General features: G+C 71.2%; 53 protein-coding genes and 1 tRNA gene (2 of these 54 cut by a window edge). 29 read left to right on the top strand and 25 right to left on the bottom strand.

Annotation, left to right across the window (positions count from 1 at the left end):
* A protein-coding gene (locus BLR46_RS06305; protein WP_093250059.1) for a glycosyltransferase crosses the window boundary here: on the top strand, positions 1-444 show its 3' portion. 2,532 nt of this gene lie to the left of the window's left edge; the window shows 444 of its 2,976 coding nt (coding positions 2,533-2,976); the start codon falls outside the window, past its left edge; the stop codon is at positions 442-444.
* On the top strand, positions 444-1,652 hold the full coding sequence (locus BLR46_RS06300; protein WP_093250056.1) for a DUF5719 family protein: 1,209 nt from the start codon (positions 444-446) through the stop codon (positions 1,650-1,652). The genes BLR46_RS06305 and BLR46_RS06300 overlap by 1 nt, the downstream gene beginning before the upstream one ends.
* A 9-nt stretch (positions 1,653-1,661) precedes the next feature.
* On the opposite strand, the gene BLR46_RS06295 is transcribed toward BLR46_RS06300, so the two are convergent.
* A complete protein-coding gene (locus BLR46_RS06295; RefSeq protein WP_093250053.1) occupies positions 1,662-2,081 on the bottom strand; it encodes a metallopeptidase family protein in 420 nt (139 codons plus the stop codon).
* 37 nt (positions 2,082-2,118) lie between these two features.
* Here BLR46_RS06295 and BLR46_RS06290 point away from each other — a divergent pair, with 37 nt between their 5' ends.
* The 9 genes from BLR46_RS06290 to BLR46_RS06255 all read left to right on the top strand — a co-directional run bounded on the left by BLR46_RS06290 (position 2,119) and on the right by BLR46_RS06255 (position 8,512).
* Complete coding sequence (locus BLR46_RS06290; protein ID WP_093250051.1) at positions 2,119-2,496, top strand: DUF3499 domain-containing protein; 378 nt, start codon at positions 2,119-2,121, stop codon at positions 2,494-2,496.
* Between the two features lie 18 nt (positions 2,497-2,514).
* Entirely contained in the window at positions 2,515-3,864 is a 1,350-nt protein-coding gene (locus tag BLR46_RS06285) for a phosphohexomutase domain-containing protein (protein WP_093250048.1), read from the top strand.
* Between the two features lie 5 nt (positions 3,865-3,869).
* On the top strand, positions 3,870-4,058 hold the full coding sequence (locus tag BLR46_RS06280; protein WP_093250046.1) for a Trm112 family protein: 189 nt from the start codon (positions 3,870-3,872) through the stop codon (positions 4,056-4,058).
* The gene (locus BLR46_RS06275; protein ID WP_093250043.1) at positions 4,055-5,071 is read left to right on the top strand and encodes an SIS domain-containing protein; all 1,017 of its coding nucleotides are present in this window, start codon (positions 4,055-4,057) and stop codon (positions 5,069-5,071) included. Before BLR46_RS06280 ends, BLR46_RS06275 begins: the two co-directional genes overlap by 4 nt.
* On the top strand, positions 5,068-5,502 hold the full coding sequence (locus BLR46_RS06270; protein WP_093250041.1) for a type II 3-dehydroquinate dehydratase: 435 nt from the start codon (positions 5,068-5,070) through the stop codon (positions 5,500-5,502). Before BLR46_RS06275 ends, BLR46_RS06270 begins: the two co-directional genes overlap by 4 nt.
* Positions 5,503-5,513: 11 nt before the next feature.
* Positions 5,514-6,929 (top strand): adenosylhomocysteinase, encoded by a 1,416-nt coding sequence (gene ahcY, locus BLR46_RS06265; protein ID WP_218118369.1) that lies wholly within the window; start codon positions 5,514-5,516, stop codon positions 6,927-6,929.
* 317 nt (positions 6,930-7,246) lie between these two features.
* Positions 7,247-7,537: a hypothetical protein gene (locus BLR46_RS14855; RefSeq protein ID WP_143008232.1), complete on the top strand. Its 291-nt coding sequence runs from the start codon at positions 7,247-7,249 to the stop codon at positions 7,535-7,537.
* Positions 7,534-8,022 carry a hypothetical protein gene (locus BLR46_RS14850; protein WP_143008231.1) on the top strand — a complete coding sequence of 163 codons (489 nt, stop codon included), beginning with the start codon at positions 7,534-7,536 and terminating at the stop codon, positions 8,020-8,022. Before BLR46_RS14855 ends, BLR46_RS14850 begins: the two co-directional genes overlap by 4 nt.
* A complete protein-coding gene (locus tag BLR46_RS06255; RefSeq protein WP_093250035.1) occupies positions 7,961-8,512 on the top strand; it encodes an integrase core domain-containing protein in 552 nt (183 codons plus the stop codon). Before BLR46_RS14850 ends, BLR46_RS06255 begins: the two co-directional genes overlap by 62 nt.
* A 113-nt stretch (positions 8,513-8,625) precedes the next feature.
* Here BLR46_RS06255 and BLR46_RS06250 read toward each other — a convergent pair whose 3' ends face one another.
* Positions 8,626-8,868 carry a DUF3039 domain-containing protein gene (locus tag BLR46_RS06250; RefSeq protein WP_176761686.1) on the bottom strand — a complete coding sequence of 81 codons (243 nt, stop codon included), beginning with the start codon at positions 8,866-8,868 and terminating at the stop codon, positions 8,626-8,628.
* 21 nt (positions 8,869-8,889) lie between these two features.
* The gene (locus BLR46_RS06245; protein ID WP_093250033.1) at positions 8,890-9,996 is read right to left on the bottom strand and encodes a serine/threonine-protein kinase; all 1,107 of its coding nucleotides are present in this window, start codon (positions 9,994-9,996) and stop codon (positions 8,890-8,892) included.
* Positions 9,997-10,064: 68 nt separating this feature from the next.
* Here BLR46_RS06245 and BLR46_RS06240 point away from each other — a divergent pair, with 68 nt between their 5' ends.
* Both BLR46_RS06240 and malQ read left to right on the top strand, forming a co-directional pair.
* The gene (locus BLR46_RS06240) at positions 10,065-10,859 is read left to right on the top strand and encodes an RDD family protein (protein WP_093250032.1); all 795 of its coding nucleotides are present in this window, start codon (positions 10,065-10,067) and stop codon (positions 10,857-10,859) included.
* Entirely contained in the window at positions 10,856-13,006 is a 2,151-nt protein-coding gene (gene malQ, locus BLR46_RS06235) for a 4-alpha-glucanotransferase (RefSeq protein ID WP_093250029.1), read from the top strand. The genes BLR46_RS06240 and malQ overlap by 4 nt, the downstream gene beginning before the upstream one ends.
* A 4-nt stretch (positions 13,007-13,010) precedes the next feature.
* Here malQ and BLR46_RS06230 read toward each other — a convergent pair whose 3' ends face one another.
* Positions 13,011-13,586, bottom strand: a complete 576-nt coding sequence (locus tag BLR46_RS06230) for a hypothetical protein (RefSeq protein ID WP_093250027.1) — start codon at positions 13,584-13,586, stop codon at positions 13,011-13,013.
* Positions 13,587-13,701: 115 nt separating this feature from the next.
* Here BLR46_RS06230 and BLR46_RS06225 point away from each other — a divergent pair, with 115 nt between their 5' ends.
* Entirely contained in the window at positions 13,702-14,172 is a 471-nt protein-coding gene (locus tag BLR46_RS06225; protein ID WP_093250025.1) for a hypothetical protein, read from the top strand.
* Positions 14,173-14,176: 4 nt separating this feature from the next.
* Here the strand turns inward: BLR46_RS06225 and BLR46_RS06220 are convergent, their stop codons facing one another.
* On the bottom strand, positions 14,177-15,514 hold the full coding sequence (locus BLR46_RS06220; RefSeq protein WP_093250022.1) for a nicotinate phosphoribosyltransferase: 1,338 nt from the start codon (positions 15,512-15,514) through the stop codon (positions 14,177-14,179).
* Positions 15,515-15,555: 41 nt separating this feature from the next.
* Here BLR46_RS06220 and clpS point away from each other — a divergent pair, with 41 nt between their 5' ends.
* The 10 genes from clpS to BLR46_RS06170 all read left to right on the top strand — a co-directional run bounded on the left by clpS (position 15,556) and on the right by BLR46_RS06170 (position 22,120).
* Positions 15,556-15,840 carry an ATP-dependent Clp protease adapter ClpS gene (gene clpS, locus BLR46_RS06215; RefSeq protein WP_093250020.1) on the top strand — a complete coding sequence of 95 codons (285 nt, stop codon included), beginning with the start codon at positions 15,556-15,558 and terminating at the stop codon, positions 15,838-15,840.
* Positions 15,837-16,439 carry a DUF2017 family protein gene (locus BLR46_RS06210; RefSeq protein ID WP_093250017.1) on the top strand — a complete coding sequence of 201 codons (603 nt, stop codon included), beginning with the start codon at positions 15,837-15,839 and terminating at the stop codon, positions 16,437-16,439. The genes clpS and BLR46_RS06210 overlap by 4 nt, the downstream gene beginning before the upstream one ends.
* Entirely contained in the window at positions 16,430-17,236 is an 807-nt protein-coding gene (gene murI, locus BLR46_RS06205) for a glutamate racemase (RefSeq protein ID WP_245701587.1), read from the top strand. Before BLR46_RS06210 ends, murI begins: the two co-directional genes overlap by 10 nt.
* Positions 17,237-17,413: 177 nt before the next feature.
* The gene (rph, locus tag BLR46_RS06200; protein ID WP_093250013.1) at positions 17,414-18,136 is read left to right on the top strand and encodes a ribonuclease PH; all 723 of its coding nucleotides are present in this window, start codon (positions 17,414-17,416) and stop codon (positions 18,134-18,136) included.
* Entirely contained in the window at positions 18,133-18,741 is a 609-nt protein-coding gene (gene rdgB / locus BLR46_RS06195; RefSeq protein ID WP_093250010.1) for an RdgB/HAM1 family non-canonical purine NTP pyrophosphatase, read from the top strand. Before rph ends, rdgB begins: the two co-directional genes overlap by 4 nt.
* The gene (locus BLR46_RS06190; RefSeq protein ID WP_093250009.1) at positions 18,738-19,532 is read left to right on the top strand and encodes a thymidylate synthase; all 795 of its coding nucleotides are present in this window, start codon (positions 18,738-18,740) and stop codon (positions 19,530-19,532) included. Before rdgB ends, BLR46_RS06190 begins: the two co-directional genes overlap by 4 nt.
* Before the next feature lie 32 nt (positions 19,533-19,564).
* Entirely contained in the window at positions 19,565-20,044 is a 480-nt protein-coding gene (locus BLR46_RS06185; RefSeq protein ID WP_093250760.1) for a dihydrofolate reductase, read from the top strand.
* Positions 20,041-21,363, top strand: a complete 1,323-nt coding sequence (locus BLR46_RS06180) for a DNA polymerase IV (RefSeq protein ID WP_093250006.1) — start codon at positions 20,041-20,043, stop codon at positions 21,361-21,363. Before BLR46_RS06185 ends, BLR46_RS06180 begins: the two co-directional genes overlap by 4 nt.
* Positions 21,364-21,465: 102 nt before the next feature.
* Complete coding sequence (gene thpR, locus BLR46_RS06175; RefSeq protein WP_093250005.1) at positions 21,466-22,020, top strand: RNA 2',3'-cyclic phosphodiesterase; 555 nt, start codon at positions 21,466-21,468, stop codon at positions 22,018-22,020.
* A gap of 15 nt (positions 22,021-22,035) precedes the next feature.
* Positions 22,036-22,120 (top strand) — tRNA-Leu (locus BLR46_RS06170).
* A gap of 4 nt (positions 22,121-22,124) precedes the next feature.
* On the opposite strand, the gene BLR46_RS06165 is transcribed toward BLR46_RS06170, so the two are convergent.
* The 9 genes from BLR46_RS06165 to BLR46_RS06125 form a co-directional block, all read right to left on the bottom strand.
* Positions 22,125-22,949 carry an ATP-grasp domain-containing protein gene (locus BLR46_RS06165; RefSeq protein ID WP_143008230.1) on the bottom strand — a complete coding sequence of 275 codons (825 nt, stop codon included), beginning with the start codon at positions 22,947-22,949 and terminating at the stop codon, positions 22,125-22,127.
* Positions 22,946-23,635 (bottom strand): hypothetical protein, encoded by a 690-nt coding sequence (locus tag BLR46_RS06160; protein ID WP_093250003.1) that lies wholly within the window; start codon positions 23,633-23,635, stop codon positions 22,946-22,948. Before BLR46_RS06160 ends, BLR46_RS06165 begins: the two co-directional genes overlap by 4 nt.
* A 5-nt stretch (positions 23,636-23,640) precedes the next feature.
* A complete protein-coding gene (locus tag BLR46_RS06155; RefSeq protein WP_093250002.1) occupies positions 23,641-25,518 on the bottom strand; it encodes a S8 family serine peptidase in 1,878 nt (625 codons plus the stop codon).
* A 79-nt stretch (positions 25,519-25,597) separates the two neighbouring features.
* A complete protein-coding gene (locus tag BLR46_RS06150) occupies positions 25,598-28,093 on the bottom strand; it encodes a CHAT domain-containing protein (RefSeq protein WP_093249999.1) in 2,496 nt (831 codons plus the stop codon).
* A complete protein-coding gene (locus BLR46_RS06145) occupies positions 28,090-28,557 on the bottom strand; it encodes a hypothetical protein (protein WP_093249997.1) in 468 nt (155 codons plus the stop codon). The genes BLR46_RS06150 and BLR46_RS06145 overlap by 4 nt, the downstream gene beginning before the upstream one ends.
* On the bottom strand, positions 28,554-29,129 hold the full coding sequence (locus BLR46_RS06140) for an RNA polymerase sigma factor (RefSeq protein WP_093249995.1): 576 nt from the start codon (positions 29,127-29,129) through the stop codon (positions 28,554-28,556). The genes BLR46_RS06145 and BLR46_RS06140 overlap by 4 nt, the downstream gene beginning before the upstream one ends.
* Positions 29,126-30,604, bottom strand: a complete 1,479-nt coding sequence (locus tag BLR46_RS06135; protein WP_093249992.1) for a S8 family serine peptidase — start codon at positions 30,602-30,604, stop codon at positions 29,126-29,128. Before BLR46_RS06135 ends, BLR46_RS06140 begins: the two co-directional genes overlap by 4 nt.
* 151 nt (positions 30,605-30,755) lie before the next feature.
* Positions 30,756-31,604: a D-hexose-6-phosphate mutarotase gene (locus BLR46_RS06130; RefSeq protein ID WP_093249991.1), complete on the bottom strand. Its 849-nt coding sequence runs from the start codon at positions 31,602-31,604 to the stop codon at positions 30,756-30,758.
* A 113-nt stretch (positions 31,605-31,717) separates the two neighbouring features.
* On the bottom strand, positions 31,718-32,995 hold the full coding sequence (locus BLR46_RS06125) for a S41 family peptidase (RefSeq protein WP_093249990.1): 1,278 nt from the start codon (positions 32,993-32,995) through the stop codon (positions 31,718-31,720).
* A gap of 172 nt (positions 32,996-33,167) precedes the next feature.
* Between BLR46_RS06125 and BLR46_RS06120 the strand changes: the two genes are divergently transcribed.
* Together BLR46_RS06120 and BLR46_RS06115 are read left to right on the top strand one after the other, a co-directional pair.
* The gene (locus BLR46_RS06120) at positions 33,168-38,657 is read left to right on the top strand and encodes an ATP-binding protein (RefSeq protein WP_093249989.1); all 5,490 of its coding nucleotides are present in this window, start codon (positions 33,168-33,170) and stop codon (positions 38,655-38,657) included.
* 113 nt (positions 38,658-38,770) lie between these two features.
* Complete coding sequence (locus BLR46_RS06115; RefSeq protein ID WP_093249988.1) at positions 38,771-40,174, top strand: class II fumarate hydratase; 1,404 nt, start codon at positions 38,771-38,773, stop codon at positions 40,172-40,174.
* 138 nt (positions 40,175-40,312) lie between these two features.
* On the opposite strand, the gene BLR46_RS06110 is transcribed toward BLR46_RS06115, so the two are convergent.
* The 11 genes from BLR46_RS06110 to bcp form a co-directional block, all read right to left on the bottom strand.
* Positions 40,313-40,978 carry a DNA alkylation repair protein gene (locus BLR46_RS06110; RefSeq protein WP_093249986.1) on the bottom strand — a complete coding sequence of 222 codons (666 nt, stop codon included), beginning with the start codon at positions 40,976-40,978 and terminating at the stop codon, positions 40,313-40,315.
* 15 nt (positions 40,979-40,993) lie between these two features.
* Positions 40,994-43,513 carry a DEAD/DEAH box helicase gene (locus BLR46_RS06105; protein WP_093249984.1) on the bottom strand — a complete coding sequence of 840 codons (2,520 nt, stop codon included), beginning with the start codon at positions 43,511-43,513 and terminating at the stop codon, positions 40,994-40,996.
* Positions 43,514-43,584: 71 nt separating this feature from the next.
* Positions 43,585-44,085 (bottom strand): MogA/MoaB family molybdenum cofactor biosynthesis protein, encoded by a 501-nt coding sequence (locus BLR46_RS06100; protein ID WP_093249981.1) that lies wholly within the window; start codon positions 44,083-44,085, stop codon positions 43,585-43,587.
* A 1-nt stretch (position 44,086) separates the two neighbouring features.
* Positions 44,087-45,472 (bottom strand): MFS transporter, encoded by a 1,386-nt coding sequence (locus BLR46_RS06095; RefSeq protein WP_093249978.1) that lies wholly within the window; start codon positions 45,470-45,472, stop codon positions 44,087-44,089.
* A gap of 17 nt (positions 45,473-45,489) precedes the next feature.
* Positions 45,490-46,263 (bottom strand): respiratory nitrate reductase subunit gamma, encoded by a 774-nt coding sequence (gene narI / locus BLR46_RS06090; RefSeq protein ID WP_093249976.1) that lies wholly within the window; start codon positions 46,261-46,263, stop codon positions 45,490-45,492.
* A gap of 1 nt (position 46,264) precedes the next feature.
* The gene (narJ, locus tag BLR46_RS06085) at positions 46,265-46,870 is read right to left on the bottom strand and encodes a nitrate reductase molybdenum cofactor assembly chaperone (protein WP_093249974.1); all 606 of its coding nucleotides are present in this window, start codon (positions 46,868-46,870) and stop codon (positions 46,265-46,267) included.
* On the bottom strand, positions 46,870-48,453 hold the full coding sequence (narH, locus tag BLR46_RS06080; protein ID WP_245701547.1) for a nitrate reductase subunit beta: 1,584 nt from the start codon (positions 48,451-48,453) through the stop codon (positions 46,870-46,872). Before narH ends, narJ begins: the two co-directional genes overlap by 1 nt.
* Positions 48,453-52,166 carry a nitrate reductase subunit alpha gene (locus BLR46_RS06075; protein WP_093249970.1) on the bottom strand — a complete coding sequence of 1,238 codons (3,714 nt, stop codon included), beginning with the start codon at positions 52,164-52,166 and terminating at the stop codon, positions 48,453-48,455. The genes narH and BLR46_RS06075 overlap by 1 nt, the downstream gene beginning before the upstream one ends.
* Before the next feature lie 47 nt (positions 52,167-52,213).
* Complete coding sequence (gene mobA, locus BLR46_RS06070) at positions 52,214-52,840, bottom strand: molybdenum cofactor guanylyltransferase (RefSeq protein ID WP_093249968.1); 627 nt, start codon at positions 52,838-52,840, stop codon at positions 52,214-52,216.
* Positions 52,840-53,430, bottom strand: coding sequence for an IMPACT family protein (locus BLR46_RS06065; protein ID WP_281230827.1), 591 nt, complete (start codon positions 53,428-53,430; stop codon positions 52,840-52,842). The genes mobA and BLR46_RS06065 overlap by 1 nt, the downstream gene beginning before the upstream one ends.
* 56 nt (positions 53,431-53,486) lie before the next feature.
* Complete coding sequence (gene bcp / locus BLR46_RS06060) at positions 53,487-53,966, bottom strand: thioredoxin-dependent thiol peroxidase (protein ID WP_093249963.1); 480 nt, start codon at positions 53,964-53,966, stop codon at positions 53,487-53,489.
* Between the two features lie 52 nt (positions 53,967-54,018).
* Here bcp and BLR46_RS06055 point away from each other — a divergent pair, with 52 nt between their 5' ends.
* The 3 genes in view from BLR46_RS06055 to BLR46_RS06045 are tightly spaced (at most 44 nt apart) and all read left to right on the top strand, a layout consistent with a single transcriptional unit that may run on beyond the window.
* On the top strand, positions 54,019-54,348 hold the full coding sequence (locus BLR46_RS06055) for a DUF3618 domain-containing protein (RefSeq protein ID WP_093249951.1): 330 nt from the start codon (positions 54,019-54,021) through the stop codon (positions 54,346-54,348).
* Positions 54,345-54,668 (top strand): GroES family chaperonin, encoded by a 324-nt coding sequence (locus BLR46_RS06050; RefSeq protein WP_425441379.1) that lies wholly within the window; start codon positions 54,345-54,347, stop codon positions 54,666-54,668. Before BLR46_RS06055 ends, BLR46_RS06050 begins: the two co-directional genes overlap by 4 nt.
* A 44-nt stretch (positions 54,669-54,712) precedes the next feature.
* Positions 54,713-56,462 carry the 5' portion of a PEP/pyruvate-binding domain-containing protein gene (locus tag BLR46_RS06045; RefSeq protein ID WP_093249950.1) on the top strand. Its footprint extends 779 nt past the window's final position, so the window shows 1,750 of its 2,529 coding nt (coding positions 1-1,750); it begins with the start codon at positions 54,713-54,715; the stop codon falls past the right edge of the window.

The following is a 56,462-nucleotide window of genomic DNA, read 5'->3' as shown; positions in this document are numbered from 1 at the left end:
CTGGACGGCTTCGGCGACGACGAGATCCTCGCCATCGGCAATGCCGCCGGCCTGACCCACTCGGCCGCGAGCGAGACCGCCGAGGTGTTCACCGTCGTGGGCCTCGTGAGCCGGGCCAACGTCGTCGACGGCGGGACCGCGACCCCGGTCGCCGACGGCATCGTCCCCGAGGGGGTCGACGACCGCGTCCTGACGGTCAGCGCACCCCGGGACGCCGAACTCGAGGTCAGGGTCGGCGGCACGGAACTCGCGCCGGCAGCGGAGGCGGGTGAGCTCCCGACCTACGCGCTGGGGGAGGCGCACGGGGTCCTCGAGTTCGGCGAACCTCGGGAGGCGTTCGCCGGCTGGTGGACCGCGGTGCTCCTGGCCGCGCTCGCGCTGCTGGCCGCCCCGACGATGGCGACGGGCTCCGGCGCGCGCCGCGGCGACGAGGAGGTGGCGTGATGCACCGGTTCCTGCCGCTCGGCACGGTGGCTACGGCCGCCGTCGTGGCCCTGGCCATCTCCTTCACACCCGCGCAGCCGATCGAGCGCTACACCAGCGTCACGCCCCCACGCGACGTCCTCCTGGCCTGCCAGCCCGTGGGAGCGGGGACGCTCCTCGCCGACGGGGACGGGGAACTGACCGTCGACGGGGCCGAACAGCGCGGCGCGCCGTTCTCGCTGCCGGGCACCGACAGGCTCACGACCCTCCGGGGCATCGCGCCGTCCGGGGGAGTGCTCACCGACGACCGCACCTGGGCGCCGTGCCAGCGCCCCGCGACGAGCGGCTTCCTCGCCCTGCCCGCCGCCGCCGACGCCGAGGTGCGCATCACGAATCCCGACAACACCGACGCCTCCATCGACCTCACGCTGCTCGGCCCCGACGGGGAGGTGACCGGCCTGGGGGCGCGCGGGATCGTGCTGTCGCCCGGCGAGAGCCGACCCGTCGCCGTCTCCGTCATCGCCGGCGACGTGCAGGGACCCCTCGGGGTGGCCTGGCAGGCGAGCCGGGGACGCGCCGTCGTCGCGGGGATCACCACCGGCGGCGTGACCCACGTCGCCCCGTCCGGGGCCGCCGACATGTCGCACGTGCTCCCTGGCGTGGCCAAGGGCTCCCGGCCGTCGCTGGTGCTGGTCAACCCGGGCGTCGACCGCGCCACCGTCTCGGTGCGCTTCCACTCGCCCACCAACACGATCATCCCGGAGGGCGGCCAGGAGATCTCGGTGCCGCCCCGCTCCGCCGCGAGCGTCGACCTGTCCGCGGGTACCGCAGGGGACCCCGGCGCCTTCACCGTCCAGTCCGACCTGCCCGTCGCCGCCGCACTGTACTCCGGTGCGGGGGAGCGGCGCGGAGTCGCCGTCGCCGCCGTCCCCGACGTGGAGCTCACCGGCGCGGTGCCGGGGGGAGCGACGGTGCAGCTCACCAACGTGGGGGAGGGCCCGGCGGACGCCACCGTGCGGCTGGGCGGGAGCCCGCAGTCGCTGCGCATCGAGCCGGGGACGACCGCGACGCTCCCGGCGGGCGACGGCGAGCCGGTCCACGTCGAGGTCGGCTCGAACCAGCCCCTGGTGGGGGCGGCGGTGCTGGGGGAGGCGATCGTCGCGCTCGCGCCGGGGTCGGTGGCCGAGCCGCAGCCGGTCGAGGCGGAACTCGTCCCGTCGCTGCGGTGAGGCGGTGACTCAGTCCCAGTCCTCGTCGCCGCCCAGGTCGGCGATGCTGCGGCCGGTGAGGGTGGACAACTGCTCAACGAGGGTGCGGTGGACGAGCCGCTTCAACTGCGCGGGCGAGCTGGCCCGGTGCTCGATCGGGCGCTCGTACAGCACGATCTGCGCGGGCTGGGTCCTCGTCGCCTCCAGCGCGGCGGACAGCGGCACCCGGTCGCCCGACCAGCGGGTGGTGAGGTGGGGGACGTCCTCGATGCCCACCACGATGTCCTCGAGGGCTTCGGCGTCGTTGGCGAGCACCTCGGCGATCGCGTCGGTGAGGCACTCGTTGAAGTAGGCGACGCGGGAGGTGCGGTGGTGCAGCGTCACCGGGGACCCGGGAGCCGCGAGGGGGCCCCTGAGCCCGCGGTCATGGCGGTCTCTCCTGCGTGGCATGTAACAACTCTATCGCCGCAACCGTTACTCTCACCTCGTGCGTCGTTGTACCCGAACCGCCTGTCTCGCTCCCGCCGTGGCGACGTTGACCTACGTCTACGCCGACTCCACCGCGGTGCTCGGTCCCCTCGCCCTCACCGCGGAGCCGGGCACCTATGACCTGTGCATCAAGCACGCGGAGTCCACGTCGGTGCCCCGCGGGTGGGAGGTCATCCGCCTCCCGCACTCGGAGCAGGCGCGCCGCACGGACGACGAGGACGACGACCTGATGGCGCTCGCCAACGCGGTGCGGCAGATCGGTCTGCGCGAGGACGACCCCATGCCCGAGCAGTTCGCGGCGGCACACGCCGCTCCCGCGGCGCCGGCGGCTCCGACCGGGGCCGGCCGACCCCAACTCCGGGTGGTTCGCGACTGAGGGCACTAGGCTTGGCCGGTGCTCAATGACGTCATCTTCAAGGCCAACGACATCCGCGGTGTCATCCTCGGTGCGGATCCCGAGTGGGACCTCGACGGTGCGCGGGCGCTCGGCGCCGCCTTCGTCGAACTGACCGGCGCCGGCGAGTTCGTCCTCGGCCGCGACATGCGGCTGATGGGCGAGGAACTGTCGAAGGCCTTCGCCGAGGGCGCCCGCATCGCCGGCGCGGACGTCGTCGACGTGGGCCTCACCAGCACCGACCAGCTCTGGTTCGCGTCCGGCCACACCCACCTGCCGGGCGTGCAGTTCACGGCCAGCCACAACCCGTCGCGCTACAACGGCATCAAGTTCTGCCTCGCCGACGCGAAGCCCGTGCCCGCCGACTTCATGGAGCGCCTGCGGGACCTGGCCCCGACGGTGGACCTCACCCGCCCCGTCACGGGCACCCTCCGCCGGCTCGACACCCTCGCCGACTACGCGGCGAGGCTCGCCTCGCTCGTGCCGGTCTCCGGCGAGCGGCAGCTGAAGGTCGTCGTCGATGCGGGCAACGGCATGGCCGGCCACACGGTCGACGCTGTGCTCGGCGCCAGGAACCTCGACATCGTCGGACTCTTCCTCGAGCTCGACGGCACGTTCCCGAACCATCCCGCGAACCCGCTGGAGCCGGAGAACCTCGTCGACGCCAGGCGGGCGGTCCTGGAGCACGGCGCCGACCTCGGGCTGGTGTTCGACGGCGACGCCGACCGCTGCTTCATCATCGACGAGCGCGGCGAGGTGGTGGACCCGTCGGTGATCACCGCGATGATCGCGACGGCGGAACTCGCCCGCGAGCCCGGCGCGACGATCGTGATCAACACGATCACGTCCCAGTGCGTCGCGGAGGCGGTCGAGGGGAAGGGACGGCTCGTGCGCTCGCGGGTCGGCCACACCTACGTCAAGGCCCTCATGGCGCAGGAGCACGGCATCTTCGGCGGCGAGCACTCCGCCCACTACTACTTCCGCGACTTCTGGTCGGCCGACACGGGCATGCTCGCGGCGCTGCACGTACTGGAGCAGGTCCGCGCCGGCGGCGCGCTGTCCATCCTCGCGTCGGCCCACGACGGCTACTTCCGCTCCGGCGAGCTGAACTCCACCGTCGAGGACGCGGCCCGCGTCCAGGACGACGTGGAGCGCGCGTTCGCCGGGCGGGGCACCAGCGACAGGATCGACGGGCTCACCGTCCGGGACGCGGAGGCCGGCTGGTGGGTGAACCTGCGCCCCTCCAACACGGAGCCACTGCTGCGGCTGAACGTCGAGGCACGCGAAGAGAAAACGATGGCTGCTCTGCGCGACGAGGTCCTCGGGATCGTACGCCGGGAGATACACTGACGCACATGGCTGACGTGATGGAACTTTCGACCGAGCTGCTCGCGATCATCGCGTGCCCCGCCTGCCACGGGAAGTTCGCGGTCGACTACGACGCGAACGAACTCGTCTGCACGAACCAGTCCTGCGGGTTGGCGTACCCGGTGCGCAACAACATCCCGGTCCTGCTGATCGACCAAGCACGCTCGACGCTGTGAACGAGTTCCTCGACACCCGGCTCGAGGCCCCGGAGCTCACGGGGCACGAGGGACTGCGCCGGCTGGCCTCCACGGGGGCCCGCATCCGCCGCACTGCCACCGAGGAGACCCTCGGCGAATTGCGCCGGGTCGATCGGCCCCGCGGCGTCCTGATCATCGGTCCCGAGGCACGCCTCGTCCGGGCGGTCCTCGAGCCCGTCTGCCCCATCCCCTTCATGGCCTGGCCGGGACCAGGCCTGCCCGCGTGGGTGGGTCCGCTCGACCTCGTCGTCGTCATCGGCGACAAGCGCCCGATCTCGTGGCTGGTCGAGGCCGGCGCCGAGGCCGCCCGCCGCGGCGCCACGCTGATCGTCGCGGCCCCGCCCCACTCGGAGCTGGCCCAAGTCACCACGACGTCGGAGACCGTGCTGCTGGCCACCAACGACTTCGACTCCACCGCCTCCGCCGTGGCCGTGCTCGCGCTGCTCGGGCAGATGGGCCTCGGCCCCGCGGTCAGCATCGAGTCCGTCGCCGACGCGGCCGACCTCGTCGCCGAGGAGTGCTCGCCGCACCGCGCCATCGGCAGCAACCCCGGCAAGGACCTCGCGCTGCAGCTCGCCGACCGGCTCCCGCTGATCTGGGGCGGCAGCGTGCTCGCCAACCGCGCCTCCCGTCGCCTCGGCGAGGCCGTGCGACGCGTGAGCGGCACCCCGGCGCTGGCCGCCGACGCGAGCGAGGTGCTCGCCGTCCTTCGGGGCGTCCCGCCGCGCGACCCCTTCGCCGACCCCGGCGACGACGCGCGCCTGATCGACCCCGTCGTGGTGCTCCTCGACGCAGACAAGGCACCCCCGCACCAGGCCCACATCGCGGACGAGCTCGAGCGCGTCGCCGACGCCGTCGGCGTCCGGGTGGCGCGCATCAGCTCTGGCGACCCCGACCTGTCCAGCAGTGACGTCGAGCGCTACATCACGCTCCTCATCCACGGCCTCTACGGGGCGGAGTACCTGTCCATCGGGCTCGGGGGCGAGGAATGAAGGTATACGTACTGAACGGGCCGAACCTCGGCCGCCTCGGGACGCGGCAGCCGGAGGTCTACGGCGCCACGACGTACGCGGAGCTCGCGGAGCACCTCGTCGAGACGGGACGCGGCCTCGGGTTCGACGTCCACGTCCGGCAGACGGAGCACGAGGGCGAGATGATCGAGTGGCTCCACGAGGCCGCCGACGCCAAGGCGCCCGTCGTCCTGAACGCGGGCGCCTGGACGCACTACTCGTACGCGATCGCCGACGCGGCCGCCCTCGTCCCGCTCTACGTCGAGGTCCACATCTCCAACGTCCACGGCCGCGAGGAGTACCGGCAGCGCAGCGTCCTGAGCGCCAAGGCGTCGGGCATCATCATCGGCTGCGGCGTCGGCGGCTACGACCTCGCGCTCGCCCACATCGCGTCCTTGGGGCTCGACGCGTAAGCTTGTCCCTCGTGGACTTCTCTGTAGCTGACATCAACCTCGCCGAATTCGGGCGCAAGGAAATCACGCTCGCCGAGCACGAGATGCCGGGCCTCATGGCCATGCGCGAGCGCTATTCCGAATCCAAGCCGCTCAAGGGCGCCCGCATCGCGGGGTCGCTGCACATGACCGTGCAGACCGCCGTCCTGATCGAGACCCTCACGGCGCTGGGCGCCGAGGTCCGCTGGGCGAGCTGCAACATCTTCTCGACCCAGGACCATGCCGCGGCGGCCGTCGCCGTCGGGAGCGGCACCCCGGAGGCGCCGGCCGGGGTTCCGGTCTTCGCGTGGAAGGGCGAGACCCTCGAGGAGTACTGGTGGGCTGCGTCGCAGATCTTCGCTTGGCCCGACGGCAAGCTCCCCAACATGATCCTCGACGACGGCGGCGACGCGACCCTGCTGCTCCACGAGGGCGTCAAGGCGCAGGCGGCCGGTGGCGTCCGTGAGGCGACCGACCAGGACTCGGCGGAGTTCCGGCTCGTGCTCGAGACGCTGCGCAAGTCGGACCTCGACTGGCGGGCCATCGCCGACTCCATCCAGGGAGTCACCGAGGAGACGACGACCGGCGTCCTGCGCCTGTACGAGATGCAGCGCGACGGGACCCTCCTGTTCCCGGCGATCAACGTCAACGACTCCGTCACCAAGTCGAAGTTCGACAACAAGTACGGCTGCCGCCACTCGCTGATCGACGGCATCAACCGCGCCACCGACGTGCTGATCGGCGGCAAGGTGGCGGTCGTCTGCGGCTACGGCGACGTCGGCAAGGGCTGCGCGGAGTCGCTCCGGGGGCAGGGGGCGCGCGTCATCGTCACCGAGATCGACCCGATCTGCGCGCTGCAGGCCGCGATGGACGGGTTCCAGGTGGCCCGGCTCGAGTCGGTGGTGGAGACCGCCGACATCTTCGTCACCGCCACCGGCAACCGCGACATCATCACCGCCGACGACATGGCCCGCATGAAGCACCAGGCCATCGTCGGCAACATCGGCCACTTCGACAACGAGATCGACATGGCCGGCCTCGAGGCGCGCGACGACGTCGAGAAGATCGAGATCAAGCCGCAGGTCCACGAGTGGCGCTTCGCCGACGGGCACTCCGTGCTCGTGCTCAGCGAGGGCCGGCTGCTCAACCTCGGCAACGCCACCGGCCACCCGTCGTTCGTGATGAGCAACTCGTTCACCAACCAGGTCCTGGCCCAGATCGAGCTGTTCACCAAGCCCGAGCAGTACCCCGTCGGCGTCTACACGCTGCCGAAGCACCTCGACGAGGAGGTCGCCCGACTGCACCTCGCGGCGCTCGGCGTCGAACTGACCGAGCTCAGCGAGCAGCAGGCCGCCTACATCGGCGTCCCCGTCGGTGGTCCGTACAAGTCGGACGGCTACCGCTACTGACCCAGGGCGCCAGCGTTTCCTACGTGCACCAGCGTTCCTCCCAGTGCGTCAGCCTGTTGTGAGACAGCTGGGTGGGGGAAGGCAGGTCCGTCATGGATATGGAAGTCGTCTCGGAGGCGGTGCCGTTTCGTCCGTCGAAGCGGCATCACTTCACCGCAGCCCAGAAGTGGGCGTTGTTGTTGGAGTGGGACCAGTGTCTGGATCGGGGGGCGAAGACCGCGTTCTGCCGCCGGATCGGGGTCTGGACAGGGACCCCGTGGGAGTGGTCCCGGCAGCGGGCTGACGGAAGGCTCCGGGATCCGGCTACCGTCGAGTCCATGAGCGAGGAACCGAAGGGCTATACGCCGAGGTTGAACTTCGAGGAGCGGCAGGAGCTGGAGCGGCTGCGACGCGAGAAGCAGCGGCTGGAGCGCGAATTGGAGCAGTCGCAGGCTGCGGTCGAGATCTTGGGAAAAGCTGCCGCGCTCTTGGAGTCCTTGGCCAAGAGCGCGGAACAGCCACCCACGCCGGAACCGGAACCGAAGCCGGGCCGCCCGGCCTGGCTGCAGGGCCCGGATACCTCGCAGTTGCCGCCGATACCGCCCAGGCCCTCCAAGCCGCGGGAATGACCATGGTGCGGGCCTGCGGCCTGCTCGGGGTCGCGCGGTCGAGCGTGTATCGCCACCTCGCCGGCGGACGGGTCTCGACGTTGACCATCCCGCAGGCGGATCGGAACTATCCGAACCGGCTCACCGCAGCGGAACAAGCGGCGATCGTGGCCCGATTGAACCAGGAAGATGTGGCGGACCTGTCGATCCGGGAGGCGTATTACACGCTGCTCGACCAGGGCGAGTACCTGTGCTCGTTGGCGACGATGCACCGGGTGATGCGCCAGGCCGGGCAGTCCGGCGACCGGCGTCGCTGCAACACCAACGGCACCGCGTTGCCGCGGGTCAAGCCGGTCCTCGTCGCGGACGCGCCAAGGCAGGTGTGGTGCTGGGACATCACCGACCTCCCCGGGCCCTGGCCGGCAACGGTTCAAGCTGTTCACGATGCTCGACCTCTACTCCCGCCAGGTCGTCGGTCACCGCGCCGAACCCCACGAATCCCGTGAGCTCGCCGCCGAGTTCATCCAAGCCACGATCGACACCGAGGGCGCCCGGCCGCGGGTGATCCACGCCGACAACGGCGCCTCGATGCGCTCCGGCACCACCCGTGACCTGCTCGCCCGGCTGCACATCACCGCCTCCCACTCCCGACCGAGGGTGTCCAACGACAACCCCTACGTCGAGTCCTTGTTCAAGACCACGAAGTACGACCGGCGCTTTCCGGAGCGGTTCGATTCCCTCGATCACGCCCGCGCATGGGCCGCCGAGTTCTTCACCGACTACAACACCAGTCATCACCATGCAGGCCTTGCCGGGCACACCCCCGAGCGCGTCCACGACGGCTCCTGGCCCACCCATCACGAGCGCTGGCGCACCGTCAAGGACACCTACGCCCGGCGCCACCCCCACCGGCACCACCGGCCACCCGTGACCCACGAACCCCCAGACACCGTCTGGATCAACCCAACACACCACCAGCTGTCCCAAACAGCTTGATTTATTCCGTCCTACGCAGGTGCACGTGGGAAACGCTGGCGGCTCGGGCGCGGAGCGCGGAAGAGCCCAGGCGGACCTCACCGGTCCGGCCTGGGCTCTTCTCGTCGGTGCGACTACTTGTTGGGCTTCAGCGTCTCCCAGATCTCCTTGCACTCCGGGCAGACGGGGTACCTGTCCGGGTTGCGGGAGGGGATCCAGACCTTGCCGCACAGCGCGACGACGGGCGTGCCGTTGACCATCGCCGCGGTGAGCTTGTCCTTCGGGACGTAGTGCGAGAAGCGATCTTGGTCGCCGTCCTCGAACTGCTGCGTGCGTTCGTCGAGAACGGTCTGTGAGCCGGGTGCCATCTCAGTCATGCGGGCCATTCTACGTCCAGTTCAGGTGGTCAACAGGTAGACCGTGAGCCACAGCACCAGCCCGCCGAGCGCCAGCGCGCTGAGCACGATCCACAGCCAGAACCAGACCGAGTGCGACTCGGTGGTCTTCGCCGGCTGGTACTTGCCACGGCCGAGGTACCCGTCGAGCACGCTCACCGGCGTCTCCGTGCGCGGCGCGAGGCTGGCGGGGGAGGAACCGGACAGGAGCGCGGTGGGCGCGAGGGGGACCACCGGCACCGTGCCCGACGAGCCGGCCGCGGTCGCGGTGCGGGGGCGGGGCGCGTACTGGTCGCCGCCGGGCAGCCTGGCGGCGAAGTCGTCGAACGCCGACGCGAGGACCGCCGCCGTCTGCGGGCGGCGGTTCGGGTCCGGCGACAGCACCGAGGCGAAGAAGCGGTCCAGCGACTCCGGGGCGCCGAGGCGGTCCGCGATCGGCACCGGTCCGATCGCCGGGTTGCGGTTGAGCAGGTCGGCGAGCGTCTTGATGGGGAACGGCGGGTGGCCCGTGAGGAGGGCGTAGGCGACGGCACCCATGGAGTAGAGGTCGGAACGCTGGTCGAGCTGCGAGGAGTTCGCCTGCTCGAGGGCCATGTAGGCGGGCGTCCCGGCGGTCATCGTGTCGCGGTACTCGTCGAGGAGCGACTTCGCGACGCCGAGGTCGGCGAGCATCACCCGTACGCCGCCCGGGGTGTTGTTGAGGAGGATGTTACCGGGCGTGACGTCGCGGTGGACGAGCTGGTTGCGGTGCAGGACCTCGAGGGCCCGCGTCGCCTCGGCGCAGAGCCGCAGCGCCAGCCCGGGGGCGACGGGTCGCTTGCGCAGCTGCTCGAGGGACCCCCCGTTGGCGAGGTCCATGACGAAGTAGGGCTGGCCGCGGTCCGTGGTGCCGATGTCGTAGACGCCGACTATCCGCTCGTCGGTGAGCCGCCGCAGCAGGCGCGCCTCGGCGAGGAAGCGGGCCCGGACGTCGTCGTTCGCGGCCCAGTTGTCCGCCAGCACCTTCACCGCCACGGGTACGTCGAGCGTGTCGTCGTGGCCCTGGTAGACGGTGGCGAAGGAGCCCGAGCCGATGCGTCCGGTGATCCGGTAGCGGCCCAACATCTCCATAGCGCCCCATTATCGAAGTCCGGCGGCGTGGACGGAAACCCCGGCCGCAACTCTGGCATTCTAGAGGCATGACGCAGACGCCACAGCAACCGCCAGCAGGCTGGTACCCGGACCCGGCGGGGGGTTCGGGGGAGCGCTTCTGGGACGGGCAGGCGTGGTCGCAGTCCACCCGCGACGCGAAGCCGGCGTTCCAGCCGCACCAGCAGGTCCAGGCAGGGCCGACGGGTGGGTACGCCGAGCAGCCGCGGCCCAGCTACGCGCAGGACCCGTACGCGCCGCGCAGGGACGTCGCCCCCGGCCATGGCGCCGGTCCGCAGCCTTACGCCGGCTACGGTCCGCAGGTGCCGGTCCAGGGCGGTTACCGCCTGGCGGGGTTCTGGTGGCGCGCGCTCGGCTACATCATCGACTCGATCGTGATCGGGTTCATCTCGTACTTCCTGACCGCGGAGATGCAGGCGCAGACGTCGGACCAGCTCGCCGCCTACTTCACCCGCCTGCTGGAGTCGTCGGTGGACCCGACGATCCCCGCGCCCCAGCTGCCCGGGACGCTCATCGTCGACATGACGATCGTGGCCGTCGTCTCCATGCTGCTGCTCGCCGCGTACCGGACCATCACCGTGGGCCTGTTGAACGCCACCCTCGGGCAGAAGCTCCTCGGCCTCCGCGTCGCCCGGCTCGGCGACGAGTCGCTCGCCCCGGTCGGCTGGGGCCCCGCCACGGTGCGCGGCGTGGCCGGCGGCGTGCTCTACCAGGTCATCGGCTTCTTCGCCCAGATCAGCGTCCTGTTCACGGACCGCAAGCAGACGATCCCCGACCTCGTGTCGAAGACCGTCGTGGTCAACACCCGAGAGGCAGTCCGGTGACCGAACCTCACTCGTCGCTGACGGCCCTGGCCGACCGGTTCGGCATCGCCCGCGACTTCTGGGACTGGAAGGGCCGCCACGTCATCATCCCGGCGGAGACCATCATCGCGGTCCTGGCCGCGCTGGACGTCGACGCCAGCACCCCCGAGCGGTGCGACGCGGCCCTGGCGGCGCTGGACGACGAGGAGTGGCTGCGGGTCCTGCCCACCTGCACGGTCGTCGAGGAGGGCACCGGCACCCAGGTGGACGTGCACGTGCGCGCCGGAGCCGACGTGCTGCTCGAGGTGGAGCTCGAGCAGGGAGGCCGCCGACGCACCTGGCAGGTGGACAACTTCAAGCCCGACCGCGTCGTGGCGGGCGAGGCGCGCGGCGAGGCGACCTTCTGGCTGGGCGACGACCTGCCCACCGGGTACCACCGGCTCGTGGCCCGCACCGACGGGAGCGAGGAGTACGGCACGCTCATCGTGACGCCCCGCTTCGTCGGGTTCCCCGCGAAGATGGCGGGCAAACGGGCCTGGGGGTACGGCACCCAGCTCTACTCCGTCTCCTCCGAGGGCTCCTGGGGCGTGGGTGACCTCACGGACCTCGCAGACCTCGTCACGTGGTCCGGCGCGCGGCAGTTCGCCGACTACGTCCTGATCAATCCGCTGCACGCCGCCCAGGTGGTGCCGCCTCTGGAGCCGTCGCCGTACCTGCCGGTCAGCCGCCGGTTCGTCAACCCGATCTACATCCGCCCCGAGTCCATCCCGGAGTACATCACGCTGAAGGGCGCGGTGCGCCGTCGCATCCGCGATCTCCGCGACGATGCCCGCGCGGCCGGCGAGGAGAGCGGCCGGGTCGAGCGCAACTCGGTGTGGCCGCGGAAGCTGCAGGCCCTGCGGGCCGTGTTCGACGCCGGCCTCCGGCCAGCCCGGGCGCTGGCGTTCGAGGACTTCCGCAGCCGCGAGGGCAGGGGGCTCGAGCTGTTCGCCCTGTGGAGCGTGTTGTCGACGGAGTTCGGCGGCCGCTGGGAGGAGTGGCCCGCCGAGTACCGCGACCCGGCGTCGACGGAGGTCGCGGAGTTCGGCGCGCGGCGGCACGACGACGTCCGTTTCTTCGAGTGGCTGCAGTGGATCGCCCAGGAGCAGATCAGCGCCGCCCAGGCGACGGCCGAGGAAGTCGGCATGAGCATCGGCATCGTCAGCGACCTCGCGGTGGGCGTCCACATGGACTCCGCGGAGACCTGGATGATGCCCGACGTGTTCGCGCAGGGCATGCACGTGGGCGCCCCGCCGGACAACTACAACCAGTCCGGCCAGGACTGGGGCCAGCCGCCCTGGCGGCCGGACCGGCTGGAGGCGCTGTCGTACGAGCCGTTCCGCGCCATGGTGCGGGCGTCGCTCCGCCGCGTCGGCGGGGTGCGGATCGACCACATCCTCGGCCTGTTCCGGCTGTGGTGGGTCCCGCAGGGCCTGGGCCCGCAGCTGGGCACCTACGTGCGCTACAACCACGAGGCGATGGTCGGCATCCTCGCGCTGGAGGCGCAGCGCGCGCAGGCGCTCGTCGTCGGGGAGGACCTCGGCACCGTGGAGCCGTGGGTGCGCGACTACCTGGCGCGGCGCGGGCTGCTCGGCACCTCGGTGCTGTGGTTCGAGTACGGCAGCGAGGGCGAGCCGCTCGACACAAGGCACTGGCGGGAGTACTGCATGGCGTCGGTCACCACGCACGACCTGCCGCCGACGATCGGGTACCTCGCCGGCGACCACGTCCGGCTCCGCCACGAGCTGGGCCTGCTCACCGAACCGCTCGAGGCGGAGTTGGAGCACGCGAAGCGCGAGCAGGCCGCCTGGATCGGCAAGTTGCTGGACGAGGGGCTGCTCGCGCCCGAGCACGACGACGACCCGGTGGAGATCATGCTGGCGCTGCACCGCTACATCACCCGGACGCCTTCGCAGGTGCTGCTGGCGAACCTCGTCGACGCGGTCGGCGAACGGCGGATGCAGAACCAGCCCGGCACCATCGACGAGTACCCCAACTGGCGGGTGCCGCTCGGCGGCCCGTCCGGCGCGCCGATCACGCTCGAGGAGATCTTCGACGCGGAGTTGCCGCAGCGACTGGCGGCGGTCATGAACGGGCTGGAGCGGCAGCCCGGGTCCCGCTGGGCGTAGCCGGTCAGTCCTGGTTGTGGCCGGGCTCGGCCAGGATCGCGTCGAGCCGGCCGTCGAGGTCGTCGAGCTGGGCGACGATGTCCATCCAGCTCGCGTCGAACAGCTCGTGCAGCGGCACGACGCGGCCCGACTCGGCGGCGGTGAGGACCGCGTTGGCGACGGTGGGCACCAGCGCGAGGTGCGCCGCCGTCGGGATGACCACCCGCTTGACCAGGCACTTGTCGCCGTCCACCTGCACGATCACCCCCGCACGCGAGGCCTCGTAGTCGTGCGGAGGCACCAGCCGGTGCGACTCGGGGGCGGCGGCTCCCTCCAGCAGGGCCCGCAGTGGACCGGGCAGGTCGAGGTCGGTGGTGGTGGCCAGGTGCTTCGCGAGCGCACGCCGCGCCGTCGTCAGCGCGTGGTTGATCGCGGCCCCCACCGACGCGGCGGTGCCCGGGCCGAAGCGGTGGGCGCGCACGGCAGTGATCGACAGGGTGCCGTCGACTGTCGCTGTCACCTGTCCCGAGACACCGTCGAACTGCCGCTCAGCAAACCTCGTGAGCTCGTCCCACGACGCCTCTTCGCGTGGGTCGGTCATGTTCGGATTGAATCACGGCGGTGCCGGGAATCGCATGGAATCGCGAAAGTTTTGTGGGGTCCCTCCAACTGCGGATCGGGCCCCTGCGCGCGCCCGGTCGCATAGGGTGGGGACGATGGTTGACGATCAGGACCTGCAGATCAATCTCCCCAACGACCAGTGGGAGCACGCCACCGCGCCGGAGGGGCAGCTGTACCTCGCGATGCGTCGCGGCGAGTTCGAGCGCTTCACGCCGAACCTCAGCGCGGACTCCGTGGAGCTCGGCCCCGACGAGACGCTGGAGGACCCCGCCTACGAGGCGCTCAACCGGCTCCGCCGGTTCGACGACGACGCGAGGGTCGTCAGCCGCTCGGTCAACGACGACGTCGACGAGATCGGAACGATCTTCCAGCACGTCGAGTTCAACACGGAGCTCTCCGAGGAGAACACGCTGAGGCTGGCGCAGCTGCAGCTCATCCTGCGGGTGCCGCTGCCCGATGAGGAACGTCGGGTGGCGCTCATGCTGACGCTGACGGCCGAGGCGGCCGACATCAGCGACTACGCCGACGACTTCGAGGCCTTCGTCCGCGGCGTCGAGTTCCGCTGAAGCCTCAGCGCGGGTTCGAGTAGGCGCTGAGCGCCTCCGTGCCGGTCTCGTCGATGATCCAGGTGTCGAGCACCGGCTCGCCACGCGAGATCCGCAGCGCGGAGCGGGGCAGCTCTTCGCGGACCCGCAGGTGCCGCTCCCGCGCCTCGTCGAGCGTCTCGCGGTAGACCCTCTCGCCGCCGCGGACCATGGGCACGAGCAGGTCGCGGTCGTTGCCGTCGTTCGCGGGCGGGGTGCCGAGCCCGACGATCTCCGCCTCCGCGACGCCGTGCTCGTCCCGGCGGCGCATCGCGTACTTGCGGCCGCCGAGCGTGCTCTTGCCCTTCGACTCCTTCGCGACCGAGATGAGCTCCGCGTCCGGGTCGTCGGAGTCGGCGCGCGCCACCAGCTTGTAGACCATCGAGCAGGTGGGGTGCCCGGAGCCGGTGACCAGCTGGGTGCCGACGCCGTACCCGTCGACGGGCGCGCCCGACAGCGCCGCGATCTGCCACTCGTCGAGGTCGGAGGTGACCATGATCTTCGTGTGGGTGGCGCCCAGGTCGTCGAGCAGGTCGCGGGCCTCGCGGGCCACGAGGGCGAGGTCGCCGGAGTCGAGGCGGATCGCGCCCAGCCGTCCGCCGGTGAGCTCCACGCCCTTACGGATCGCGGCCTCGATGTCGTAGGTGTCCACCAGCAGGGTGGTGTCCTCGCCGAGGGAGGCGATCTGCGCCCTGAAGGCGTCCTCCTCGGTGTCGTGCAGCAGGGTGAAAGAGTGCGCCGCGGTGCCGATGGTGGGGATGCCGTAGCTGCGACCGGCCTCGAGGTTCGACGTCGACTTGAAACCCGCGACGTAGGCGGCCCGGGCAGCGGCGACGGCGGCCCACTCGTTCATGCGGCGCGCGCCCATCTCGGCGCACGACCGGTCGCCGGCCATCGCGGTCATGCGGGAAGCGGCGGAGGCGACGGCGGAGTCGTAGTTGTAGATGCTGAGCAGCACCGTCTCGAGCACGACCGCCTCCGCGAACGTGCTCTCGACGGAGAGGATCGGCGAGCCCGGGAAGTAGATCTCGCCCTCGGCGTAGCCCCAGATGTCGCCGGTGAAGCGGTAGTTCGCGAGCCACTCGGCCCCGTCGTCGCCGACGATGCCCTTCTCCAGGAGGAAGGAGAGCTCCTCGTCGCCGAACCGGAAGCTCTCGATGGCGTCCAGTGCGCGGCCCACGCCGGCGACGACCCCGTAGCGGCGGCCCTCGGGGAGCCGACGACTGAACAGGTCGAACAGGCTCCTGCGGTTCGCGGTGCCCGCCTTCATGGCGGCTTGGACCATCGTCAGCTCGTAGTGGTCGGTCAGCAGGGCTGTCGTCATACGCGCACTCTAGTGCCAAGCACGGGAACTAGTGGCAGGCTATGCGTGTGACCGAGGCGACCACTGACGTGCTGGAATCCACTGCCGCGACGACGCAGCGGCAGTGGGTGACCATCGTCTGGGACGACCCCGTGAACCTGATGAGCTACGTGGCGTTCGTCTTCCAGGATTACTTCAAGTACCCCCGCGACAAGGCCGAGCGCCTCATGCTCAAGGTCCACAACGAGGGCAAGGCGGTAGTCTCTACCGGCAACCGCGAACAGATGGAGCGTGACGTCATGGCGATGCAGAACTACTCGCTCTGGGCGACGATGGAGCCCGCGTGAGCCTTGCACCTGACGACGTCGTCTGGCTGTTCGACGGGCGGGAGGGGATGAGCAGGATCCTGGCGGACCTCGTCGGCGGGCTCATGGTCTCGATGCAGCAGCTCATGCCCCCGAGCGCCCTGCACACCTTCGAGGACCCCTTCTCCGCGATGGCGGCCGACGCCTCCTTCAACGCCCGCGACGAAGTGAGCGGGGTCCGGCTCAGCCGCCTCTTCCCGCGTCACACGACGCCCGAGTTCGACCCCCAGGGCGAGGAGTGGGAGGGTATGGTCCGGGCACGGGCGGTGGCGATGCACGGCCACGCCAGCGCGGTCCTCGCGGAGATCGAGGAGGCCGGCGAGCTGGTGCCGGTGCGCGAGTCGTCGGTGCACGCGTGGCTGCAGACCCTTGGCGCGCTGCGCGTGGCGTGGCACGCGGACCTCGTGGGGTCCGACGCCCCGAACGCGGAGGCCACCAAGGCGCAGGTGCGCGCGAACCCGGCGATGGCCACGCTGCTCGACTGGCTCGCCTACCAGATCGAGGACCTGATCACGACCCGCGAGGCGTGCGAGGAGGCCGGCACGGGGCTGGACATCTCGGACATCGAGGACTGGGCGTGAACGTCGACAGACCCATCGGCATCTTCGACTCCGGCTTCGGCGGTCTCACCGTCGTCAGCTCGCTCGTGGAGCAGCTGCCCAACGAGGACATCGTCTACCTGGGCGACACCGCCCGCGCCCCCTACGGGCCACGCTCGATCGCCGAGGTCCGCAAGTTCGCCCTGCAGGGGCTGGACTTCCTGATGGACCAGGGCGTGAAGTCGCTGGTCATCGCCTGCAACTCGGCGTCGTCCGCGGCCGTCCGCGACGCGCGGGAGCGGTACGACGTGCCGATCACCGAGGTGGTCCTGCCGGCCGCGTCGCGGGCCATGGCCGCCACGCGCAACGGACGGGTGGGCGTCATCGCCACCCAGTCGACGGTGTCGTCCGGCTCGTACGAGGAGGCGTTCGCGATCGCGCGGCACGTCGAGCTGACGACGCAGCCGGCCCCGCGGTTCGTCGAATTCGTGGAGGCCGGGATCACCGGCGGCGACGAGCTGCTCAGCGTCGCCCGTGAGTATCTCGCCCCGATCCAGGAGGCGCGCTGCGACACGCTCATCCTCGGCTGCACCCACTACCCGCTGCTCACCGGCGTCATCGGCTACGTCCTCGGCAACTCGGTGACGCTGGTATCCAGCGCCGACGCGTGCGCCCAGTCCACCTACGCGCAGCTCACCCAGGCGATGCTGCTCCACCACCAGCCCCGCGACGCGGACCGGCGGTTCTACACCACCGGCGACGCTTCGGATTTCCAGGGCATCGGACGTAGATTGGTCGGCGGCTTCGTCACGGACGTGACGACCGTCGAACTCGACTGAGAGGAACACGCCATGTGTCACCGGATCACCTGCCACCACTGCGGCAAGCCGACGTGGGAGGGCTGCGGCCTGCACGTCGACGAGGCGCTGGCCGGCGTGCCGGCTGAGGACCGCTGCTCCTGCGACCGGTGAGCGCGGACCCGATGCCTCCCCGCCCCCTCGGCTAGGGTGATCGCCATGAGCTTCACCCGCCTCGATGGGCGCCGCCACGACGAACTGCGCCCCGTCACGATCACCCGCAACTGGCTGGACCACGCGGAGGGCTCGGTCCTCGTCGAGTTCGGCAGGACCAGAGTGCTGGTCGCGGCGAGCGTCACCGTCGGGGTGCCGCGCTGGCGCAAGGACTCGGGGCTCGGCTGGGTGACCGCCGAGTACGCGATGCTGCCTCGCGCCACCCACACCCGCTCCGACCGGGAGTCGGTCCGCGGGCGCATCGGCGGACGCACGCACGAGATCTCCCGTCTGATCGGCCGGTCGCTGCGGGCGGTCGTCGACTACAAGGCCCTCGGCGAGAACACCATCGTCCTTGACTGCGACGTGCTGCAGGCCGACGGCGGCACCCGCACCGCGGCCATCACCGGCGCCTACGTGGCGCTGGCCGACGCCGTCGCGAACCTCCGCTCCCGCGGCGCGCTCAAGGGCAACCCGCTCAAGGACACCGTCGCCGCTGTCTCCGTCGGCTACGCCGGCGCGCAGCCGCTGCTCGACCTCGCGTACGAGGAGGACGTGGCCGCGGACACCGACCTCAACGTCGTCATGACCGGTTCCGGCAAGTTCATCGAGGTGCAGGGCACCGCCGAGGGCGAGCCGTTCAGCCGCGACGAGTTGGGCGTCCTCCTCGACCTCGGTGAGCTCGGCTGCCGCCAGCTCACCGCCAAGCAACTGGAGGCCCTCGCGTGACGCGACCCGAGCGCCTGGTGCTCGCCACGAACAACCCGAAGAAGCTCGCCGAGCTGCGCCGCGTCGTCGAGACGGCGGAACTGCCCGTGCAGGTGCTGGGCCTCGGCGAGTTGCCGCGGTACCCCGAGCCCGAGGAGACGGAGCGCAGCTTCGAGGGCAACGCGCTCATCAAGGCGCGCGAGGCCGCCCGCCGGCTGGGGCTCGTCGCCGTTGCCGACGACTCCGGGATCGAGGTCGACGAGTTGAACGGCATGCCCGGCGTGCGGTCGGCGCGCTGGGCCGGCCCCATGGGCGACGACGAGGAGAACAACGAACTGCTGCTGGCGCAGCTGCACGGGGTGCCCGACGAGCGGCGCACGGCCCGCTTCCGCTGCGCGCTGTCCATGGTGACCCCCGACGGTGAGGAGCGCACGTGGCACGGTGTCATGGAGGGCCGGATCGCGGAGGCGCCGGCCGGTGAGAACGGGTTCGGCTACGACCCGCTGTTCATCCCCGAGGGCGAGCACCGGACCACGGCGGAGATGACGTCGGAGGAGAAGGACGCGATCAGCCACCGCGGCAAGGCGGTGCGGGCGTTCGTCGCGTGGCTGGGGGAGCAGGCATGAAGCAGTACCTGGACCTGCTGGACCACATCATGGCGAACGGGGTCGACAAGGCTGACCGCACCGGTACCGGGACGCGCAGCGTCTTCGGCCACCAGATGCGGTTCGACCTCGCCGACGGCTTTCCGCTGCTGACGACGAAGAAGGTGCACACCCGCTCGGTGTTCGGCGAGCTGCTCTGGTTCCTGCGGGGTGACACCAACATCAAGTGGCTGCACGACAACCGCATCACCATCTGGGACGAGTGGGCCGACGAGCACGGCGACCTCGGGCCCATCTACGGCTACCAGTGGCGCAGCTGGCCGACGCCGTCGGGGGAGAAGGTCGACCAGATAGCCAAGGTGATCGAGTCGATCCAGACCAACCCGGACTCGCGCCGCCACATCGTCTCCGCGTGGAATGTCGCGGACGTCGACGACATGGCGCTGCCACCCTGCCACACGATGTTCCAGTTCTACGTCGCCGACGGCCGGCTGAGCGCGCAGCTCTACCAGCGCTCCGCCGACGTGTTCCTCGGCGTGCCGTTCAACATCGCCAGCTACGCCCTGCTCATCCACCTGATCGCGCAGGTCACGGACCTCGAGCCGGGGGAGTTCGTGCACACGCTGGGCGACGCACACATCTACGCCAACCACTTCGACCAGGTCGCGGAGCAGCGCTCCCGCGAGCCGCGGGCCCTGCCCACCCTGCGGCTCAACCCGTCGGTGCGCGACATCGACAAGTTCGAACTCTCGGACATCGAGATCGTCGGCTACGACCCGCACCCGGCGATCAAGGCGCCGATCGCGGTCTGAGCCCAGGAGGACACGGGATGGAGGACGGACGCATGCGGATCGTGGCGATCGCGGCGGTGGCGGACAACTGGGTCATCGGCTCGGGTGACGACATGCTGTGGCACCTGCCGGACGACTTCAAGCGGTTCAAGCAGGTGACCACCGGCAACACGCTGGTCTTCGGCCGCCGCACCCATGAGCAGATCGGCCGCACACTGCCGGACCGCAGGATCATCGTCGTGACCAGGGATCCCGAGTGGAGCGACGAGGGGGTCGAGGTCGCGCACTCCATCACCGAGGCGCTCGACCTGGCCGCGCAGACGCCCGAGAAGGTCTGCTACATCGGCGGCGGTGCCGAGATCTACGAGGCGGCGTGGCCGTACCTCACCGAACTCGACATCACCCACGTCCGCCTCAGCCCCGAGGGCGGGGCACGCTTCCCGATCATCACGCCGAGCGAGTGGACCGAGGTCTCGCGCGAGCCGCACGACAAGTTCGACTTCGTGCAGTACAGGCCCACGCCCGCCACGTGAGCATCCTGCACCTCGACCTGGACGCCTTCTACGCGTCGGTCGAGCAGCGCGACAAGCCCAGCCTGCGGGGCAAGCCGGTCGTGGTGGGCGGCGGGGGGCCGCGGGGAGTCGTCGCCACCGCCTCGTACGAGGCCCGACGCTACGGCATCCGCTCGGCGATGTCCGGCACGGAGGCCAGGCGGCGCGCCGGGGGCCGGGCGGCGTTCCTCGGGGGCCGGTTCGGGGCGTACCGGGAGTCGTCGCAGATCGTCATGGGGCTGCTGCGGGAGGTGTCGCCGCTCGTCGAACCGCTGAGCCTCGACGAGGCGTACGTCGACCTGCGGCCGGCGGGCTGGACGCCTGATGAGTTGCCCGAGCGGGTGGCGTGGCTGCGGGCGGAGCTCACTCGACGAACCTTGGGGCTCACCGGCTCGGTGGGGGTGGGCTCGTCGAAGCTCATCGCGAAGCTCGCCTCCGAGGCCGCCAAGCCCGACGGCCACCGCATCCTGTCGCCCGACCAGGAGCTGGATTTCCTCGCCCCGCTCCCGGTGCGCGCCATCCCGGGTGTCGGCCCGGCCACGGAGCAGCGGCTCGTGGCGATCGGCATGCACACCGTCGCGGACCTTCGCCGGGCGCAGCCGGGCGAGTTGGAGCGGGAGCTCGGACAGGCGGCCGGCTCGTCGCTGGCTGCGCTCGCGCGTGGGATCGACCGGCGCGCGGTGAACCCGGACAGCGAGGCGAAGTCGATCTCGACGGAGGACACGTTCCAGGTCGACCTGACCAACCGCGCCCAGCTGCAGTCGATCCTCCGCCGCGACGCGGAGGCCGTGACCCGGCGGCTGGTGAAGCAGGGGCTGTTCGCGCGGACGGTGACCGTGAAAGTGCGGTTCGCGGACTTCCAGACCATCACCCGCGGCGCGTCCCTCGGCGGCGCCACCGACGACGTCCAGACCGTCACCGCCATCGGGCTGCAGTTGCTGGAGGGGATCGACGTGAGCGCCGGCGTCCGGCTGCTCGGGATCGGGGTCAGCAACTTCGCGGGCGCGGCCCAGGACCGGCTCTTCGGCGAGGAACCCGCCACGCTAGAGCCGGTCGACGAGGCGGAGTTCGCGCCCGAGGACAGCGCCACCGTCCGCGGCCACGGCTACTTCACCGGCGCCGACGTGGAGCACGACGAGCACGGCCGCGGCTGGGTCTGGGGGAGCGGCCTCGGGCTCGTGACCGTCCGCTTCGAGTACCGCGGCACCGCCCCCGGACCGGTCCGCACCCTCAAGCTGGACGACCCCGCCCTGCGGCTGGTCGACCCCCTCCCGATCGACTTGCGCAGTACCGGTGGCTGAGGAGCGACGGAGTCGCGTCTCGAAGCCCCCGCCGGCCCTTCGAGACGCTCGTGCCTCGCTCCTCAGGGACCGGGCGGGGTCGGAGGAGTAGGTTGGTGCGCCATGGGTGACCGGATGTTCGCGGCGGTGCTGCCGCCGCAGGAGATGGTGGAGGAACTCGACGCGCTGCTGGCGCCCCGTCGGGACTCGGATCCGCGCTTGCGCTGGACCCGGCCGGACGGGTGGCACCTCACGACCGCGTTCATGGCCGACGTGCCGGACGTCGAGCGACTGGAGGAGACGCTCGCCGAGGCCGCGGCCACCGTCTCGCCGTTCCGGATCCGCGTCGCGTCCGGGCGGGTGTTCCCGCACCCAGTGGCCGCACGCATCCTGTCGCTCGGCGTCACGCACGGCGACGAGGAGATCGCGGCCCTCGCCGAGAAGTGCCGCCACGCCGCCAACCGGGCCGGCGCGGCGCCCGATGGGGCGAGGTTCGTGCCGCACCTGACGCTCGCCCGCGCCAACCGCGGGATCCAGGCGACGAAATGGCTCGGGGTGCTGGACTCCTTCCCCGGCTGGAGCTTCGATGTCGACGAGGTCGCGCTGGTCCAGTCCCACCAGGTGGGCAAGCAGTACGACGTCGTCGCGCGTTTCAAGCTCGGCGAACAGGTGCCCTAGACTGGCCCGGGTCACGCGGAAGTGGTGGAATTGGTAGACACGCAGGATTTAGGTTCCTGTGCCTTCGGGCGTGAGGGTTCAAGTCCCTTCTTCCGTACCAGGTGTCAGAGACCGGCCAGGTGGCGGGCCAGCGCGACGGCGATGCGGCCGTCCTCGTCGTACGCGGTCCAGACCGGCGACGTGTTCGCCTCGAAGCAGAACCATTCCCCGTCGGGCGTGCGGCGGAGGTCGAGTCCCGCGAGTTCCAGACCCAGCGCGAGCGCCAGCCCGACGCAGCGCCCGGCCACCTCGTCGGGTAGCTCCGCAGGCGCGGTGGCGGCGGCGCCGTATCGGTAGTCGACCGCGTCCGAGATGATCCTCCGGGCGAACACGCGCCCGCCGACGAGGTGCACGCGGTACTCGGTGCCGGGGACGAACGCCTGGAACTGTGTCGGGCACCAGGCCACGCTCGCGAAGTCCTCGTGCACGTCGACGGTGCGCACGATGCTGCGCACCGCGCTCGCCGACTTCACGATGACCTTCCCGTGTTGCTCCACGAACGCGCGCGCCGCCGTGGGGTCGGTGGTGAGCAACCCCGTCGGGGTGCGGAAGCCGGCGGCGGCGATGGCCAGCGACTGGCCGGGCTTGGAGAAGTTGCTGGCCGAGCCGCGGCGCCGGTTCACCACCCGCACGGTCGACGGGGTGAGCTCGGCCCAGTCCCGCAGTGCCTGCGCTGTCGACGGGTCGGCGGCGCCGTGGCCGCGGAGGTAGAAGCCGGAGACCCCGTCGAGCGCCACGTTGCCCGAAGGCCGCCGGAGTTCGGAGCCGACGAGATGGATGCCATGTTCGTTGAGGTCGACGAAGCTGCCCGGCAGTCCCAGGTGCTGGACCGCGGCCCAGGCGGCGGCCAGCGGCGGGTCGTCGGGTCGGCCGAGGATGATGGCGCTCATGCCGCCCACCCCCGCTCGGCCGGCCGCCGTGCGGCGGCCGCGATGGCCCTCGCCGGCGCGTCCGTGCCGGCCAGCGGCGACGGCAGCGTCGCGACGCCCCAGAGGACGTCGGCGGCGGGGGCGAAGAAGGCGCGCAGCCACGGCACATGGGCCCATCCGGCCATGGCCGTGGCTGCACGCCTCAACGGTGGCGAGGCGTCCCCCCACGCTTCGCCATTGACGACGGCCACCTCGCGGCAGCCGCGCCAGTCCTCGGGGCGGGACCATTCGATGCCGGCCGCCCGGGCCCACAGGGCCACGGGGTGGTCCGGCCCCGCCAGGGAGCTGGTGCCGGGCGGCACCAGCACGTGGTCGCCGAGCGACTCCAGCCAGTAGCGGAGGACGGCCGACATCTCGCACGCGACGTAGTCGGTGTCCTCCTCTCGGATCCACAGCAGTTCGGCCGGCAGCACGTCGTCCAGGAGGCTGACCACGAGGTCGACGTCCCGCTCGTCCACGGCCCTTCCCCCGACCACGACCCGCGAGTCGGCGGGTCGGCCGTCGCCCGGGCCGACGTGGAGTGCCCAGCCCGGCCGCGAGAGGTCGCGGGGCCCGCAGAGCCCCACCTCCGCGCCGGAGAGGTCGGCCACGCGCCGGGCGAGTTCGTCGGCCCAGGGGTCCCCGTCGTGGGCGAGCAGGACGATCATCGCCGTCAGTCCAGGTCCGGGCGGGCGTCGGGCGTGATGAAGGAGGCGCCGATCCGGTCGACGGTCTTCTCCAGCAGCTCGAGCCGCATCTTGAGGCCGTCGATCACGGGGTCGACGAGCCGCTCGGGCTCGAGGTCGGGCGCCTCCCTGCCGGTGCGCTTGATCTCGTCGATCTCGCCCTTGATCTTGTCGAGCTCCACGAACCGCTTGATGTCGATCTCCCGGTGGATGGGCTTGTCGAACTCCCGCTTGATGAGCTTGATGTCCAGCTCCTTCCAGAGCGGCTTGAACACCTCGTCCTCCCACTTGAACTTCGGGATCACGGGCACCTGCTGGAGCGCGCCCAGGACGTCGATTCGGCCGTAGCCCATCTCGTTGTTCCAGGTGCCGTTCGGGTAGCCGGCCACCGTGGCGTACGGCACGGTGCCGACCTTCGCCGCGGTCCGCTCGATGATGTTGCGCACCTGCACGTTGGTCAGCGAGGACTTCCGCGAGATGAGCAGCGCGGCCAGCCCAGCGACGTGCGGGGTGGCGGCCGAGGTGCCGTTGAACGTCATCGTGTAGTCGTTGCCGGTGTACCCGTTGGCGCCCGTGCGGTCCGGGGCGGGGCAGCGAACGCCGGGCGCCACCACCGAGATCTCCGGCCCGTAGTTGGAGCCCCAGCCCTCACCGTCGGGCGACGACGGGGACTTGCGGTTGTCCACCTGGTCGGAGGCGCCGACCGCGATCACCAAGGGGTGCGTCGCCGGGTAGGTGATGCCGTTCAGCGTGTTGTGGTTGTGCGTGGCGGCGACGAGCACCATGCCGGCGGCGTGGGCCTCCGTGATGGCCGGGTTGATGATCGACTGGTCCCAGGCGTTCCAGCCGAAGCTCATCGACACCACCCGGGCGCCCTGCTGCCGTGCGTAGCGCAGACCGGCCGCCACCTCGGTGGCCGACCAGGTGGCGAAGGCGATCGGCAGGATGCGGCACCCTCCGGCCACGCCGGCCGTGCCGGTCCCGTTGTTCACCGGCGCCGCGGCGATGCCCGCGCAGGGTGTGCCGTGGTTGCCCGTCGGGGCCCCGGTGCCGGACATGGTGCCGAGGTTGATGCCGTTGCCCGCGAACTGGCCGACGAGGTCCGGATGGTTCAGGTCCACGCCCTCGTCGAGGATCGCGACGATCACCGACGACGAGCCGCGTTGGACGTCCCAGCCGGTGGTGCCCGAGCCGCCGACACCGATCTGCACCATGTCCCACTGGGACGAGAACAGCGGATCGTTCGGCTGCATGGCCACGGGCACGATCATCGGGATGAATTCGAGCTTCACCTCGGTACCGAGCTTGCGCGACAGCTCGTCGCGGATCTCGAACGCCGGCCGGTGCCCCGCGGTCACGGTGTAGACGTCGAACTCGCCCAGCCACTCGCTGCGGGTGTCGTCGCGGACGAGGCCGAAGTCCTTCAGGACCTTGGCCTGCTCCTGGTCGTCGCCCACGATGGCGGGCAGGACGACCGCGTCCGCCAACGGTGACAGGTACTCGGTCGTGCCGCCGAAGTCGGCTGCGTAGACGGGCGCCACCCACGTCGGGCCGTCGCCGGCGGCGATGGCGGTGTCGGCGGGCTTGAACTTCCTGCCGTCGTTGGTGCGGGTGAAGAGGAGGTCGGCGGAGTTGTTGACCTCCGCGTGCGGGTCGACGTCGGGGAGGCCACCCGCGACGGGTGACCCGGCCGCTGCCCGCGGCGGTTCTAGGGTCAGGGGCTCGAGGCCGAGCTCCGCCAACGGGTCGGCGGCGTCCGCCAGCGCCCGCGCGCCTTCCGCGTGCGCCACCTTGACGAGCACCTTGTCGGGGACCAGGGAGAGCTTCGCCCCACTGGGATGGACGATGGATGTTGGGAATGGCATGACCTGCTCCTTCGGTACGCAGCCCGAAGTGGGCTGTCATCCTTCAGGAGCGAGCGCCGGCGGCCCTGATACACGAAGGTCAGCGGACCACTCGCCACGGCGAGCCGAACCAGGTGAAGCTCCTGGCGAGGAGGTCGGTCGTGGCGCCCCGCAACGCCTCCGGCCCCGGGAGGCCTTCGGCGAGCCGACGGTGGAGGGCAGCCATCGTGTCGCGGGCGAGCTCGTCGGGGACGTCCGTGAGCGGCGCGACGACGGCCCGCACGCCGAGCGCGAGGAGGCTCGACGTGAGCCCGAGGGCCTCGTCGCCGGGGCGGACCCTCGCCCGCCCGACGCCGCACGCCGACAGCACCACCAGGCTCGACCGGGTGGGGAGGTGCTCGAGTTCGTGGGCGAAGAGGTCGCCGCCGTGGAGGCGGATCGAGGAGAAGAGCGGGTTGTCGGCGCGGTGTTGACCATGAGCGGCGATGTGCACCACCTCGTAGCGGGTCAGCGCCTCCTTCACCGCCTCGGGGCGGCCCTCGAGCGCTGCGGCGCCGTCCCAGCTGCCGCGGACGACGTCTGCCTCGTCCCGCCCCAAGGGGAGGTCCGGCCCGGACGCGACGGCGACGGCGGGCGTCCCGTGCACGGCGGTCGCGCCCGCCGCCCACTGGCCCAACGAGGGGCTCAGTGCCACGGCCCGGGAGCGCAGACGCGGCAGCATCCCCCAGGGCAATCTCGCCAGCGCCCCGCTCGGGACGATCACGACCGGGCCTTCGCCGAGCCCTTTCGGCAGCAGCGACTCGTCGAGTTGCGCGAGCGCGTCCTCCAGCGAGCTCTCGATGCCCGCCGCCAGCGGTGCCCGCCGAGCACCCGCGAGCGCCGAGGCGGCCGTCGAGACGAGCTGCACGAGCTCGACGAGGTCGCTGCGGCCACCCAGCCGGTGCAGCCTCGTCGGCCGACCCGGTGGTGCCGACACCAGGTGCAGCCGGTCGTCGAGCCAGAAGTAGCTGAGGAGGAGGTGGTCCGCGCCGTCGCTGCGCCGGAAGCTCCGCGCGCCCGCGTCGTTGGATCGTGCGCGCATCGTCCACGAGCGTTCGCGGAGCGCCCGCTCGAGCCGGACGACGTCGGCATGGACCGCGGGATCGTCCCCGCCCGACGGGGCACGAAGGGCCTCGCGGCGCCGCCGGAACAGCGACCAGAGGTCGGCGCTCCGCGGATCGGTCGGCGGCACGACCGAGGGGATGGGGCGCAGCGCCCTTCGCCAGCGCTCGGTAGCCGCGAGCACCGTCCACGGCGTGCCTGCCGCGAGCGCGGCACGAAGGTCCTCGACGACGATGGGCCAGCTGTGGATCGTGAGGGCGGTGCGCAGGTCCAGACTGGCCATCCCCTGCTTGGCCAGCGTGAGGTCCCGCATCGCCCTGCGCACGAGCAGGGCTCGCCGCCCGGGCTCGGGCCCGAGCGCCAGTTCGACGCGGACCGCGAGGAGCCGCACGGACAGGTACGGCGAGCGGCGCATCCGGGCGAGCCTCGCCTCGATGCCGGCCGCGTCGGCGAGCGGACGGTCCGCCGCCGCCGCGGCCAGGACGCCGAGCGCGGCGGAGCGGTCGGCGAGCCGGGTGAGGCCGGCGGCCTCCGCGTCGGCGACGAGCCGCGCCGCCTCTTCGCCGGCAAGGCGGTCCGGAGACCCGACGAGCACGAGGGACTCGAGGCGCACCGCGGCGGCCGCGAGCGCGCGGGCGTGGTCCTCCCTCCCGGCGGCGATCGCCAGCACCTCGTCGGCGAGGGCGGTGGCCTCCTGGCCGCGCCCGCGCAGCAGCTCGCACCGCGCCCGGTCGAGCAGCGCGTCGGCCAGTTCGTCGGTCATGCCGGCGGCGCGCATCGTCCCGACCGTCTCGGCGAGCAGGTCGGCCGCCTCGTCGACGAGCCCCACCTCCATGAGCACCCGGGCCCGGTCGAGGCGCGAGACCGACCGGTCGACGCCGGCGTCCATCCCGTCGGCCGCCACCATCGCCTGCAGGGCCGCCGGGAGGTCCCCGCGGAGGTACTCGACGAAGCCCAGGTTGTGCAGCGCCATGAAGGCGTAGTCGGGCAGTGCCTCCGCCAGGCGGGCCGCCTGCGCCAGGTCGTCGGCCGCCTCGTCGAGGAGGCCGTGCTGAGAGGCGATCGTGCCCTTGTTGAGCAGGAGCCGGACCCGGTCGTCGACCGGCAGTGCGTGGGCGAGCGCGACGGCGGGGCGCAGCTGGTCGAGCGCGTCGGCGAACCTGCCCGCGCGGGCGAGCAGCACGCCGCCCTGGATGTGGGCCAGCGCTTGCAGGTCCTCGCGCCCGGCGGACTCGGCCCGTTCGGCGACGCCGAACACCTGGGCCAGGGCCGGGGCGAGCCCGGACCCGTCGCAGATGAGCCACGACTCCGTGAGCTGCACGCGCAGGGCCAGCTCGATGTGTCCGTCCGTCTCGTCGGGCGCCGCACCCAACAGGCGCTTGGCCTCGTCGAGGTGGCGCCGGACCTCGGGCAGCCGGTACTGGCCGAGGGCAGCGCGGGCCTCCCGGTACGCCGCGGCGGCGGCGTCCAGCGGGTCGCGCTGCTCCTGCGTCACAACTCGATCATCGGGGTCAGGACCGGGCGCGCATCGGGGCCGGGCGGGTGGATCAGGAAGCGGATCGGACCGCGCGCCACGCCGCGCCAGACGAGCCGGCCGTGGGCGTCGGACACCGCCGGTGTGCTGTTCGTGCCCTCGAGGAGTTCGACGGTCACGCCGCCGCCGGTGACCCACGCGTCGATGCGCATGGTGCCCTCGTTCTCGTCGGATCCGGTCACCATCAGCTGGAGCGCGGAACTGCTGAAGGTCACCGTCTGCGTCCCCGCGTGGGCGCGGACCGCCACCCCGGCGTCGCGTTCGATCGACGCGAGCTCGGCGTTCAGCGCCGCCAGCGAGAGCGAGAAGACGACGTCGTCCGCGAGCCGCGCGGGCGGCGGGTCGATCTCGTCGTAGAGCTCAGCGATGCCGGCGAGGATGCGGCCGTCGCGGTCGTCGAGGCGTTCGTCTGCGGTGTCGCTCATGGCGCGCTCCAGGTGGGATCTGCGTCCAGCGCCGCGCGGAGCTTCGCGAGGCACCTGCCGCGGGTGGGGCCGATGGAGCCGACGGGCATGCCGAGGCTCTCGGCGAGGGCGGCGTAGTCCGGGGGACCGCCGCGGCTGACGACGCGGAGCAGCGCGCGGCACTTTGGGCTGAGCGCGGCGAGGTGGCGACCGAGGGTGGTCCCACTCTCCCTCAGCGCGGCGAGGTCACCGGGGTCGGGTGTGGGGTCGGCTCGCTCCGGCGGCTCGTCGACGGGGATGCTGCGGCCCTGGTTGCGCCGGACCCGCCAGGCCTCCCGGCGGACCGTGGTGCCGATCCAGGCCACGACCGACTGGGGGTCGCGGACCGTGTCGGCGTGCGCGACGAGCTGCATCCAGGACTGCTGCACCACGTCCTCGGCGTCGGCCCGCTCCAACCCGCAGGCGCGGGCGAGGTGCCACAAAGTGGGGGTGAGCAGCCGGACGAGCGCGTCGAGGCGGTCCCGTCGGCCGGCCCGGAACTCCGCGAAGAGCCAGGCGGCCTCGTCGGTGAGCGATGCGGCGGTCTCGGTCATGGCCGGTCCCAGCCGAGCGTGTCGGCGAGGGCCCGCCAGCCGCGCTCGAGGAACTCGTCGACGCCGCCGCCATCGAAGGGCATCGCCGCGAGCCTGGCGGCGATCTCCCCGGCCAGGACCGGGGCGGCGAACGACGTGCCGCTCCAGACGGCGAAGCCGCTCGAGTAGTCGTCCGGGTCGATGGTGCCGCGCGCCATCCCGTTGTGGTCGAGCCGCGCCACGGACTGGCGCTCGCCGCCGAAGTCGACGGGCATGGTGCTCACCAGCGCGGCCCCCGGCCGGTGGCAGCTGATCCAGTCGCCCGCGTTGGTGAAGTAGGCGACGGTGCCGTCCGGGTTGAGTGCACCGACCGCCGCGAGCGGCAACCGGTGGGGCTCGTGCGGGGCGCCGGCGAACGCCGCCGGGAACATGGGCGCGGTGGTGGCGTTGTTGCCGGCGGCGGCGACCACCACCATGCCGAGCGCGCCGAGGTCGTCGAGCAGGCGCCGCAGCGGGGCGTCGGAGAGCGCGTCCGCAGGGGACTCGTGGTAATAGCCCAGCGACAGGGACAGCACGTCGAGCATCGAATCGGTGTCCCCGGCGGCCAGCGCCTCGACCTGCCGGGTCCGCAGCGCGGCGAGCGTGGCGAGGAGGCAGGACTCGGCGACGGCGCCGTCGTCGCCCATGATCGGGATGCCGAGTATGCGCGCCCCGGGCGCCAGCTGGCGGACCAGCCCAGCGGCGAAGGTGCCGTGCCCGGCGAACGGGGGCACGCTGCCGTCGAGTGGGTTGCGAGGGGGGATGCGGGTCGCCGAGCCGGGGACGGATCCGTGCATGCCGAGCAGCTCGCCGTGCACGTACACATCGCCGGAGGCCACGGCGGGGTCGGTGAACCACGGGTGCGGGCCGAGCCCCGTGTCCGGGATCACCACCACGGGCGGCCGCTTGGCGGGGCGGCGGCCGAGCGCCGGGTCGGGCGCGAGGAGGCTGACCGGGCTGCGCCCGCCGCTGCCGGGCTGCCCGTACGTGGTGGAGGGGGCGCCCACGCCGGCGTAGTAGGGGACGCCCGCGTAGTAAGGGACCCCTGCGTAGTACGGCACGCCGGCGTAGTAGGGCGCGACCGTCATCAGGTGGTCCAGCGCGACGCCGGGCAGGTCGAGCAGCTCCTTCACCGCCAGGGCGTCCGCGGAGCCACGGACCCCGTCGAGCCGCACGAGGACGGGGGCGGGGCGGAGGCCGAGTCGCTCCCGCATCCAGTCGTCCTGGTTGTCGCGGGGCCCGAGCGGGGAGAAGTCGGCGGACAGGCCGAGCTCCTTGGCGGCGGAGGCGACCTCGTCGATCAGCCCCTGCCGCTCGGGTTCGTCGGCGCTGAGGATGAGTGAGTCCTCGACGTAGGCCGTGGTCCACCCTCCCTCGGACGTGGCGACCCGGATGCGCCAGGCGGCGGCCACGCGCGGGTCCAGTTGGGGATAGGGGTTGCCTCCGGTGAACTCCATCGTTGATCCTCTCAGGCAGGTGTTCTCACACCCCAAGAGGCTGCCGCCCGACGCTTGATACGTCGGGTGATGCCTGGGCCCAAGTCTAGGTTCGCCCGGTCCAGCGCGGGCGCGAAGCGGGCAGGCGTCGTCCGGGCCCCGGCCGCCGGGACTAGAGGATCGTGATCCGCTGCGCCATCGTGTGGCTGGCGCCGGGCTCGAGGCGCACCGCGTCGTCCAGGGCGTTGGCCGCCTCGATGCACAGCATGCCGGTCCACTCGTCGTCGCCGAAGTCCGGCATCGCGGCGGACTTCGCCACCCACGGGTTCCACACGACGGTGTTCGCGGAGCCGCGCTTGCTGATCCGCAGCTTGCGGCCGGGCGTGGGGTCGTCGACGAGCACGTCGTCGGTGCTGAGGTAGACGCGGTCGGTCTCGGATGTGATCTCCACCTCACCCACCTGGTCGGCCCACTCGCCGGACACCTTGTCGAGGTAGCGGGCACCCTCGAGCCCGGTGACGCGGACGTGGCGGACGTCGCCGACGCTCAGATAGGTGTGCAGCGCCTCCTCGTAGCTGAACGCCTCGTCGCCGGTGTTCTCGACGGTGAGCTCGAGGTCGAGGTCGCGCGGGCCGAACGCGACGCGGAGCCGAGCACGGTAGGCGTGCGGCCAGGCGGGCTGCTCGCCGGTGATCTCGTTGTCGAGCTCGTACTCGACGACGAGCCCCTCGCCGGTCTCCGAGGCGTCGACCAGCCGCCAGTCGGCGAGGCGGGCGAACCCGTGGGCGGGCTGGAGGTTGCCCTCGCGGCCCGGACCGAACCATGGGAAGCAGACCGGAACCCCGCCGCGGATCGGTTTGTCGTCCTCAAGCTCGGACTTCGCGCTCACCCACAGGACCGGGTCCTGGCCGAGCGGCTGCCAGGCCCACACGTGCGCGCCATGGTCGTAGACGCCGTAGTGGACGTCGCTGTCGTTCAGCTCGACGCCGCGCAGGGGATTGGTGGTGATCTCGTGGGCCATGGCGCTCTCCTGGAAGTGGACCGTCCGACCACTCTAGTTCGGCCGGTGTCCCAGAGGTTTCCACTTGCGGCCGGTCGATGGCAGGAGTTCCCGAAAGTTGTCCGCTCCCGGCATCACGGACGTGCGAGCATCTCCTCGACGGTGCCCGTCGGATCGGCAGGAACGTCGACCGCGAGCGCGCCGCCGCCCCTCGACGGGTCCGGCCGCACGAACTCCTTGTAGGAGACCTGCAGGAACAGCCCGGAGCGCGGGAGCCGGAAGACGACGACGTCGCCCGCGCCGGAGGGATTGGACCCGGGTGATTCGCCCACCACCGTCGCCAGGTCGTTGTCCGAGAGGACGGTGGCGAAGTCCGCGGCGGAGGAGAAGGTCCGGTGATCCGTGAGGACGACGACCTCGCCGCCGTGGGCCGCGTGGTGTTGCCGTCCCTCCATGGTGCCGCTGCCCAACGGCACCACCCAGTTCCCGTAGCGCGCGCTCGACGAGCCCGAAGGAATGGTCCCGACGTCCAGGTACCCGACGAAGAGGTCGGCCACCCGCGAGTCGCCGCCGGGGTTGCCGCGGAGGTCCACGACGACGCGCTCCACCCCGCGCCGCGCGACCTCGTCGAAGAAGGCGGCCAAGGTGGCGCGGTAGGAGTCGTCCGGGTCGCAGCGGTGGACGGTCAGGACCCCCACGTCGCCCTCGAACCGGTACTCCGCCACCGGGATCTGCCGCGTGACGGGGCTGCCCTCCGCGCGCGTCCCGAAGAGGGCGGACCCGTCGGCGAGGTCCACCTCCACCCGGCCCGCTGCCGCGGTGGGGGCGCCCAGGAGGGCGAGGCCGTCGTCGTGGCCCAGACGTTCGATCAGGCGGCCCTCGACCCAGCCCTCGTTGTCGGCCGGGGTCAACGAGGCGTTCCGGCGGATGAGTTCGTCGACGGCGACCCCGTTGACGGTCTCCACCCGGGACCGGCCGGAGCCCGTGTCGACGTGCAGCACCCCGTCGGCCATGACGTAGTCGATGCCGTAGGCCGCCGCGCCGAGGCGCGGGACGGCGACGAACGTGTGCCCGTCTCCCAGCGCGGCCAGCATTCGCAGGCTCGCCCGCCAGACGTCGAGGACCGTCGGCTGCGCCGGTAGCGCGGACCGTTCCTCCTCCCAGGCCGAGGCGAAGGGGGCGGGCAGCCCGTCGGCGGCCCAGACGTGCCGGTCCCGGATGGTCCGCGCCACGAAGTCGAGATCGCCGACTGCCTCGTCGCGGGTGAGCGTCTGGGCCAGCGGCAGCGTCGAGTCGTCGACGGCGGCCTGCCCGCGATGGGGGTTGAGGTGGGTCCACGCCACCCCGGCGACGAGCGAGAGGGCCAGCAGCAGACCGGCGACGATGACGGCGAGGCGCCTCCCTGTACTCATACGACGAAGTGTAGGACTCGCGACGTCGATTGTCGGAGCCGGACAACGTAATCCGCCGATCTTTGACCGGGGGGCCGCTTCAGTCCTCCGGAGTCGTCAAACCCTTTGAGTGTCGGGTCGCGTTTGCGGCAGGTTGGTGGGAGATTCGGACGAGTTGTCCTAAGGAGGCCTGTTGTTCCGACGCATCGCCATCGTGAATCGCGGTGAAGCCGCTGTCCGGCTGATCCACGCGGTTCGCGACCTGAACGCCGAGAACCTGTACGAGCAGCCGATCACGACGATCGCCCTGTACACCGACGCGGAGCGCACCGCCATGTTCGCACGGGAGGCCGACGAGGCCTACCCGCTCGGCCCGGCCTCGGAGCGCCCCTACCTCAACCACGAGCTGCTCGCCCGCGTCCTGCAGGAGGCCCGCGCCGACGCGGTGTGGGTCGGCTGGGGCTTCGTCGCGGAAGATGCCGCCTTCGCCGACCTCGTCGAGTCCCTCGGGATCACGTTCATCGGCCCCTCCGGCGAGGCGATGCGCCGGCTCGGCGACAAGATCGGCTCCAAGCTGATCGCGGAGGAGGTGGGCGTGCCCGTCGCCGCGTGGTCGCGCGGCGGCGTCGACACCCTCGACGAGGCGCTCGCGGCCGCGGAGCACATCGGCTACCCACTGATGCTGAAGGCGACGGCCGGCGGCGGGGGCCGCGGCATCCGCCGCGTCGACTCGCCCGACCAGCTCGCCGACGCCTACCAGCGCACCCGCGACGAGGCCGAGCGCGCCTTCGGCTCCGGCGTGGTGTTCCTCGAACGGCTCGTCACCGGTGCCCGCCACGTCGAGGTGCAGATGATCGCCGACACCCACGGCAACGCCTGGGCCGTCGGCGTGCGCGACTGCACGATCCAGCGCCGCAACCAGAAGATCATCGAGGAGTCCTCGTCGCCGCTGCTCACCGCCGAGCAGGCCGACGAGCTGAAGCAGGCCGCCGAGCGGCTCGCGCTCGCCGTCGGCTACCGGGGCGCGGGCACCGTCGAGTTCCTGTACCAGCCGCAGGAACAGTTGTTCGCGTTCCTCGAGGTCAACACGCGACTGCAGGTGGAGCACCCGATCACCGAGGTCACCAACGACTTCGACCTCGTGAAGGCGCAGATCCGGGTTGCCGCCGGGGAGCCGCTGACCGAGCGCCCGGTGGAGTTCGGTCACGCCGTCGAGGCGCGGCTCAACGCCGAGGACCCGGACCGCGACTTCGCCCCGGCCCCCGGCCGGATCTCCCGACTCATCTTCCCCTCCGGCCCCGGCGTGCGCGTCGACACCGGCGTGGGGGAGGGCGACACCATCCCCGCCGACTTCGACTCGATGATCGCCAAGATCATCGCCTTCGGCCGCACCCGCGACGAGGCGCTCGCCCGCCTGCGCCGCGCGCTGCTGGACACCACCGTCGTCATCGAGGGCGGCGCCACCAACAAGTCGTTCGTGCTGGCGCTGCTGGAGCAGGCGGAGGTCACCGGGCCGGGCCGCCGCGGCGACTGGGCCGACACCGCGTGGATCGACCGCACCCGCTCCGAGGGCGGCCTGGTGGCCGACCGGCACGCCGAGATCGCGCTCGTCGTCGCGGCCATCGAGGCCTACCAGGACGGCAACAGCCGCGAGGTCGAGCGCCTCCTCGACACCGCGCACGGCGGACGCCCGCACGTCGCGCACAAGCAGCGGGCCACCATCGACCTGAAGCTGCGCGGCGCCACCTACCAGCTCACCTGCGCCCAGACCGGGCCGCACCAGTACCGCGTGGGGCTGGGCGACCAGTTCGTCACCGCGGAGCTCGAGCGCCTGGACGACGTCCACGCCCGGCTCTTCGTGGAGGGCCGCCGGTTCCGCATCGTCGCCGCCACGCACGGGCCCGTGCACCTCGTCGAGGTGGAGGGCACCACGCACCGCATCTCCCGCGACGAGGGCGGCGTGCTGCGCGCGCCCGCGCCCGCGCTGGTGGTCGCGACGCCGGTAGGGGTGGGCGACGAGGTGGCCGCCGGCGCCCCCGTCGTGGTGTTGGAATCCATGAAGATGGAGACCGCGCTGTTCGCGCCGTTCGCCGCCCGGGTGAAGGAACTGCACGTCATGACCGGCAGCCAGGTCGAGGCGCTCGCGCCGCTCGTGCGGCTGGAGCCCGTCGGTGAGGGCGTGGAGGAGTCGCCCGACGGCGACACCTCCGGCATCGAGCTGCCCGAGACGCAGGAGCGCGACGCCGAGCAGGCGTGGCGCGAGGCGCTGGAGGCGCTGCGCCTCGAGGTCCTCGGCTTCGACCCGACGCCCGGGGCGCTGAAGCGCTACCTCGCCGCCCGCGACGCGTACTGCGCGGACGACAACCGCGTCGAGGTCCTGCGCGGGGAGTGCCGCCTGTTCGAGACCTTCTCCGACGTGGCGGAGCTCAGCCGCAACCGCCCCGTCGACGAGCAGGACAACAACGAACTGCGCATCCACTCCGACCGCGAGTACCTGCACACGTTCCTGACCACGCTCGACGCCGAGCGCGCCGGGTTGCCGCAGTCGTTCGTCGACCGCCTCGGCCGCGCGCTGGCCCACTACGGGGTGGACTCGCTGGACCGCAGCCCGGAGCTCGAGGTCGCGCTGTTCCGCGTCTTCCTCGCGCTGCAGAACGTGTCGCGCGACGTCGCCCTGGTCATCGGCGTGCTGGAGCGCTGGCTCACCGAGCGCGCCCCCCAGAACGGCATCGCGGTCGAGGCCCGCGAGCAGCTCGAGCGACTCAAGCGCGCCACCCAGCTGCGCTTCGCCACCCTCGGCGACCTCGCCCGCTCCGTCCGGTTCCGCTGGTTCGACCAGCCCATGGTCGAGGCCGAGCGGGCCCCGATCTGGCAGGAGATGCTCGACGAGGTGGCCGCCCTGGCCGCCGACCCCCACGGCCCCGGCTACGCCCAGGGTATCGAGCGCCTCGCCGCCATCCCGGAGAAGAACGACGTGACGCTCGCAGCCCGTCTGGCCGCCGGCGTGACCGGCCCGGAGCCGATGCTCGAGGTGCTGGCGCGCAAGCACTACGCGGACTTCGGGCTCACCGAGCTGCGCACCTTCGACGTCGACTCGCGCCCGGTCCTCACCGGCCACTACGTGATCGACGGCCGGCCCACCCAGCTGATCTCCACCGTCGGCGCGGCGATGGAGCTCCGGGCGGGCGGCGACATCGCCACCATCGTCGCCGACCAGCTCGACGACCAGGGCGCGGGCAGCGTCGTCGAGGTCTACGTGTCCTACGACGACGAGCCCGACTCCAGCGCACCGTCGGACCGGCTGCGCGACGCGCTGGCCGAGTGGCTGCCGAACGGCGTGCGGCGGATCGTCGTCGGCGTCTGCTCGCCGTCGGGCCAGATCAGCTACGTCACCTTCCGCTGGAAGGCGCTCGGCGAGCTCGTCGAGGACGAGATCATCCGCGGCCACCACCCGATGGTGGCCCGCCGGCTCGACCTGTGGCGGCTGCGGGAGTTCGACATCCGTCGCCTCGACGCGCCGGAGGACGTGCTGCTGCTCGACGCGGTCGCGAAGTCGAACCCCTCGGACCGACGCCTCATCGCGATGGCCCAGGTCCGGCAGATGGCGCCCGTGCGCGACGAGGAGGGTCGCCTCATCGCCGTCCCGCACGGCGAGCGGGCCATCGAGAACTGCCTCGAGGCCATCCGCCGCACCCGGGCAGGGCTGGGCAAGGAGGGCAGCCAGCTCGACATGAACCACGTCTGGGTGCACGTCTGGCCGGTGATCGACTTCCACCCGCGCGAGGCCGAGGCACTGCAGCAGAAGATCACCCCGCTCACCGACTCCGCGGGCATCACCGAGGTGCTCGTCCACGGCACGTTCACCCTCGACGACGGCCCCGCGCCGCTGGCGGTGCGGTTCCACCGGAAGCTCTCCGGCGAGGTGGGCGCCGACGTGGCCCCGCCGCCCAGTGGGCCGCTGGAGCCGATCGACGACTACCAGGGCAAGGTGCTGCGCGCCCGTCGTCGCGGGCTCGTGTACCCGTACGAGCTGGCGGGCACGCTCGCCGGCGCGGGCGGCAGCATGGTGGAGCTCGACCTCGACGAGTCCGGCGCGCGCCTCGTCGACGTGGACCGCCCCTACGGGCTCAACAAGGCGGGCATCATCGTCGCCCGCGTCACGACGCTGACCGACCTCCACCCCGAGGGCATCACCCGCATCGTGCTGGCCGGCGACCCCACCAAGGGGCTGGGGGCCGTCGCTGAGGCGGAGTGCCGCCGGATCATCGCGGCCCTCGACCTCGCCGACGAGCTCGGCGTGCCGCTCGAGTGGTACGCCCTCAGCTCCGGGGCGCGCGTGTCGATGGAGTCCGGCACGGAGAACATGGACTGGGTCGGCGCCGCGCTGAAGCGCATCGTCGAGTTCACCCAGGCCGGCGGCGAGATCAACGTCGTCGTCGCGGGCATCAACGTCGGCGCCCAGCCGTACTGGAACGCCGAGGCGACGATGCTCATGCACACCCGGGGCATCCTCGTCATGACGCCCGACTCCGCCATGGTGCTCACCGGCAAGCAGTCGCTCGACTACTCCGGCGGTGTCTCCGCGGAGGACAACTTCGGCATCGGCGGCTACGACCGCGTCATGGGCCCCAACGGGCAGGCGCAGTACTGGGCCAAGGACCTGCCGGGCGCGTTCGAGATCCTCCTCGGCCACTACGACGCCACCTACGTCGTGCCGGGCGAGGACGGCCCCCGCCGCGCCCCGACGAGCGACCCCTCGGACCGCGACGTGTCGGGATTCCCGCACGACATGCCCGGCTCGGACTTCGTCACCGTGGGCGACATCTTCTCCGCCACCCACAACCCGGACCGGAAGAAGCCGTTCGACATCCGCTCGGTCATCGCCGCGGTCACCGACCAGGACCACCCGCGGGTCGAGCGCTGGGCGGGCATGGCCGACGCGGAGACCGCGGTGGTCGTCGACGCCCGCATGGGTGGGCACTCGGTGAGCGTGGTCGGGATCGAGTCGAAGCCGGTGCCGCGCGCGGGCTTCCCACCCACCGACGGGCCCGACACGTACACGGCCGGCACGCTGTTCCCGCAGTCGAGCAAGAAGGTGGCTCGGGCCATCAACGCCGCGTCGGGCAACCGGCCACTCGTGGTGCTCGCGAACCTGTCCGGCTTCGACGGCAGCCCCGAGTCGATGCGGAAGCTGCAGCTCGAGTACGGCGCCGAGATCGGTCGTGCGATCGTGAACTTCGACGGGCCGATCGTGTTCGTCGTGATCTCCCGCTACCACGGCGGCGCGTTCGTCGTGTTCAGCAAGCAGCTCAACCCGAACATGACCGTCCTGGCGCTCGAGGGTTCCTACGCCTCCGTGCTCGGCGGCGCGCCCGCGGCAGCGGTGGTGTTCGCGGGCGACGTCGCGAAGCGCACCGCATCCGACCCGCGGGTGCGCGAGATGGAGCGCCGGATCGAGGATGCTGCGCCGGAGCACCGTGCGGCGCTCGGGGTGGAGCTCGGCGAGCTGCGCGGCAGCGTCCGCGCCGAGAAGATCGGCGAGATCGCGGCCGAGTTCGACGGCATCCACAGCATCCACCGTGCCGTGCAGGTGGGCTCCGTGGACCGGGTCATCGCGACGAGCGAACTCCGCCCGGCGATCATCGAGACGATCGAGGCCGCCGCGGCGGCCACCGAGCGTTGACCCATCGGACTTCGGCGGGGCACCCTTCCCGGGTGTCCCGCCGTTCCGCTTCCCCGGCCACTTCGCCCGCATAGGCTGGGCTCCAAGTGGATCTGGAATCGAAGGAGACGTCAGTGAGCGAGCAGGACTTCCGCGTGGAGCACGACACGATGGGGGAGGTGCGGGTCCCCGTCGACGCGCTGTACGCCGCGCAGACGCAGCGGGCGGTCGAGAACTTCCCCATCTCGGGCACCCGGCTGGAGCGAGCGCAGGTCGTCGCGCTGGCCCAGGTGAAGCGAGCGGCCGCGATCGCCAACAAGTCGCTGGGCATCCTCGACGGGGCGGTGGCCGACGCGATCGTCGCCGCGGCCGACGAGGTGATCGGCGGTGACCACGCCGACCAATTCCCGGTCGACGTCTACCAGACCGGGTCGGGGACGTCGTCGAACATGAACATGAACGAGGTGCTCGCCACGCTGGCGTCGAGGCACCTCGGCGACAAGGTGCACCCGAACGACCACGTCAACGCGTCGCAGTCCAGCAACGACGTGTTCCCCACCTCGGTGCATGTCGCCGTGACCGGCGCGCTCATCAACGACCTGAAGCCGGCGCTCGACCACCTCGCCACGGCGCTGGAGGCCAAGGCGGAGGAGTTCAAGGGCTACGTGAAGTCGGGCCGCACCCACCTGATGGACGCCACGCCCGTCACGTTGGGGCAGGAGTTCGGTGGCTACGCGGCCCAGGTCCGCTACGGCATCGAGCGCGTGGACGCGGCGCTGCAGCGGGTGTCGGAGGTCCCGCTCGGCGGCACCGCCGTCGGGACGGGCATCAACACGCCGATCGGCTTCCCCCAGCAGGTGATCGCCGAGCTGGCGGAGTCGACGGGGCTGCCGGTCAAGGAGGCCCGCGACCACTTCGAGGCACAGGCCAACCGCGACGGGCTCGTCGAGGCCTCCGGGGCCCTGCGCACGCTGGCCGTCTCGCTCACGAAGATCAACAACGACATCCGCTGGATGGGTTCCGGCCCGAACACCGGCCTCGCGGAGTTGCGCATCCCCGACCTCCAGCCGGGCTCCTCGATCATGCCGGGCAAGGTCAACCCGGTCGTCCCCGAGGCGGTGCTCATGGTGTGCGCACGCGTGATCGGCAACGACGCGACCATCGCTTGGGCGGGCGCCTCCGGCTCGTTCGAGCTCAACGTGCAGATCCCCGTCATGGGCACCGCGCTGCTGGAATCCATCCGGCTGCTCAGCAACGCGACGCGGGTCCTCGCCGACCGCACGATCGCGGGCCTGGAGGCCAACGTCGAGCGGGCCGCGATGCTGGCCGGCATGTCGCCGTCGACCGTCACCCCGCTCAACCGGCTCATCGGCTACGAGGCGGCCGCCAAGATCGCCAAGCACGCCGTCAAGGAGGGCATCACCGTCCGGGAGGCGACGATCCAGCTCGGCCACGTCGAGCGCGGCGAGCTCACGGAGGAGGAGTTGGACAAGGCCCTCGACCTGCTGAGCATGACCCACCCGGGGGTCGCGAAGTAGCCCGCGCGTCGGTTGGCTGAACAGCCGCGTCGAACCCCGTTGGTTGAGCAGCGGCGGACGAAGTCCACCGCGCGGTCGAAACCATCCCAGAGCGGACCGTTGATTTCGACCATCGCCGGCTTCGCGCGGCGAGCTCAATCAACCAGCGGGGGCCGTGCGGCGGACCATCTCGTTGATCCAGATGGGCGCGTAGGGCGACGTGCAGTTCGGGGGAGTGGGGTAGTCCTTCAGGACCCCGAGGCGCTCGCCGATGGCGATGGCCCGGGCGCGGTGCTCGGGGTGGTGGATGCCGATCTGGGCGAGACAGGTGTTCATCTCCCACTGGAGCCGGTCGGGTGCGTCCTTCATGCGCGCCTCGATGAGGTCCAGGAGCGCAGCCAGGTCCAGCCCGTCGGGCCTCTTCGCGACGCGGTCGCTGGTGAGTGCCCAGCCGGCGCTCGCCACCGCCGGGTCGGCGTCGTCGAACCAGGCCACGCGCAAGGTCTCGGCGTGCTTCGACTTCTTGACGATGTAGTTGACGAGCCAGTCCTGCACTTTCGGGGTGCGGGCGTCGCGCAGCATCAGGTCGAGCTCCTCGCTGCCGTAGTGGCTGGGGCGGCTGATGAGCAGCGCCAGGAGCCGGGCGGCGGTGTCCCCGTCGGCCCAGAGCTCGCGCGCAAGTTCCGGCTGGGTCCCCAGTTCCTTGGCGAGCGCCCTCAGCTGGCCGAGGTTCACCCCGTGGTCGTCGCCGTGGCGCTCGTTCACGGCCCGGATCCTCGGGTCCTCCAGCTGGGCCAGCCGGGCCAGCACCTCGTCCTTCGTCATCGCGTGCTCCTTCGGTCAGTCGTGCCGGGCGAAGCTCAGCGTCTGCAGGACGAGTTCGCCGGCCTCGTCGGACGCGTCCAGGTCGACGCGCGCGTGCAGCGCCCAGTCGTGGTTGCCCTCCGGGTCGTCTATGACCTGCCGCACCATCCACGTGCGGCCGTGCTTCTCCACGTCGAAGAACTTCGGCCCGCGGGCGTCGCCGTCGACGTAGAGGTCGTCGTGCTCGTCCCAGTAGGCGCCGAGCGCCTCGTCCCACGCCGGTCGGGTCATCGGCCCGCCGCCGTCGAGGGCGGCCAGCGCGTCGACGTCGTCGCGGCTCATCAGCTCCACGCGCCGCCACAACGCATTGCGGACCATGACGCGGAAGGCCCGCTCGTTGCCGGTCACCGGCCGCGACGGGGGCGGTGGCGCATCGTCGACGGTCACCTCCTGGCCCGTCATCGCGCTGAGCTGCGCCCACTCGTCGAGCAGCGAGGAGTCGACGAGGCGCGTCATCTCGCCGAGCCAGGCGATGATGTCGTCCAGCTCGTCGTTGCGGAAGCCCTCGGGCACCGTCTGCCGCAGCGCCCGATAGGCGTCGGTGAGGTAGCGCAGGAGCAGCCCCTCAGAGCGCTGCACCTTCAGGTGCGCCACGTACTCGGCGAACGTCATGGCGGAGACGTACATGTCGCGGACGATCGACTTCGGGTTGACGGGGGTCTCCAGCAGCCACGGGTACTTGGCGCCGTACTCGATGTGCGCGGCCTGGAGCTTCTCCTCCAGCGGCTTGGGCCAGGTGACCTCGTCGAGGATGGCGACGCGCTCGTCGTACTCGACGCCGTCGGCCTTGAGCTCGGCGACGAGCTCCCCGCGTGCCCGGAACTGCTGTTGCAGCAGGATCGTCATCGGGTTCTCGAGCGTGGCCTCGACGACGCTGACGACGTCAAGCGCGTAGTCGGGCTGGTCCTCGTCCATCGTCTCCATCACCGCCAACGCGAACGCGGACAGGGGCTGGTTGAGGGCGAAGTCGTGCTGTAGGTCGACGTCGAGCTGGTAGCGGCGCCCCGACGCCGTCGGCTCCGGCAGGCGGGTGATGATCTCGGCGGCGATCAGACTGCGCCCGAGGGCGGCGGCGCGGCGCAGCAGCGCGCGGCGGCTCTTGCGGTCGGCGACGGTCGAGTCCACGAGCCGCACGATCGCGGCGGCGACGTCCCCGTCACGCTCGAGCAGGTTGAGCAGCATCGAGTGCGACACCTTCATGCGCGGGTGCAGTTCCTCGGGCTGCGACTCGATGAGCTTGTTGAACGTCGCCTCCGTGTAGTTGATGAACCCCTCGGGCGGCTTCTTCCGGCGGACGGACTTGAGCTTCTTCTCGTTGCCCTCGTGCTTGGCGAGGATCTTCGCGTTCTCCACCTCGTGCTCGGGCGCTTGGGCGACCACGTAACCGATGGTGTCGAACCCGGCGCGGCCGGCGCGGCCAGCGATCTGGTGGAACTCGCGCGACCGCAGCTGCCGCATCCGCCGGCCGTCGAACTTCGTCAGCGACGCGAACAGCACGGTGCGGATGGGGACGTTGATGCCCACCCCGAGGGTGTCGGTGCCGCAGATGATCTGCAGCAGGCCGCGCTGCGCGAGCTGCTCGACGAGGCGCCGGTACTTCGGCAGCATGCCGGCGTGGTGGACCGCGATCCCGGCGCGCAGCAGCTTGCTGAGCGTCGACCCGAACCCGCTCGCGAACCGGAAGCCGGCGAGCGCCTCCTTCAGCTCCTCCGCGCGTGCCTTGCCGGGCTTCGCCGCGCCGAGGCTGAGCATCGACTGCGCCTGCTCCACCGCCGCCGCCTGCGTCGAGTGCACGACGTAGACGGGCGCCTGCTGGTCGGCCACGAGGGTGGCGATGGTCTCGTGGATCGGGTCGAGCGACCACCGGTAGGTGAGCGGGACGGGACGCTGCGCATCGCTGATCTCGACGACGTCGCGCCCGGTGGTCGACGTGAGGGTCTCCTGCAGGCGGGTGGTGTCGCCGAGAGTGGCGGACATGATGACGAACTGCGCCTGTGGCAGCTCGATGAGCGGCACCTGCCACGCCCAGCCGCGGTCGGGGTCGGAGATGAAGTGGAACTCGTCCATCACCACCTGGTCGACGTCCGCGTTCCGCCCTTCGCGGAGCGCGATGTTGGCCAGGATCTCGGCGGTGCAGGCGATGATCGGGGCGTCGGGGTTCACCGACGCGTCGCCGGTGACCATGCCGACGAGCTCGGCCCCGAAGACGTCCACCAGCGCGAAGAACTTCTCACTGACCAGCGCCTTGATGGGGGCGGTGTAGTAGGTCCGGCCCCTGCCCGCCAGCGCGGCGAAGTGCGCGGCCGTCGCGATCATCGACTTGCCGGACCCGGTGGGCGTGGTCACGATGACGTTCGAGCCGGCGAGGATCGCCAGCAGCGCCTCGTCCTGGTGCGGGTAGAGGCTGAACCCGCCCCCGGCAACCCAGGCGGCGAAGGCGTCGTAGAGGGCGTCGGGTTCGTTGGGCGTGTGTTCGAGGACTTCGGAGAGCGACATGGCGTCCCCATCGTCCCACGCATCCGGCCGGTGGGGTAGCGGCCGTGGGATCCCGACGGGGCCGCGCCGGCTCAGTCGAGGCGGTGCGGCACTTCGTCGAACTGCTCCATGATGTAGGCGAGCAGCGGGCCCACGACCGCGATCGTGTCCCGGGCGCCGCCGCGCGAGCCCGGGGCGTTCACCAGCAGGGCGCGCGGCCCGTCGTCGGGAGCTACGACGCCGATGAGGCCGCGCGACAGGACCGAGCGCGGCTCGACGGGCGCGCCACGTCGGCGGACCTCGTCCATCACGCCGGGCAGTTCGTAGGCGAGGAACGGCTTGGTGGCGTCGACCGTCACGTCCCGGGGCCCGAGGCTGGTGCCGCCCGCGGTGGCGATGACCCGGCAGCCGTCCGCCAGCGCCGCGGCGATCGCCCGCCGGATGGCGTCGACTTCGAGCGGCACGATGACGGCCGGGAGCACCTCGAAGCCGAGCTCGCGCAACGCCTCCCGCAGTACGGGGCCGCCACGGTCCTCCCTCGGGTCGGCGGCGGCGAGGTCGGAGCAGGTGATGACCGCCGCGCGTCCTGCCACGTCAGCTCGGCTTCGGCGCGCCGGGGCGCGCGTAGCGGAGCCACGTGATCGCGATGCACATGACGGCCCACGCGGCGCCGATGATGTAGAACAGCGTCGGGCTCATGATCGTCAGCCCCACGCCGAACAGGAACGGCCCGAAGGCCGCGATGGCTGCGGTCCAGCCGATCACGCCACCGGCCTGCCTGCGCTCGAAGATCATCGGCATCTGCTTGAACGTCGACGCGTTGCCGATCCCGGAGAACAGGAAGATTGCGAGCATGCCCCAGAGGAACAGCGTGAAGCCGCCCCGCAGCGACTCCGCGCTGGAGGTGTCGGGTGTGAGTGCCGGGATCGTGACGAGGATGGACGCCAGGATCCCGATCCCCGAGATGAGCGTCCAGATCGCGCCGCCCATCCGGTCGGTCAGCGGGGAGAACAGCACCCGGGCGGCGGCACCCACGAGCGGCCCGAGGAAGACGTACATCGCCGGGTCCGGCAGCGTGTAGCCGTCGACGAGGATCTGGGCGGTCGTGCCCGCGCCGGAGACGATGTCCGGGTTGTTCGCGCCGTAGAGGTTCAGCATCAGCAGGTTTAACTGCGCGGCGAGCCCCGAGAAGGTGCCGAAGGTCATGATGTAGAGCAGCGTCATCCACCAGGTGTCCTGGTTGCCGAAGATGTCGAACTGCTGCCGGATCGACGCCTTGACCGGCACCGACCGCAGGAACAGGTACGCCGCGATGGCGACGCCGATGATCAGCGGCAGGTAGACCAGCGCCGAGTTCTGGTACCAGACCGTCACCGACGAGGCGCCCGCCAGCTCCATCTGCTGCGAGCCCAGGAAGCCGAACATGCCGAACGTGATGAGCCAGGGGGTGGCCAACTGGACGAGGGAGACGCCGAAGTTGCCGATGCCGGCCTGGAGGCCGAGCGCGGTGCCGGACATGCGCTTGGGGAAGAAGTACGACGTCGACGGCATGAAGCCGGAGAACGCGCCGCCGCCGATGCCGGAGAGGAACGCGAGCCCCATCAGGCGCCAGTACGGCACGTCGGGGTTGGTCACCTCGAAGCCCCAGCCGAGCACCGGCAGGATCAGCAACAGGCTGGTCAGGGTGACCATCTTGCGGGTGCCGATCTTCGGCGGGAGGATCATCCAGAACAGGCGCATGAAGCCGGCCGACAGGCCGGGCATGGCCGCCATCCAGTACAGCTGGGCCTGCGTGAACGTGTAGCCGAGCGCCTTCAGCTTGGGGATGATCGCGCTCGGCAGGAACCAGGCCACGAAGCACATCGTCAGGCTGAACGTCGTGATCCAGAGGGTCGTCCAGGCGAGCTTCTTGTCCCACTTGGCCGGGTCCTCGGGGTCCCACGAGACCAGCCAGTCGCCCTGCGTCTCCAACTTGGTCATGTCGGCGTCTCCGTCTCTCAGCGCGCGGACTTCGGGGGCTTGGTGGAGATCTCCGACGCGGTCCGCACCGGCTCCCAGCCGCGGCCCTTCGTCGTGCGCGACTGCCCTCGCCGGCCGCCGCGGGAGCGGTAGACGATGTACGGGCGGAACAGGAAGTGCAGCGGCACCGTGAACGCGTGGATCAGCCGGGTGAACGGCACCATGACGATCATCAGCATGCCCGCCAGGACGTGCAGCTTGAACTGCCATGTGGACGCGGCCATCGCCTCGACGTCGGGTTGGAAGAGGAACAGCGAACGGAACCAGATCGACACCGTCTCGCGGTAGTTGTGCTCCTCGCCGGTGGGCGTCGTGTCGCCGGTGAAGGTCGCGAGCAGGCCGACCACGATGACGAAGCCCAGCACCAGGAACATGATCTTGTCGTTCCAGGTGGTGGCACGGAAGACGGCCTTGTTCGACCGTCGGCGGTAGATGAGGATGGCCAGCCCGACGAGCAGCGCGACCCCTGCGATGCCGCCCACCCACAGCGCACCCAGGTGGTAGTTGTGCTGCGAGATGCCGACCGCGTCGGTCCACAGCTTCGGGATCATGAGCCCCACGACGTGGCCGAAGAACACCGCGAGGATCGCGTAGTGGAACAACGGCGAGCCGATCTTCAGCATCTTCGACTCGTACATCTGCGACGACCGGGAGGTCCAGCCGAACTGGTCGAAGCGGTATCGCCAGATCATGCCGCCGACGAAGACGATGAAGACGAGGTAGGGGATGAGTCCCCATGCGATGACGTCCATGTCAGCTCCTCACGGTGGGGTAGGGCAGCAGCGTGGAGCCGATGCCCACGGTCTCGGTGGGCGGCCCGGCCTGGAGCCGCTTGACGTCCTCGAGGGTGGTGGGCGAGGCGCCGCCCAGCTCGCCGCACACGGCGGCGAGCAGCCCCGCCTGCGGCAGGCCGTCCCGCTCGAGGCCCATCCGCAGCAGTTCCAGCGAGGCCCGGAACCGGTTGAGCAGCGCGCGCCCCAGCTCGGCGTCTCCGGTGGCGGCGAACTCCAGCACCATCGGCAGGTAGTCGGGCAGCTCGCCCTGCAGGTCCACCACCAGGCCGGAGTCCCGGTAGACCTGCTTGATGGCGGCCAGTGCCTCGCCCCGCTGGCGGGTGTCGCCGTTGGTCCAGTAGGTGAGGTGCAGCGCGTGCCTGCGCGACAGGTCGAACTCGGCGACGTGCCAGGCCTGCAGCTCCATCAGGGGCATGGATCGCAGGTGCGCGATGGTCGGCGCGAAGTGGTTCGCGGCCCCGGTGGTGGCCACCGCGGCCTCGATCAGGTCGAGGCGGTCCAGCAGCGCCTCGTCGGGGTAGCCCAGCAGCATTCCGGCGGCCTGGAACACGACGGCCGCGTCCATCACTGCCACCCCGGATCGCGCTGGCGGGCCTTGGCTTCGGCGAAGGACTCGATCGCGACCGGCACGGGCCGGCCGGAGGAGGAACCGAAGACGTCGTCGTTGGCGAAGCCGGGCTCGCCCTCGACGTCGATGGAGCAACCCATCTCCTCGAGGTTGTGGGCGTCCTCCCGGTGCGCCTTGGGGATGACGTAGCGCTCGTCGTACTTCGCGATGGCGAGCAGGCGGTACATCTGCTCGAGCGCCCGTTCCTCCATCCCGACGGCGGCCGCCAGCTCCGGCTGGCGCGGCCTGCCCAGCGTCACGTCGCGCATGTAGGAGCGCATGGCGGCGAGCTTCTGGAGGACGAGGCGGACCATCTCCACGTCGCCGGCGGTGAACAGCTCCGCCAGGTACTCGAGCGGGATGCGCAGCGCGTCGATGGCGCCGAACAGGTTGCCGCCGGCCTCGGAGTCGTGGCCCTGGTCCTTCAGCAGGTCCACGACGGGCGAGAGCGGCGGCACGTACCAGACCATCGGCATCGTGCGGTACTCCGGGTGCAGCGGCAGCGCCACCTTGAAGTGCTTGATGAGCGCGTACACCGGCGAGCGCTGCGCGGCCTCGAGCCAGTCGGGCTGGATGCCGCTGGCCTTGGCGTCGGCGATCACCTGCGGGTCGCGAGGGTCGAGCATGACGTCGAGCTGGGCCTGGTAGAGGTCCTTGTCGTCGGCCAGTGCGGCGGCGGTGACGGCGTCGGGGTCGTAGAGGATCAACCCGATGTAGCGCAGCCGGCCCACGCAGGTCTCGGAGCACACGGTCGGCAGCCCGACCTCGAGGCGGGGGTAGCAGAAGTGGCACTTCTCGGCCTTGCCGGTGCGGTGGTTGAAATAGATCTTCTTGTACGGGCAGCCGGTGATGCACTGCCGCCAGCCACGGCAGCGGTCCTGGTCGACGAGGACGATGCCGTCCTCCTCGCGCTTGTAGATCGCGCCCGACGGGCAGGAGGCCATGCACGAGGGGTTGAGGCAGTGCTCGCAGATGCGGGGCACGAAGAACATGAACGTCTTCTCGTACTCCGTCTTGATGTGGAGGTTCGCCTCCTCGCGAAGCTTCACGAGGATCGGGTCCGCGGCCTCGGAGGCCTCGCTGCCGCCGAGGGAGTCGTCCCAGTTGGCCGACGCGGTGATCGCCATGTCGTCGCCCGTCACCAGCGACTTCGGCCGGGCGACGGGGAAGTCGTCGCTCAGCGGCGACTGGAACAGGTTCTCGTAGTCGTAGGTCCAGGGCTCGTAGTAGTCGTGCATCTCCGGCTGCACGGGCGAGGCGAAGATGCTCAGCAGCTTCTTGAACCGGCCGCCGCTGCGCAGCTGGAGCCGCCCGGAGCGGGTGCGGACCCAGCCGCCCTGCCACTTCTCCTGGTCCTCGTAGGTGCGCGGGTAGCCCTGGCCGGGGCGGGTCTCCACGTTGTTGAACCACACGTACTCGAGGCCGGAGCGGTTCGTCCACGCCTGCTTGCAGGTCACCGAGCACGTGTGGCAGCCGATGCACTTGTCGAGGTTCATGACCATCGCCACCTGGGCCATGACCCGTCGTCGCTGGGGAGCCATCAGTACTGCACCTCCTGGGAACGGCGCCGCACGGTCGAGACGATGTCCCGCTGCACTCCGGTGGGGCCGAGGTAGTTGAATGCGTAGGCCTGGTGGGCGTAGCCGCCGATCAGGTGGGTCGGTTTGAGCAGGATGCGGGTGACGGAGTTGTGGATGCCGCCTCGTCGGCCCGTCGCCTCGGACTTCGGGACGTCGATGGTGCGCTCCTGGGCGTGCTGGACGTAGCAGATGCCGTCCGGCAGCTTCGACGTGACCACGGCCCTCGCCACGAACACCCCGTTGGCGCTGGTGAGCTCCACCCAGTCGTTGTCGGAGACCCCGATCGAGCGGGCGTCGGCGACGCTGAGCCAGGCCTGCGGGCCGCCGCGGCCGAGCGAGAGCATGAACAGGTTGTCCTGGTACTCGGAGTGGATGGACCACTTGTTGTGCACCGTGAGGTAACGCACCGTGATCGCCTTCTCGCCGTTCGGCCCCAGCTCCGGCTCGCCGTAGGCCCTGGTCATGTCGAGCGGCGGCCGGTACGTCGGCAGGTTCTCGCCGGCGTCGGTCATCCAGTCGTGGTCGAGGAAGAAGTGCATCCGGCCGCTCAACGTGTGCCAGGGCTTCAGTCGCTCCGTGTTGATGGTGAAGGCCGCGTACCGGCGGCCGCCGGTCTCGGACCCGGACCACTCGGGCGACGTGATCACCGGTTGCGGGGACTGCTGCGTCTGCACGAACGAGATCAGTTTCTCCTCCGAGCCCGCCGAGAGGTCGGCGAGCTTGCGGCCCGTCTTCCTCTCCAGGGTGTGGAAGCCCTGCGTCGCGAGCTCGCCGTTGGTGGTGCCGGAGAACGTCAGGATCGCCTCGGCCAGCCGCTGGTCGGTGTTGATGGCGGGGCGCCCCTCGGCGGGGCCCGACGGGTAGACGCCGTGCAGTCGGCCGAGCCGCTCCACCTGGTGGCTCACGTCGTAGGTGATGTTCTTCACGGTGAAGCCCAGCTTCTCCGCCAGCGGCCCGACGGTGAGCAGCTTGTCCGCGATCGCCGTGTAGTCGCGCTCCACGACGGCCAGCACCGGCAGGTTGCGGCCGGGGACGGCGTCGACGTCGGTGCCGCGCCAGTCGGGGACGTGCCCGCCCGGCTGGGCGATCTGCCCCGGGGTGTCGTGCTGGAGCGCCACGGCGACGAGGTCCTTCCGCACGCCGAGGTGCTTGCGGGCGAACTGGGAGATCCGGGTCGCGAGGTCGGCGAACAGGTCGAAGTCCGACTTCGTCTCCCAGGGCGGGTCGATCGCCGGCGTGAACGCGTGCACGTACGGATGCATGTCCGTGGAGCTGAGGTCGTGCTTCTCGTACCAGGTGGCCGCCGGCAGCACGAGGTCGCTCAACAGGGTGGAGCTCGTCATGCGGAAGTCGGCGGTGATCAGCAGGTCGAGCTTGCCCTCGGGCGCCTCGTCGTGCCACTTCACCACCTTGGGCCGGGCGTCGGCCCCGTGCTGGTTCTCCATCACGTTGTTGTGCGTTCCGAGGAGGTGCTTCGAGAAGTACTCCGCGCCCTTCGCCGACGAGCCGAACAGGTTCGAGCGCCACAGGATCATCGTGCGCGGCCAGTTCTCGGGCGCGTCGATGTCCTCCACCGCCGACTTGAGGTCGCCCGACTTCAGGCGGGCGGCGACGTAGGCCTGCGGCGTCTCGAACTCGCCCCGCTCGACGGCGGCGGCGGCCTCGTCGGCCAGGTCCAGCGGGTTGACGTCGAACTGCGGGTAGAACGGCATCCAGCCGAGCCGGTGCGACAGGGCGACGGTGTCGGCCGTGTGCATGCCGTCGAGGCGGCCCTGCGACAGCGGCGACTTGATGCGGTCGGCCGAGAACCCGTCGGTGCGCCACTGGTCGGTGTGCATGTACCAGTAGGCGGTGCCGATCATGGTGCGCGGCGGTCGCTGCCAGTCCATCGCGTTGGCCATGTTGAACCAGCCGGTCATGGGGCGGCACTTCTCCTGGCCGACGTAGTGGGCCCAGCCGCCGCCGTTGCGGCCGATGCAGCCGGTCATCATGAGCAGGGCGATGATGGCGCGGTAGGTGGCGTCGGCGTGGAACCAGTGGCAGATGCCTGCGCCGATGATGATCATCGTGCGGCCCTTCGACTCCTCCGAGTTCTGCGCGAACTCCCTCGCCAGCCTCGTCACCGCCTCGGCCGGGACCGAGGTGATCTCCTCCTGCCAGGCGGGGGTGTAGGGGACGGTCGGGTCGTCGTAGCCGGCCGCCCAGACCCCGGGGAGGCCCTCGCGCCCGACCCCGTACTGGGCGAGCATCAGGTCGAAGACCGTGGTGACGAGCCTGCCCTCCACCCGGCGGGCGGGCAGGCCCCGCTTGATGATGGAGCCCTCGCCGCGGGGGTCCTCGAAGCAGGGGAGGTTCACCTCGACGCCCTCCGCGCCCGCCTCGCCGAGGAGGGTGAGCGCGGGGTCGATGTCTCCGAGGTCCAGGTTCCACATGCCCTGGTCGGCCTCGTTGTAGCGGTGTCCCATCGAGCCGTTGGGGATGGCCGGCGCGCCGGTGGCGCGGTCCCACATCACGGTCTTGAACGCGGCGTCGCTGGTGTCGCGGTGCGCGTCGAGGTCCGCCGCCGTGAGGAACTTGCCCGGCACCAGCCCGTGGCCGTCCGGGTGCTCCTCGAGCGTGATGAGCATGCCGAAGTCGGTGAACTGCTTGGTGTAGTCCGTGAAGTACTCGGACTGCCGGTCGACGAAGTTCTCCTTGAGGATGACGTGCCCCATCGCCATCGCGAGCGCCGCGTCGGTGCCGGCCTGCGCCGGGATCCAGTCGTCGGCGAACTTCACGTTGTCGGCGTAGTCAGGGCTGACCGTGACCACCTTGGTGCCCCGGTAGCGGACCTCCGCCATCCAGTGCGCGTCGGGCGTGCGCGTGACCGGGACGTTGGAGCCCCACATCATGAGGTAGGTGGCGTCCCACCAGTCGCCGGACTCCGGCACGTCGGTCTGGTCGCCGAAGACCTGTGGGCTCGCGACGGGCAGGTCCGCGTACCAGTCGTAGAAGCTGGTCATCGCGCCGCCGATGAGGTGGTTGAACCGGGTGCCGATGGCGTGCGAGACCATCGACATGGCGGGGATCGGCGAGAAGGACACGCAGCGGTCCGGGCCGTAGTGCTTGATCGTGTTGACGTAGCTGGCCGCGGCGATCTCCAGCGCCTCGTCCCAGGTGATCCTGACCAGGCCGCCCTTCCCGCGGGCCTGCTGGTACTTGCGGCGCTTCACGGGGTCGGTGGAAATCTCGCGGAACGCCTCGACGGGGTCGCCCAGCCGGTGCTTCGCCTCCCGGTAGAGCTCGAGCAGTACGCCGCGGGCGTAGGGGTAGCGCACCCGGGTGGGGGAGTAGGTGTACCAGGAGAAGGCCGCGCCGCGGGGGCAGCCGCGGGGCTCGTACTCCGGGCGGTCAGGCCCCGTGGACGGGTAGTCGGTCTGCTGCGCCTCCCACGTGATGATGCCGTCCTTGACGTACACCTTCCACGAGCAGGAGCCGGTGCAGTTCACGCCGTGCGTGGACCGGACCACTTTGTCGTGGCTCCAGCGGTCGCGGTAGAAGAAGTCGCCGGCGCGGCCCCCCTCGCGGAACTGGGCACGGCCGTCGTCGGTCTGTTCCCATTTGGTGAAGAATCGGCCAACTTTGAGCAGTGCGTCTGCGGCGGGTCCATCGAGGCGCGGAACGTCAGTGGTCATGCCCCACTATCACACGCAGGTGGGGGTCGATTCAGGAGAACGGGGACTTATTGGGGCCCGCATTCGTGCTTGCCGGAGGCTCCGGGCCGGGTCGCGCCGCGGCGCTCGGCGTCCTCCGGGGTGTCGATGTCGGCGAGGGTCCGCGCGGGTGCGGGCACGCGCACCGGGTCCAGTGCTCCCAACAGGCGGCGGACCGACGCGTCCCGCACGGACTCCAGCTTGGAGGCGGCCCGTCGGAGTGACTCGGTGCGGTACAGGCCGGCGAGGAACTGGGGCCACCCGTCGGCGTCCTCGAGCACGACGGCGTCGCTAGCATCCAACTCCGTAGCGTGGGCGAGGAGGGTGGCGACCACCTCGTCGGGGGCGGCCAGGTCGCCCGCGAGGAGGAAGCAGCGGCCCTCCCCGGGCACCGAGCCCAAGGCCGCGACGATGCCCGCGACGGGTCCGCCGAACGGCGGGTCCTCGACCACGAACTCGACGGTGGGCCCGGCCACGTCGGCACGTTCGGGGCCGGCGACGACGATGCGCGTCACGTGCGGAGCCACCGCGTCACACGCGCGCTGGAGCAGGCTGCGGCCCCCGAGGTGCAGACCCAGCTTGTCGGTGCCCATGCGCGACGAGCGGCCGCCGCCGAGGATGATCGCGGAGGTGGGCGCCAGGGGTTGCGTCGCCATCAGCCCACCCACCGTTCGCCCACGGGAGCCGCGACGAGCGAGCCGCCGGAGAGCGTCTGGAGGGCCTCGTCGAACTCGTGCCGCGCGTCCTCGTCGACGGCGACGACGATGTGCGCACGGTCGGTCCACTCGACGTCGACGACCTCCAGCGACCGGCCCGACGGGAGCGCCAGCGTGCGGAGCTGGTTCTCGATCGAGCCCGCCTCGTCGTAGCCGACGTCGACGCGCAGCAGCCGGCACAGTCGCACCTCGCGGATCCCGGCCGCCTCGACGGCCTGCGCGACCGCGTCGGAGTACGCCCGGACGAGCCCGCCGCCGCCCAGCTTGATGCCACCGAAGTACCGGGTGACGACGGCGACGACGTCGGTCAGCCCGTTGTGCTGGAGCGCGCCGAGCATCGGGATCCCCGCGGTGCCGGCCGGTTCCCCGTCGTCGGAGCTGCGCGCGGTGCGGCCGTCGGGGCCGAGGATGAACGCCGTGCAGTTGTGGGTGGCGGCGTAGTGGGTCGTGCGCCGCTCGTCGATCACCGCGCGGGCCGCGGCTTCGTCGTCGACGCGGCGCAGCCTGGTCAGGAACCGGGAACGTTTGATCTCCAGCTCGACGTCGACCCCCTCGCCGGGGGCCGCGTCGATGGTGCGGTAACTGGTCAGATCCCCAGGTCCCGGCGCAGCTTGGCGACGTGCCCCGTCGCCCGCACGTTGTACTGGGCCTCGCGGACGGTGCCCTTGCCCTCGGAGTCCATGTCGATCACGAAGGTGGACCGGATCACGCCCTCGATCTCCTTGCCGTAGAGCTTCTTGGTGCCGAAGGCCGCGTACTTGTCCAGCACCTCGCGGTTAGGGTCGGAGAGGAGGGTGATGCCCAGGTCGGACTTCTCCGTGAACTTCGCGAGCTTGTCGACGGGGTCGGGGGAGCAGCCGAGCACCTGGTAGCCGGCGTCGCTGATCTCCTTGAGCGCGGCCGAGAAGTCGACGGCCTGGGTGGTGCAGCCCGGCGTCATCGCGGCGGGGTAGAAGTAGAGGATGACGGCCTGGTCCTTGAAGTCGCTGAGGGAGACCTCACGGCCCTCCTGGTCGGGAAGCGTGAAGTCCGGCGCGGGGGAACCATGTGTCAGTCGAGCAACCATGCGGCCATTGTATGGCTAGGCTTGGGACGAACGTTGACGGATAGGAGCGGCGATGGCCAAGGAGCGAACGGTCGAGGACATCCGGATGGAAATGGCCGAGACACGGGCGAAACTGCGCGTGTCGGTGGCCGACTTCAGTGAGTCGATCAAGCCCAAGAACATCGCCAAGAAGGGCGTCGAGGAGGTCAAGGACTTCGCTCGTTCGGAGTTCGAGGACGTCAAGAGCCAGTTCGTCGAGGCCGACGGGTCGCTGCGGACGAAGCGGGTGCTCGCCATCGCCGGCGCGGTCGTCGGCGTGGTGGCGTTCGCGGTGACGATCAACGCGCTCTCGGGCCGCCGGCAGCTCGGCGCCCGCGCGAGGAAGGCGATCACCGCCTCGTGACCGACGCAGGACTTGCCATCAGGATGCTGCACGACCGCGTCCTCGTCGACGCCGAATCCGGCGCCGGCGAGCGCAAGAGCGGCGGCGGCATCCTCATTCCCGCCACCGTCCAGATGGGCAAGCGACTCAGCTGGGCACGAGTCGTGGCCGTCGGCCCCAGCGTGCGCAGCGTGGAGATCGACGACCGGGTGCTGTTCGACCCGGGCGAGCGCGCGGAGGTCGAGATCAACTCGAAGCGCTACGTCTTGATGCGCGAGCGCGACATCCACGCGGTCGCGGCTGAGCGGATCGACGACTCGGGCACCGGCCTCTACCTCTGAGCCGGGCATCCCCGGCCGGCGCCGCCGGGGTCTACAGTCGGCTCATGAGCATCGGACTCGCCGACGCCGGCGGCAAGGGCGCCAATCTGTTGCGGCTCAGGAGCGCGGGGTTCCCTGTGCCCGACTTCGTCATCGTCCCCACCGACGAGTACCGCGCCTTCGTCGCCGAGTACGGCCTTGCGGCCACCATCGAGGGGGCGCTGCGCAGCGACCCGGGCCGTGCTTCGGAAGCGATCCGAGCCGCGTTCCGGCAACCCGTCCCGTCCGCGCAGCGCGACCGCCTGCTCGCCCTCGTGCGTCCGCTCCTCGACGGGCGCGTCGCGGTGCGCAGCTCGGCCACCGCCGAGGACCTCCCCGGTGCCTCGTTCGCCGGTCAGCAGGACACGTTCCTCGACGTCGTGGGCGAAGAGGCGGTGTTGGGGGCGGTCGTCGAGTGCTGGTCGAGCCTGTGGACGGAGCGGACGATCAGCTACCGGGACCGCAACCGGATCGATCACGACGCCGTCGCGCTGGCCGTCGTGGTGCAGGAGATGGTGCCGGCCGAGGCTTCGGGCGTGCTGTTCACCGCAGACCCGTTGACGGGGCGTCGCGACGTGACCGTCGTGGACGCGGTCGCCGGGCTGGGGGAGCGGCTGGTGTCGGGTGCCGTCGTTCCGGACCACTTCGAGATCGACGCGAGCGGCAGCGTCGTGCGGCGCGCTCCTGCGGGGGCGACGCCGGTGCTCGGCGACCTGGTCCTGAGGGAGCTCGCCGCGCTCGGGCGAAGGATCGAGTCGGCCATGGGCGGGCCGCAGGACGTCGAGTTCACGGTCGTGGCCGACCGGCTGCAGGTGGTGCAGTCGCGCCCGGTCACGACCCTGTACCCCCTTCCCGTGCCGTCCCCGCGGGACGCAGTCTGGGCGAGCGTCGGGGCGTTCCAGGGCATGCTCGAGCCGATCACCCCGCTGGGCCGCGACGTGCTCCAGGCCGCCATCGGGGGCGCGCCACCGGTGTTCGCGGCCCCGGCGCTGGACCACCGCGACAACCACTACCTCGCGGCTGCCGGCGAGCGCCTGTGGGTCCGGATCGACCCGGTCCTGCGCACCCGCATCGCCGGGCGGCTGCCGGGGCCGATCAAGGGCGTGGACCCGAACGCGGCGGCGGTGGTGGCGCAGCTCGTCGAAAGCGGCGAGTACCGTCCCCGGCGCGCCAACACCCTCGGGCTGGTGCGCTACCTCTTGCCATTCGTCGTCCGGTTGCTCCCGGGGGTGCTGCGCGGGCTGCGGCGGCCTGCTGCCGCCCGCCGGCACGTGAACGAGCGTGGACGTTGGCTCATCGACGGCCTCGAGCGGCGGGCGCGGGATGCCGACGGGCGGGGCACCCCCGAGTTGCGCCTCGCCGCGCGCGTCCGGGCAGTCCACTGGTTCGCCGAGCACGCCTTCACCACCATGCTGCCCGCGTTCGGGCCGATCATGGGGCCGGGCATCGGCATGATCCTCGTGCTTCGCCACCTGGCGGCGCGTACCGGCCTGCCCGATGCCGACGCGCTGGCGCTGACGGGGCTGCGGTCGCTGCCCGGCAACGTGACGACGGAGATGGACCTGGCCCTGTGGGACGTGGCCAAGCGTATCCGGGCCAACGCCGAGGCGAGGGAGGCCCTCGGCGATCCGGAGGCATCCGCGGCCCGGTTCGCGGCCGGTGAACTGCCCGCGGTCGCGCAGCAGGGTCTGCGCGACTTCCTCGACCGGTACGGCATGCGGGGCGTCGCCGAGATCGACCTCGGCGTGCCCCGCTGGCGCGAGCGGCCGGAGGAGG

The organism is Tessaracoccus oleiagri (genome assembly GCF_900103275.1).
Classification (GTDB): Bacteria; Actinomycetota; Actinomycetes; order Propionibacteriales; family Propionibacteriaceae; genus Arachnia; species Arachnia oleiagri.
Note: the sequence above shows the minus strand (reverse complement) of the source record. Positions and strands in the feature narration are given on the sequence as shown.

What these genes read in the sequence shown, in the direction of transcription:
- BLR46_RS06145 (WP_093249997.1), bottom strand. Translation starts at nt 28,557, where the DNA reads ATGAGCGACACCGCAGACGAACGCCTCGACGACCGCGACGGCCGCATC.
- rph (WP_093250013.1), top strand. Translation starts at nt 17,414, where the DNA reads ATGAGCTTCACCCGCCTCGATGGGCGCCGCCACGACGAACTGCGCCCC.
- BLR46_RS06110 (WP_093249986.1), bottom strand. Translation starts at nt 40,978, where the DNA reads ATGACGAAGGACGAGGTGCTGGCCCGGCTGGCCCAGCTGGAGGACCCG.
- BLR46_RS06240 (WP_093250032.1), top strand. Translation starts at nt 10,065, where the DNA reads ATGACGCAGACGCCACAGCAACCGCCAGCAGGCTGGTACCCGGACCCG.
- BLR46_RS06095 (WP_093249978.1), bottom strand. Translation starts at nt 45,472, where the DNA reads ATGACCAAGTTGGAGACGCAGGGCGACTGGCTGGTCTCGTGGGACCCC.
- BLR46_RS06255 (WP_093250035.1), top strand. Translation starts at nt 7,961, where the DNA reads ATGCTCGACCTCTACTCCCGCCAGGTCGTCGGTCACCGCGCCGAACCC.
- BLR46_RS14855 (WP_143008232.1), top strand. Translation starts at nt 7,247, where the DNA reads ATGAGCGAGGAACCGAAGGGCTATACGCCGAGGTTGAACTTCGAGGAG.
- BLR46_RS06250 (WP_176761686.1), bottom strand. Translation starts at nt 8,868, where the DNA reads ATGACTGAGATGGCACCCGGCTCACAGACCGTTCTCGACGAACGCACG.
- BLR46_RS06135 (WP_093249992.1), bottom strand. Translation starts at nt 30,604, where the DNA reads ATGGAGTTCACCGGAGGCAACCCCTATCCCCAACTGGACCCGCGCGTG.
- BLR46_RS06075 (WP_093249970.1), bottom strand. Translation starts at nt 52,166, where the DNA reads ATGACCACTGACGTTCCGCGCCTCGATGGACCCGCCGCAGACGCACTG.
- bcp (WP_093249963.1), bottom strand. Translation starts at nt 53,966, where the DNA reads ATGGTTGCTCGACTGACACATGGTTCCCCCGCGCCGGACTTCACGCTT.
- BLR46_RS06140 (WP_093249995.1), bottom strand. Translation starts at nt 29,129, where the DNA reads ATGACCGAGACCGCCGCATCGCTCACCGACGAGGCCGCCTGGCTCTTC.
- narI (WP_093249976.1), bottom strand. Translation starts at nt 46,263, where the DNA reads ATGGACGTCATCGCATGGGGACTCATCCCCTACCTCGTCTTCATCGTC.
- BLR46_RS06295 (WP_093250053.1), bottom strand. Translation starts at nt 2,081, where the DNA reads ATGCCACGCAGGAGAGACCGCCATGACCGCGGGCTCAGGGGCCCCCTC.
- BLR46_RS06155 (WP_093250002.1), bottom strand. Translation starts at nt 25,518, where the DNA reads ATGCCATTCCCAACATCCATCGTCCATCCCAGTGGGGCGAAGCTCTCC.
- thpR (WP_093250005.1), top strand. Translation starts at nt 21,466, where the DNA reads ATGGGTGACCGGATGTTCGCGGCGGTGCTGCCGCCGCAGGAGATGGTG.
- BLR46_RS06280 (WP_093250046.1), top strand. Translation starts at nt 3,870, where the DNA reads ATGGCTGACGTGATGGAACTTTCGACCGAGCTGCTCGCGATCATCGCG.
- BLR46_RS06270 (WP_093250041.1), top strand. Translation starts at nt 5,068, where the DNA reads ATGAAGGTATACGTACTGAACGGGCCGAACCTCGGCCGCCTCGGGACG.
- BLR46_RS06190 (WP_093250009.1), top strand. Translation starts at nt 18,738, where the DNA reads ATGAAGCAGTACCTGGACCTGCTGGACCACATCATGGCGAACGGGGTC.
- BLR46_RS14850 (WP_143008231.1), top strand. Translation starts at nt 7,534, where the DNA reads ATGACCATGGTGCGGGCCTGCGGCCTGCTCGGGGTCGCGCGGTCGAGC.
- BLR46_RS06230 (WP_093250027.1), bottom strand. Translation starts at nt 13,586, where the DNA reads ATGACCGACCCACGCGAAGAGGCGTCGTGGGACGAGCTCACGAGGTTT.
- BLR46_RS06130 (WP_093249991.1), bottom strand. Translation starts at nt 31,604, where the DNA reads ATGGCCCACGAGATCACCACCAATCCCCTGCGCGGCGTCGAGCTGAAC.
- BLR46_RS06220 (WP_093250022.1), bottom strand. Translation starts at nt 15,514, where the DNA reads ATGACGACAGCCCTGCTGACCGACCACTACGAGCTGACGATGGTCCAA.
- BLR46_RS06300 (WP_093250056.1), top strand. Translation starts at nt 444, where the DNA reads ATGCACCGGTTCCTGCCGCTCGGCACGGTGGCTACGGCCGCCGTCGTG.
- BLR46_RS06105 (WP_093249984.1), bottom strand. Translation starts at nt 43,513, where the DNA reads ATGTCGCTCTCCGAAGTCCTCGAACACACGCCCAACGAACCCGACGCC.
- BLR46_RS06055 (WP_093249951.1), top strand. Translation starts at nt 54,019, where the DNA reads ATGGCCAAGGAGCGAACGGTCGAGGACATCCGGATGGAAATGGCCGAG.
- BLR46_RS06125 (WP_093249990.1), bottom strand. Translation starts at nt 32,995, where the DNA reads ATGAGTACAGGGAGGCGCCTCGCCGTCATCGTCGCCGGTCTGCTGCTG.
- BLR46_RS06160 (WP_093250003.1), bottom strand. Translation starts at nt 23,635, where the DNA reads ATGATCGTCCTGCTCGCCCACGACGGGGACCCCTGGGCCGACGAACTC.
- narJ (WP_093249974.1), bottom strand. Translation starts at nt 46,870, where the DNA reads ATGGACGCGGCCGTCGTGTTCCAGGCCGCCGGAATGCTGCTGGGCTAC.
- mobA (WP_093249968.1), bottom strand. Translation starts at nt 52,840, where the DNA reads ATGGCGACGCAACCCCTGGCGCCCACCTCCGCGATCATCCTCGGCGGC.
- clpS (WP_093250020.1), top strand. Translation starts at nt 15,556, where the DNA reads ATGCGTGTGACCGAGGCGACCACTGACGTGCTGGAATCCACTGCCGCG.
- narH (WP_245701547.1), bottom strand. Translation starts at nt 48,453, where the DNA reads ATGGCTCCCCAGCGACGACGGGTCATGGCCCAGGTGGCGATGGTCATG.
- BLR46_RS06245 (WP_093250033.1), bottom strand. Translation starts at nt 9,996, where the DNA reads ATGGAGATGTTGGGCCGCTACCGGATCACCGGACGCATCGGCTCGGGC.
- BLR46_RS06225 (WP_093250025.1), top strand. Translation starts at nt 13,702, where the DNA reads ATGGTTGACGATCAGGACCTGCAGATCAATCTCCCCAACGACCAGTGG.
- BLR46_RS06165 (WP_143008230.1), bottom strand. Translation starts at nt 22,949, where the DNA reads ATGAGCGCCATCATCCTCGGCCGACCCGACGACCCGCCGCTGGCCGCC.
- BLR46_RS06185 (WP_093250760.1), top strand. Translation starts at nt 19,565, where the DNA reads ATGCGGATCGTGGCGATCGCGGCGGTGGCGGACAACTGGGTCATCGGC.